58 protein-coding genes (1 of these 58 running past the window's edge) are annotated in these 57,671 nt (G+C 38.3%); 10 read left to right on the top strand and 48 right to left on the bottom strand.

The features are described from left to right. Both V7127_RS17235 and V7127_RS17230 read right to left on the bottom strand, forming a co-directional pair. Positions 1–325, bottom strand: partial view of a TerC family protein gene (locus tag V7127_RS17235; RefSeq protein WP_335488117.1) — the start only. 440 nt of this gene lie to the left of the window's left edge; the window shows 325 of its 765 coding nt (coding positions 1–325); it begins with the start codon at positions 323–325; the stop codon falls past the left edge of the window. A gap of 205 nt (positions 326–530) precedes the next feature. Then, complete coding sequence (locus V7127_RS17230; RefSeq protein WP_335353731.1) at positions 531–2,699, bottom strand: sensor domain-containing protein; 2,169 nt, start codon at positions 2,697–2,699, stop codon at positions 531–533. Between the two features lie 336 nt (positions 2,700–3,035). Here V7127_RS17230 and V7127_RS17225 point away from each other — a divergent pair, with 336 nt between their 5' ends. Continuing rightward, positions 3,036–3,824 (top strand): DUF169 domain-containing protein, encoded by a 789-nt coding sequence (locus tag V7127_RS17225; protein ID WP_335488112.1) that lies wholly within the window; start codon positions 3,036–3,038, stop codon positions 3,822–3,824. A gap of 42 nt (positions 3,825–3,866) precedes the next feature. On the opposite strand, the gene V7127_RS17220 is transcribed toward V7127_RS17225, so the two are convergent. The 24 genes from V7127_RS17220 to V7127_RS17100 form a co-directional block, all read right to left on the bottom strand. After that, complete coding sequence (locus tag V7127_RS17220; RefSeq protein WP_335354594.1) at positions 3,867–5,039, bottom strand: phenylacetate--CoA ligase family protein; 1,173 nt, start codon at positions 5,037–5,039, stop codon at positions 3,867–3,869. Then, positions 5,039–5,827, bottom strand: coding sequence for an ABC transporter ATP-binding protein (locus V7127_RS17215; protein WP_335347732.1), 789 nt, complete (start codon positions 5,825–5,827; stop codon positions 5,039–5,041). Before V7127_RS17215 ends, V7127_RS17220 begins: the two co-directional genes overlap by 1 nt. Positions 5,828–5,889: 62 nt before the next feature. Then, positions 5,890–7,059 (bottom strand): ABC transporter substrate-binding protein, encoded by a 1,170-nt coding sequence (locus V7127_RS17210; protein ID WP_335347731.1) that lies wholly within the window; start codon positions 7,057–7,059, stop codon positions 5,890–5,892. Positions 7,060–7,135: 76 nt separating this feature from the next. After that, a complete protein-coding gene (locus V7127_RS17205; protein WP_335488109.1) occupies positions 7,136–8,197 on the bottom strand; it encodes a branched-chain amino acid ABC transporter permease in 1,062 nt (353 codons plus the stop codon). Positions 8,198–8,201: 4 nt separating this feature from the next. After that, entirely contained in the window at positions 8,202–9,086 is an 885-nt protein-coding gene (locus V7127_RS17200) for a branched-chain amino acid ABC transporter permease (RefSeq protein ID WP_335488106.1), read from the bottom strand. Next, positions 9,086–11,002, bottom strand: coding sequence for an AMP-binding protein (locus V7127_RS17195; RefSeq protein WP_335488103.1), 1,917 nt, complete (start codon positions 11,000–11,002; stop codon positions 9,086–9,088). The genes V7127_RS17200 and V7127_RS17195 overlap by 1 nt, the downstream gene beginning before the upstream one ends. Before the next feature lie 24 nt (positions 11,003–11,026). After that, positions 11,027–11,797 carry an ABC transporter ATP-binding protein gene (locus V7127_RS17190; RefSeq protein ID WP_335347727.1) on the bottom strand — a complete coding sequence of 257 codons (771 nt, stop codon included), beginning with the start codon at positions 11,795–11,797 and terminating at the stop codon, positions 11,027–11,029. 222 nt (positions 11,798–12,019) lie between these two features. Next, the gene (gene pssA / locus V7127_RS17185; protein WP_438824025.1) at positions 12,020–12,688 is read right to left on the bottom strand and encodes a CDP-diacylglycerol--serine O-phosphatidyltransferase; all 669 of its coding nucleotides are present in this window, start codon (positions 12,686–12,688) and stop codon (positions 12,020–12,022) included. Positions 12,689–12,922: 234 nt separating this feature from the next. Continuing rightward, positions 12,923–14,077: a thiolase family protein gene (locus V7127_RS17180; RefSeq protein WP_335488100.1), complete on the bottom strand. Its 1,155-nt coding sequence runs from the start codon at positions 14,075–14,077 to the stop codon at positions 12,923–12,925. A 255-nt stretch (positions 14,078–14,332) separates the two neighbouring features. Continuing rightward, complete coding sequence (locus tag V7127_RS17175) at positions 14,333–15,349, bottom strand: LLM class flavin-dependent oxidoreductase (protein ID WP_335488096.1); 1,017 nt, start codon at positions 15,347–15,349, stop codon at positions 14,333–14,335. 17 nt (positions 15,350–15,366) lie between these two features. Further along, entirely contained in the window at positions 15,367–15,651 is a 285-nt protein-coding gene (locus V7127_RS17170; protein WP_335488094.1) for a DUF3219 family protein, read from the bottom strand. 141 nt (positions 15,652–15,792) lie between these two features. Next, on the bottom strand, positions 15,793–16,314 hold the full coding sequence (locus V7127_RS17165; protein WP_335488091.1) for an RNA polymerase sigma factor: 522 nt from the start codon (positions 16,312–16,314) through the stop codon (positions 15,793–15,795). Positions 16,315–16,335: 21 nt separating this feature from the next. After that, a complete protein-coding gene (locus V7127_RS17160; protein ID WP_335488087.1) occupies positions 16,336–18,285 on the bottom strand; it encodes a DUF6449 domain-containing protein in 1,950 nt (649 codons plus the stop codon). Continuing rightward, positions 18,260–19,159: an ABC transporter ATP-binding protein gene (locus V7127_RS17155; protein ID WP_335488084.1), complete on the bottom strand. Its 900-nt coding sequence runs from the start codon at positions 19,157–19,159 to the stop codon at positions 18,260–18,262. The genes V7127_RS17160 and V7127_RS17155 overlap by 26 nt, the downstream gene beginning before the upstream one ends. Next, positions 19,146–19,541, bottom strand: a complete 396-nt coding sequence (locus tag V7127_RS17150; RefSeq protein ID WP_335488081.1) for a GntR family transcriptional regulator — start codon at positions 19,539–19,541, stop codon at positions 19,146–19,148. Before V7127_RS17150 ends, V7127_RS17155 begins: the two co-directional genes overlap by 14 nt. Positions 19,542–19,712: 171 nt before the next feature. After that, positions 19,713–21,779 (bottom strand): formate dehydrogenase subunit alpha, encoded by a 2,067-nt coding sequence (gene fdhF / locus V7127_RS17140; protein WP_438824021.1) that lies wholly within the window; start codon positions 21,777–21,779, stop codon positions 19,713–19,715. A gap of 299 nt (positions 21,780–22,078) precedes the next feature. Further along, on the bottom strand, positions 22,079–22,849 hold the full coding sequence (locus V7127_RS17135; RefSeq protein ID WP_335488167.1) for an IclR family transcriptional regulator: 771 nt from the start codon (positions 22,847–22,849) through the stop codon (positions 22,079–22,081). Between the two features lie 92 nt (positions 22,850–22,941). After that, complete coding sequence (locus tag V7127_RS17130; RefSeq protein WP_335488078.1) at positions 22,942–25,119, bottom strand: malate synthase G; 2,178 nt, start codon at positions 25,117–25,119, stop codon at positions 22,942–22,944. A 144-nt stretch (positions 25,120–25,263) separates the two neighbouring features. Continuing rightward, positions 25,264–26,721, bottom strand: coding sequence for an FAD-linked oxidase C-terminal domain-containing protein (locus V7127_RS17125; RefSeq protein WP_335488075.1), 1,458 nt, complete (start codon positions 26,719–26,721; stop codon positions 25,264–25,266). Continuing rightward, a complete protein-coding gene (locus V7127_RS17120) occupies positions 26,705–28,069 on the bottom strand; it encodes a (Fe-S)-binding protein (RefSeq protein WP_335488072.1) in 1,365 nt (454 codons plus the stop codon). The genes V7127_RS17125 and V7127_RS17120 overlap by 17 nt, the downstream gene beginning before the upstream one ends. A 1-nt stretch (position 28,070) precedes the next feature. Beyond that, positions 28,071–29,390: an FAD-binding oxidoreductase gene (locus V7127_RS17115; protein WP_335488069.1), complete on the bottom strand. Its 1,320-nt coding sequence runs from the start codon at positions 29,388–29,390 to the stop codon at positions 28,071–28,073. Positions 29,391–29,589: 199 nt separating this feature from the next. Then, positions 29,590–30,885, bottom strand: a complete 1,296-nt coding sequence (locus tag V7127_RS17110) for a C40 family peptidase (protein WP_335488066.1) — start codon at positions 30,883–30,885, stop codon at positions 29,590–29,592. Between the two features lie 562 nt (positions 30,886–31,447). Then, complete coding sequence (locus tag V7127_RS17105; RefSeq protein ID WP_335488063.1) at positions 31,448–33,796, bottom strand: FdhF/YdeP family oxidoreductase; 2,349 nt, start codon at positions 33,794–33,796, stop codon at positions 31,448–31,450. Between the two features lie 165 nt (positions 33,797–33,961). Then, positions 33,962–34,324, bottom strand: a complete 363-nt coding sequence (locus tag V7127_RS17100; protein ID WP_335488060.1) for a DUF2294 domain-containing protein — start codon at positions 34,322–34,324, stop codon at positions 33,962–33,964. Between the two features lie 545 nt (positions 34,325–34,869). Here V7127_RS17100 and fdhD point away from each other — a divergent pair. Next, a complete protein-coding gene (gene fdhD / locus V7127_RS17095) occupies positions 34,870–35,658 on the top strand; it encodes a formate dehydrogenase accessory sulfurtransferase FdhD (protein WP_335488057.1) in 789 nt (262 codons plus the stop codon). A 20-nt stretch (positions 35,659–35,678) separates the two neighbouring features. After that, entirely contained in the window at positions 35,679–36,695 is a 1,017-nt protein-coding gene (gene moaA / locus V7127_RS17090; RefSeq protein ID WP_335488054.1) for a GTP 3',8-cyclase MoaA, read from the top strand. A gap of 65 nt (positions 36,696–36,760) precedes the next feature. On the opposite strand, the gene V7127_RS17085 is transcribed toward moaA, so the two are convergent. The 3 genes from V7127_RS17085 to V7127_RS17075 are packed head-to-tail and all read right to left on the bottom strand — an operon-like array spanning position 36,761 to position 38,108. Then, positions 36,761–37,621: a DUF421 domain-containing protein gene (locus tag V7127_RS17085; protein WP_335488051.1), complete on the bottom strand. Its 861-nt coding sequence runs from the start codon at positions 37,619–37,621 to the stop codon at positions 36,761–36,763. A gap of 19 nt (positions 37,622–37,640) precedes the next feature. Next, positions 37,641–37,844: a DUF1657 domain-containing protein gene (locus tag V7127_RS17080; protein WP_335488047.1), complete on the bottom strand. Its 204-nt coding sequence runs from the start codon at positions 37,842–37,844 to the stop codon at positions 37,641–37,643. Between the two features lie 60 nt (positions 37,845–37,904). Next, a complete protein-coding gene (locus V7127_RS17075; protein WP_335344898.1) occupies positions 37,905–38,108 on the bottom strand; it encodes a DUF1657 domain-containing protein in 204 nt (67 codons plus the stop codon). A 226-nt stretch (positions 38,109–38,334) separates the two neighbouring features. On the opposite strand from V7127_RS17075, the gene V7127_RS17070 reads away from it, so the two are divergent. Next, a complete protein-coding gene (locus V7127_RS17070; RefSeq protein ID WP_335488044.1) occupies positions 38,335–38,676 on the top strand; it encodes a cupin domain-containing protein in 342 nt (113 codons plus the stop codon). Between the two features lie 122 nt (positions 38,677–38,798). On the opposite strand, the gene V7127_RS17065 is transcribed toward V7127_RS17070, so the two are convergent. The 6 genes from V7127_RS17065 to V7127_RS17040 form a co-directional block, all read right to left on the bottom strand. Continuing rightward, positions 38,799–39,470 carry a GNAT family N-acetyltransferase gene (locus V7127_RS17065; protein ID WP_335488041.1) on the bottom strand — a complete coding sequence of 224 codons (672 nt, stop codon included), beginning with the start codon at positions 39,468–39,470 and terminating at the stop codon, positions 38,799–38,801. A 55-nt stretch (positions 39,471–39,525) separates the two neighbouring features. After that, positions 39,526–40,206, bottom strand: coding sequence for a GNAT family N-acetyltransferase (locus tag V7127_RS17060; RefSeq protein WP_335488038.1), 681 nt, complete (start codon positions 40,204–40,206; stop codon positions 39,526–39,528). A 19-nt stretch (positions 40,207–40,225) separates the two neighbouring features. Further along, positions 40,226–41,086 carry a carbon-nitrogen hydrolase family protein gene (locus V7127_RS17055; protein ID WP_335488035.1) on the bottom strand — a complete coding sequence of 287 codons (861 nt, stop codon included), beginning with the start codon at positions 41,084–41,086 and terminating at the stop codon, positions 40,226–40,228. Positions 41,087–41,264: 178 nt separating this feature from the next. Continuing rightward, positions 41,265–42,182: a DL-endopeptidase inhibitor IseA family protein gene (locus V7127_RS17050; protein ID WP_335488032.1), complete on the bottom strand. Its 918-nt coding sequence runs from the start codon at positions 42,180–42,182 to the stop codon at positions 41,265–41,267. Positions 42,183–42,306: 124 nt separating this feature from the next. After that, on the bottom strand, positions 42,307–42,741 hold the full coding sequence (locus V7127_RS17045; protein ID WP_438824024.1) for a threonine/serine exporter family protein: 435 nt from the start codon (positions 42,739–42,741) through the stop codon (positions 42,307–42,309). A 24-nt stretch (positions 42,742–42,765) separates the two neighbouring features. Further along, entirely contained in the window at positions 42,766–43,521 is a 756-nt protein-coding gene (locus tag V7127_RS17040) for a threonine/serine exporter family protein (RefSeq protein WP_335488029.1), read from the bottom strand. 273 nt (positions 43,522–43,794) lie between these two features. On the opposite strand from V7127_RS17040, the gene V7127_RS17035 reads away from it, so the two are divergent. After that, positions 43,795–44,928 carry a chromate transporter gene (locus V7127_RS17035; RefSeq protein WP_438824023.1) on the top strand — a complete coding sequence of 378 codons (1,134 nt, stop codon included), beginning with the start codon at positions 43,795–43,797 and terminating at the stop codon, positions 44,926–44,928. A gap of 37 nt (positions 44,929–44,965) precedes the next feature. Here V7127_RS17035 and V7127_RS17030 read toward each other — a convergent pair whose 3' ends face one another. From V7127_RS17030 to V7127_RS16975, 12 genes are all read right to left on the bottom strand, one after another. Continuing rightward, positions 44,966–46,288 carry a sensor histidine kinase gene (locus V7127_RS17030; protein ID WP_335488023.1) on the bottom strand — a complete coding sequence of 441 codons (1,323 nt, stop codon included), beginning with the start codon at positions 46,286–46,288 and terminating at the stop codon, positions 44,966–44,968. Positions 46,289–46,308: 20 nt separating this feature from the next. Beyond that, the gene (locus V7127_RS17025) at positions 46,309–46,734 is read right to left on the bottom strand and encodes a GAF domain-containing protein (protein WP_335488020.1); all 426 of its coding nucleotides are present in this window, start codon (positions 46,732–46,734) and stop codon (positions 46,309–46,311) included. Positions 46,735–46,749: 15 nt separating this feature from the next. Next, entirely contained in the window at positions 46,750–47,403 is a 654-nt protein-coding gene (locus V7127_RS17020) for a response regulator transcription factor (protein WP_335354321.1), read from the bottom strand. Positions 47,404–47,537: 134 nt separating this feature from the next. Next, the gene (locus tag V7127_RS17015) at positions 47,538–48,185 is read right to left on the bottom strand and encodes a sensor histidine kinase (RefSeq protein ID WP_335488017.1); all 648 of its coding nucleotides are present in this window, start codon (positions 48,183–48,185) and stop codon (positions 47,538–47,540) included. Between the two features lie 20 nt (positions 48,186–48,205). After that, positions 48,206–49,711, bottom strand: coding sequence for a nitrate/nitrite transporter (locus V7127_RS17010; RefSeq protein ID WP_335488014.1), 1,506 nt, complete (start codon positions 49,709–49,711; stop codon positions 48,206–48,208). Further along, positions 49,704–49,991: a hypothetical protein gene (locus V7127_RS17005; protein WP_335488011.1), complete on the bottom strand. Its 288-nt coding sequence runs from the start codon at positions 49,989–49,991 to the stop codon at positions 49,704–49,706. The genes V7127_RS17010 and V7127_RS17005 overlap by 8 nt, the downstream gene beginning before the upstream one ends. Then, positions 49,978–50,256, bottom strand: coding sequence for a hypothetical protein (locus tag V7127_RS17000; RefSeq protein ID WP_335488007.1), 279 nt, complete (start codon positions 50,254–50,256; stop codon positions 49,978–49,980). The genes V7127_RS17005 and V7127_RS17000 overlap by 14 nt, the downstream gene beginning before the upstream one ends. Positions 50,257–50,294: 38 nt before the next feature. Beyond that, the gene (locus V7127_RS16995) at positions 50,295–50,486 is read right to left on the bottom strand and encodes a hypothetical protein (protein WP_335488004.1); all 192 of its coding nucleotides are present in this window, start codon (positions 50,484–50,486) and stop codon (positions 50,295–50,297) included. Beyond that, a complete protein-coding gene (locus V7127_RS16990; RefSeq protein WP_335344916.1) occupies positions 50,476–51,003 on the bottom strand; it encodes a Rieske (2Fe-2S) protein in 528 nt (175 codons plus the stop codon). The genes V7127_RS16995 and V7127_RS16990 overlap by 11 nt, the downstream gene beginning before the upstream one ends. An 11-nt stretch (positions 51,004–51,014) precedes the next feature. After that, positions 51,015–51,575, bottom strand: coding sequence for a 4Fe-4S dicluster domain-containing protein (locus tag V7127_RS16985; protein WP_335344917.1), 561 nt, complete (start codon positions 51,573–51,575; stop codon positions 51,015–51,017). Next, on the bottom strand, positions 51,576–53,765 hold the full coding sequence (locus tag V7127_RS16980) for a molybdopterin oxidoreductase family protein (protein WP_335488002.1): 2,190 nt from the start codon (positions 53,763–53,765) through the stop codon (positions 51,576–51,578). It lies immediately after the preceding gene. After that, complete coding sequence (locus tag V7127_RS16975; RefSeq protein ID WP_335488001.1) at positions 53,752–54,834, bottom strand: hypothetical protein; 1,083 nt, start codon at positions 54,832–54,834, stop codon at positions 53,752–53,754. Before V7127_RS16975 ends, V7127_RS16980 begins: the two co-directional genes overlap by 14 nt. A 269-nt stretch (positions 54,835–55,103) precedes the next feature. On the opposite strand from V7127_RS16975, the gene V7127_RS16970 reads away from it, so the two are divergent. Together V7127_RS16970 and V7127_RS16965 are read left to right on the top strand one after the other, a co-directional pair. After that, positions 55,104–55,433, top strand: coding sequence for a hypothetical protein (locus V7127_RS16970; RefSeq protein WP_335487998.1), 330 nt, complete (start codon positions 55,104–55,106; stop codon positions 55,431–55,433). A 67-nt stretch (positions 55,434–55,500) separates the two neighbouring features. Beyond that, entirely contained in the window at positions 55,501–55,716 is a 216-nt protein-coding gene (locus V7127_RS16965) for a hypothetical protein (protein WP_335487995.1), read from the top strand. Here V7127_RS16965 and V7127_RS16960 read toward each other — a convergent pair. Beyond that, positions 55,702–56,256 carry a hypothetical protein gene (locus V7127_RS16960; protein ID WP_335487992.1) on the bottom strand — a complete coding sequence of 185 codons (555 nt, stop codon included), beginning with the start codon at positions 56,254–56,256 and terminating at the stop codon, positions 55,702–55,704. The genes V7127_RS16965 and V7127_RS16960 overlap by 15 nt on opposite strands. A gap of 298 nt (positions 56,257–56,554) precedes the next feature. Here V7127_RS16960 and V7127_RS16955 point away from each other — a divergent pair, with 298 nt between their 5' ends. The 3 genes from V7127_RS16955 to V7127_RS16945 all read left to right on the top strand — a co-directional run bounded on the left by V7127_RS16955 (position 56,555) and on the right by V7127_RS16945 (position 57,516). Continuing rightward, a complete protein-coding gene (locus V7127_RS16955) occupies positions 56,555–56,698 on the top strand; it encodes a hypothetical protein (protein WP_335487989.1) in 144 nt (47 codons plus the stop codon). 71 nt (positions 56,699–56,769) lie between these two features. After that, on the top strand, positions 56,770–57,222 hold the full coding sequence (locus tag V7127_RS16950; protein ID WP_335487986.1) for a DinB family protein: 453 nt from the start codon (positions 56,770–56,772) through the stop codon (positions 57,220–57,222). A gap of 129 nt (positions 57,223–57,351) precedes the next feature. Beyond that, complete coding sequence (locus tag V7127_RS16945; protein ID WP_335487983.1) at positions 57,352–57,516, top strand: hypothetical protein; 165 nt, start codon at positions 57,352–57,354, stop codon at positions 57,514–57,516. The last annotated feature ends 155 nt before the right edge of the window (positions 57,517–57,671 follow it).

The following is a 57,671-nucleotide window of genomic DNA, read 5'->3' as shown; positions in this document are numbered from 1 at the left end:
GCTTAATGACAATCCAAGCTAGATAAGCAGCACCCAGAACCTTTATCCACCAGAACTTAATTAACAGCATTCCAAGACCGATAAAAATGAATCGGAAAAAATAAGCACCGATTAATCCATAAGTTAAAGCTTTTCTTTGCTGCTCTTTAGGAAGATGCTTGACCATTACAGCTAAAACTAAGGCATTATCCGCAGATAATAAACCTTCTAGTATAACTAATGTACCTATATAGCCCCATGATACAGGATCAGACAATACTTTGGCCCACATTTCCCAATCAAAAAAAGAAGCATAGGTGTCTAATAAAAGATTAAGAATTTCCAAATGAAAGACTCCTTTAGATAACTACGAATACCTATATTTTTTACCGAAAATTATCACTTCCTTAGGATTCTCACTAATGGAATAAATATGCAAAATCTGCGATAGTCTTTTTCCCTTTTTCAATGAATAGAAGATATATAAAAATTTTTTGGACAGGAAAAGTGCAATATCGGAAACTTGTCCAGAAAAACCGAATGCTGCTATTTTAAAGGCTGAATACCGTTTCAAACTCTTGCTTTGGCAGTGGTTTGCTTATGTAATATCCTTGAATTTCATCACAACCGATCTTTTCTAATATATGAATGACTTCCTCCGTTTCTATCCCTTCAGCAACAACCTTTAGATTCAATTCATGTGCAAGAAGTGTAATAGCCTTTACAATAGCAATATCATCTGAATTCTTAGCCACTTCCTGTATGAACGTTCGATCAATTTTCAAGGAATGAATTGGAAATTTCCGTAAATAATTTAGTGACGAATACCCTTTGCCAAAATCATCAATGGCTACAGTCACACCCATTTTTCTCAATTCATTTAGGCATGAAATACATTCCTCTGCATGATCTATGAAACTATTTTCCGTAATTTCAATTTCAAGAAGATGTGGCGCAAGCTCCGTTTTATCTAGCACTTGCTTAATAACATGGTGAAAATTAGGCAGTCGGAAATGAAGAGGTGAAATATTAACTGAAACTTTAACTGGCTTGGAAAAAAGAGTTTCATTCCATTCCTTATTTTGCTTACAAGCCTTTTCCAACACCCATTTATCTAATTTATGAATAAATCCAGTTTCCTCTGCAGTAGGAATGAAATCATCAGGTGAGAGTTTTCCGAGATCAGGGTTATTCCAGCGTATTAAAGCCTCTATCCCATTAATTTCTTTCGAAACTAAGTTCATCTTTGGCTGAAAATAAAGTTCAAATTCATCATTCTCTATGGCATTTCGTAAATGATATTCAATTGATAACGCTTTCTCCTGTGAATGAGACATATCTTTTTCATAAATATTAAATGTATTTCGGCCTTTTGATTTCGCCCTATACATCGCTGCATCCGCATTTTTTAATAATGTCTCACAATCATCCCCATGGTCAGGGAAAATACTAATTCCAATACTGCATGAAGTGAAAATTTCCAAATTGTTTAATAGCATGATTGATTGATCAAAAATAGAAAGTATTTGATTTGCCGAATGTATTGCGCATTCATAATCATTAATTTTTGGATAGAGAATAATAAATTCATCTCCAGCAAAACGGTAAATTTGTGCTTTTTGGAAGAGAGCTTTTTTAAGCAAAAAGGAAACTTTTGTAATTAATTGATCTCCCACTGCATGACCGAAAGAATCATTTATTTGTTTAAATCGGTCAAGATCGAGATATAATAAAGCAATTCTTTCATTTCGACTTTGGGAAATTGAGATTAAGTGATTTAAATCATCGCTAAACTTTCGTCTATTAGGTAGACTAGATAGTATATCGTGATAGGCCATATATTCAACTTGCTGCTGGGCGTGATGCAGTTCAGTAATATCATTCATGCAGCCAAGAATTTCTTTAATCTCTCCATGCTCATAAATTGGCGTTAAATGAGTTAATATCTGTCTCCCGCGAAATGGATATTGATAAGTAACTTGGCGGCCTAAAAAGGCCTGATGATAATATTGAATTAGGTTTTCGGTTATCTCTTTAGGAAATATTTCATGTACCTTTTTATTCTTCATATTTCCGTTCTCTAAACCTAATTTATTTGCTAATTGCCCCTCATTGAGTGTATATACATAATGATCATGATCCTTAGCTACTTTAAAGATTAGATTATTCATCGAGGCAACAATTTGCTGATAATCATTTTGCAAGGCCGTTAATAGTTTTTCTTGCGCAAACTTCCCTTCTGAAATATCAGTACGTATGGCAATAAACATAGTCGTTTTACCAGAGAGGTCCTTTAATGGCACGATGGTTGTCTTTACCCAATAGAAAGACCCGTCTTTTGCTTTATTCTTCACCTCACCTTCCCACACTTCTCCTTTATTAATACTGGTCCACATATTTTTGAAAAATTGCTTATCGTGATGGCCTGAATTCAGAATACGATGATCCTTTCCGATTAACTCCTCACGGCTATATTTTGAAAGCTCACAGAATTTGTTGTTAGCATAAATAATTTCTCCCTTAATGTTCGTAACAGCTACGATTGCTGAAACATCAAGTGCGAATTTTAGATTAGAATAGTCTTCAAGGAAAGAGCTAATCTCCTGAATATCCTTTTCCATTCCTAAAAATGACTGATAATTTTTATGACCAATTTTAAATAACTCTTTCAACGAATTAATCCATGGCTGCACTTGATTTTCTTCAAACATTCCAGCCATTTTCACACCCCTTTAAAATGTAAAAATATTAATAATGTTACATAAATATAAATCCATTAAACTAAGTAATAAGATCTATCATTATTCCAATTAAAAGATACACAAAACATTAAAACCCATCTAAAATCATGAATATTTAGTAAAAAATGTAACTACCCATAGATTAGTTTATTTTTATCACATTTTGTCGGTTAATACAATAAGTTGTCGAGTTTACACTAATAGCATGTTAATAATGTATTTTTATACAGAAGTCAGAGTAATATTCTAATAGATGAAAGAAGGAGTGCAGTTGGAATTTATAGAATATTTAATTAACAGAAAGGAGATGGGAGCTTGCAACAAACAGAAAGCAGTAATTTATTATTTAAATTAGATGAAGCTATTCACCTCTTTGTCAGGCCGGATACGTTTCCGTTGGCTCTTCGTGTAATGAAAAAAGGAGAACCCCTTCCAGATCGTGTCAAACGCCCTTATAAAGACTTCGGAAAAACATTTAGCATTTGCCAAGGGATCACAATGGCTAGGAGATATGGCTGGGGACTAGCGATGGATCGGGAGGATCTTTCCTGCCCAATTGCAAAGATCGCTTTTGGTTTTGAAGAGGAATTAGCCTATTATTCAGAGGGAAATTTAACCGATGGGATGTATACAAAAACATGTGATATCGGTACCATAACGGAGTCAGCTGTTCCAAAATTTACAACTGCTGAATCGGGAACTGTATTGATGGCTCCGTTAACGCGTGCAGCATTTGAACCTGATGTGATTGTTGTCTATGGAAATTCCGCACAAGTCATGCGTATGGTTGCAGGGGCTCTTTATCATACAGGCGGCGAAATTACCTCAACCTTTACAGCGCGAGCTGATTGTGCAGATATAGTCATTAAGACTATAAAATCAAACAAACCACAAGTTATTCTTCCATGCTATGGTGACAGGGTATTTGGACAAACACATGATCATGAAATGGCCTTCACCATTCCATACTCCTCCGTAGAAAATTTCATTGATGGATTGAAGCAAACACATAAAGGCGGTGTCCGCTATCCGGTTCCAACGTATTTGCAATATGAAGCAAAATATCCGGAAACCTATGAAAAATTAAATGAAATGTTTAAATGAATGCATGAAAAAGAATGAGAGGAAGTCCCCCCTCATTCTTTTTCATGCATTCTTCAAATCTAGCAGTCTTTTATCAACTAGGCGTTTTTCTTCTTTTTTTATCGTACCTGGTGCGACTTTCTTGAGAATAGGTGTCACACGGATAACATCTTGGAGTTTGCTAATTAGGCTTTCATCAAGTTCCTCTTCAGACTCTATAAATAGCTCGAATTCGTCCTGGTTGCGTTCCCACGAAACTATTCCTTGGAACATTCTATACCCCGCTTCCTCCAATACAAGCGAAAGCTGCTTTTCTCTAACAAACATCCCTTTTACCTTTATTCCATCACTCACTCTTCCAAGAACTCCAGCAATCCGCTTGCCTTCATAACCTTCCACCCAGCGTGACAAATCTCCGGTTCCAAAGCGAATGAGCGGATAGCTTTTGTCATATAAAGTCACGACAATTTCACCTTCACCTGTATGAACTTCCTTCCCATTATGTGGATCGCAAATTTGCACAACCGCTGTATTAGTCAAGCATAAACCAGGCCCTTTCTTATCCTCAAAGGCAATACAGCCACAATCTGCAGTGCCATATCCTTCATAGACTGATATCCCACTGTCCTCACATCTTTTTCTCATATCCGTTGTCAGCATCTCCGCCGTAAAAAATGCCTTGTTTATATGAATCTCTTTGCCTGGCATCCACCCCTTTTCCTCCATTGCGTCTAATAAGATGGAAAAGAAACTCGGTGTACCGACATAACCAGTCACTTGTAAATCCTTCATCACTTGTATTTGCAGTTCACGATTACCTGTTCCAGCTGGAATGACTGTTGCCCCTATTTCTCTGAGAGCAGAGTCAAACATAAAGCCTGCGGGTGATAAATGATAAGAAAAGGTATTTTGTACTATATCCCCCTTACCAAAACCTGCAATAGACAGAGCCTCAGAAAATCTCCAAAAATCTTGTTCTTGTGTTTGAGGGTCGTAGATTGGGCCCGGAGACATAAATATTCTTGCCATCTCTGCAGCTTGGATCGTTGTAAAATTTCCGAATGGGGCATTTATACTCTGAAGCCTAGGCAATTGATCCTTTTTTAATACCGGAATTTTCTCCAAATCCTTAAATGACTGAATATCACCTGGAGAAAGGCAAGCCTCATCCATAATCTCTTTGAACCCTTTTGCATGGTCATAAGCATATTGGATAACGCCTTTCAATGCCTCCATTACAGCCACCTCTTTCTTCTTTTATACGATTTAATTTCTTTATAGCTTCTTCGTCCCTTATCGCTCATCCCTAAATAAAACTCACGAACATCCTGATTAGCTAGTAATCTTTCAACTGTTCCATCCATCACAATACGGCCATTTTCCATTATGTAGCCATAATCGGCAATAGATAACGCTACATTCGCGTTTTGTTCAACTACTAATATCGTTGTCCCTTCCTCTTCATTAATTTTCTTGATGATGGCAAAGATTTCTTTCACAAGCAATGGAGCTAGTCCAAGTGAGGGTTCATCTAATAGCAGTACTTTAGGCTTAGCCATGATTCCACGGCCAATTGCCAGCATTTGCTGCTCACCCCCGGATAAATAGCCTGCCTGCCTGTTTTTTAACATTTCCAGCTTCGGAAAATAATGATATACCTTTTGGATATCGTCCTTAATATTTTTGCGGTCTTTACGAGTGTGAGCACCTGCTATTAAATTTTCCTCAACTGTTAATTGCTCGAATACACGACGCCCTTCCATGCATTGAAAAATCCCTTTTTTTACAATCGTTTCGGCATCGCTGACATCAATTCGTTCTCCGTACAACTCGATATATCCGTCAGTCACTTCACCATTTTCGCTTTTTAATAGACCGGATATGGCCTTAAGAGTAGTAGTTTTTCCTGCACCATTACTTCCTAATAAGGCAACAATCTTTCCTTTAGGAACCACCATTGACATTCCTTTTAGGACAAGAATAACCCGGTCATACATGACTTCGACATTATTAATCGTCAGCATACAATTCCTCCCGCTCATTACTTTCAAAAAGGGAGCGTCCGTTAAAACGCTCCCACCCTCATTTAATAGCCGATATAATCTGTGAATATTTCAAATTTGCCATTTTCTACTTTTGCTAATCTAATTTGGTTAGTACCAGCATGATTATCAGCTGAGAAAGAAACTGGTGCTGCCAGACCGCCTAGATCAAGATTTGATAATTTTTCTAAACCGCCTCGTATCCCTTCACCCGTTGTCGGATCATCAGCCAGCTTCATGCCTTCAACCATAATTTTCGCTGAAACCCATCCTTGGATGAACTTTTGGTTCTTATCCTCTAACTTTTCACCTTTACCTTCTAAATACTCCTTTATCTCCGCTATACCTGGTAAATCTTCGTAAGGAAACGCATGTGTCACAACACCGATAAAGCCTTCCGCTGCATCACCTGCAATTGGAAGCAAGCCTTCACCTGTTGCCCAGTTCAATCCAATAAATTGTGTATCTATCCCTAGCTTTTTGGCATCTTTTAGAATAGTTGCTGTTGCCCCCCACGTTTGTTGAATAAGCGCATAATCAGGGTTTTTCTTTTCCATATTTAATAATTGTGAAGTTGCATCAAGCGTTTGCAGTTCAATAATTTGTTCATCAACAACGTCAATACCAATTTCTTTTGCAAAATTTTTCGCATCTTCAATTGGTGATTTTCCAAATGCTGTATCATTATAAAGTAAAGCAACCGTTGGGGTTCCACCGCTATGATTATCTTTTATCCACTTTAAGGCTGATCTTGCTTGGTCTGAATAAGTCGCAGCAGCTAAAAAGTTATATGGGCTTTCCTCTATATTTTTGAGGTTTTCGGAATAAGAACCGGAAATATATGGAAGCTTATCAGTCGCCACTTGCTGGCGAAGAGCTTCGGTATCACCTGTTCCCCATCCTAAAATAGCTGCCACCTTATCTTTTGATTTATATTTTTGATAAAGTTTTTGAGCTTCAGGAATTTTATAAGCATAATCATCACTGATTATTTCAACGTTATGGCCATTAATTTCTTGCTTACCTATATGCTCAAAATACGCTTTTGCACCTTCAGCATAAGGAGTTCCAACATCACCAGTTCCTCCTGTAATATCAAAAATCCCACCGAATTTAACTGTACCCTTTGTATTGCCTGAACTCTTCTCACCGCCTGAACATGCTGTAAGCAATCCTAACATTAACACTAACAACACAGCCCAAAACTTTCTCATTTTCTTCCCCCTTAACTTGAGTAAATAATTATTAAAAATTAGAAGTAATTGCAAATTACATCCAATATCTAATCACCTAATATGAAAATGGCCACAATCTAAAGTAATCTTTAATATTTTTCCATATTTTCGCCAGCCCTTGTGGTTCATAAATAAGGAACAATATAATAACAAGTCCAAATACAACTTCCTTCATTCCAACGAGAACATTAGCAATATCCGGGAAAATCCCACTTAAAAGCTCAACACCTGAGCGTAGAACAACGGGCAGTAAAGTAATAAAAACAGCTCCATAAATAGAACCAAATACACTGCCTAATCCACCTACAAGTATGATGGCTAAATATTCAATCGAGACGCCAATGCTATACAGCTCTGGACTTACAACCATCGTGTAATGTCCAAGCAATGCCCCTGCTACACCTACAAAGAACGAACTGACGATAAAGGCAAGCACTTTATACTTGAATAAATCAATACCCATCACTTCTGCTGCTATATCTCTATCTCTAACGGCGATGAAGGCTCTTCCAACTCGTGACCGGAAAAGATTTAATGTGAAGATTGTCGTTATGAGCAAGACACCAAACATTAAATAGTAATAGCTTGTTTCACTATTGAAGATAAAACCGCCGATTTCAGGTCTTGATAGGACCATTCCGGCTGTACCACCCGTTAGTGAGTCCCATCTAGAAATAACAAAGAGAATAATCACTTGGGCTGCCAAGGTAGCAATTGCTAAATACAATCCCTTTAAGCGGAGTGATGGTAAACCAAATAGACCTCCAACAATTGCGGTGATGATTCCGGCAGTCGGCATCGCAATCCAAAAGCTTAATCCAAGCTTTGCAGTAAGAATAGCTGATGTATAGCCGCCGACACCTAGAAAGGCACCAACCCCAATAGAAATTTGACCTGTAAATCCGGTTAATATATTTAGCCCGATGGCGCCGATGGCAGCAATTCCACATAGAGTCGCGAGACCGACAACGTAATCAGACGCTAACAGCGGAAAGATAGCAAATAGTGCAAGCATGATAAAGACACGCACTCTTACGCGGGTGATTTTCCATATGGCCATATCTTGCTTGTAGTTCACATGGAACTCTCCACACCCCATTACAAATGGATTCTTCATCCGATTACACCCTCTCGATTTCTTTTTTGCCAAATAGGCCATATGGCTTGAACATGAGAATAAAGACTAAGATGACAAATGGCATCACTTCTTTTAAGCCGCCGCCGACTAATGGATCTAAGTAGCCTCCTGTCATACTTTCGATCACACCGATGATGAGTCCTCCGATAATCGCTCCGGGGATACTATCTAAACCGCCAAGAATGGCAACAGGAAGCACCTTAAGCCCAATAGCCGAAAGCGATGCATTAACACCATTAATATTTCCGAGCAAAATACCGCCGACTGCTGATACAACTGCTGCTATCGCCCATGCCACAGCAAAGATGACTTTCACACTTATCCCCATTGACATGGCAGCCTGCTGATCATCCGCTGTTGCACGCATCGCAATCCCAAGCTTTGAATATTTGAAAAACAGGGTAAAAATTAATAGCATGATAATAACAATGGCCAATGACCATAAATAAACAGGAGCCACTACAACTTGGCCTAAACGAACGGGCTCTTCAGAGAAGATTTTTGGAAACACACGTGTTTCATGGCCCCAAATAATATGGACGATTCCTGCTAACACACTTGATAAACCAATTGTTGCCATGATCATAGAGATAACTGGTTCACCGATAAACGGCCTTAATACAATTCTTTCAATAACAAAACCAAGTACAGCACTGAATATGAGCGCAATCAACAAAGCGGCAATAAAGGGAATGTTATAAGCAGTTATTAAGGTCAGACATACATATGTCCCAATTAACAGAAATTCCCCTTGCGCAAAGTTAATGGCATCACTAGATTTATAGATTAATACAAATCCCAGTGCCACCAATGCATACACACTTCCTACTACGATGCCTGTTACAAGCATTTGCAAAAAAAACGCCATTAAGCAGCTCCCTCTCCTTCATCCATGAAAATCACTTGAAGTGTTGTATGAATCGTTTGTTCATTTCCATCACGATATCTGATTTTTCCTTCAACATTAATTTGCCCTTTCTCTGTGTACAAGCCTTCAATCAAGGTTTCATATTTTTTGGCTACAAACTGCCGTCTGACCTTTTTCGTTCTTGTCAGCTCTTCATCATCCGCATCCAGCTCTTTATATAGGAGGACAAATTTTCTGACGCGAGCCTTTTCTGGTAAGGTTTGATTGATTTCATTTACCTGCTTTTGAATCATGTCTAATACTTCACGTTTAGAAGATAAATCCGTGTACGTTGTATAGCTTATTTGATTTTTCTCTGCCCATCTGCCAACGTTTTCCATATCAATATTGATCATCGCCACCACATATGGACGGTCTTTCCCGATCGCTACCGCCTCTTGAATGTATGAGCTGAATTTCAGTTTGTTTTCAATAAATTGCGGCGAAAACATTTCTCCTGAATGCAAGCGAATGACATCTTTGATTCGATCAATCACATATAAATGACCTTGTTCATCCAATCTCCCAGCATCTCCAGTATGCAGCCAGCCGGAATGGATCGTTTCCATTGTGGATTTTTCATTTTTGTAATACCCTTTACATATGCTTGAACTCTTGATAAGTATTTCTCCCTCCTCAGAGATTTTCACCTCTGTTCCAGGAATTGGGATGCCAACACTGTCCAATTTAATATCGCCGTCACGATGAACGATCGAAATTCCAGATACTTCTGTTTGTCCATAGATACTCTTTACATTTACACCGATACTATGGAAAAACTCGAACACATCCGGACCAAGAGGGGCTCCTCCAGTATAGGCACGCTTCATATTAAGAAGGCCTAAATGGTCCCTTATCGCACTGAACATAAAATAATCGGCTATTTTATATTGCCATTTCGTACTAAATGATATTGATTTATTTTCAAAATGCGCTCTCGCTACTTTTTCGCCAATAGGCTTGCACCATTGATAAATTTTTCTTTTCAGCCAGCCGGCATCCTGTATTTTCACTTGAAATTTCGAAAGCATATCTTCATAGATTCTTGGTGGTGAAAACATCACTTGAGGTCCGATTTCTCGTAGATTTTCTAACACAGTGGAAGGTTCTTCTGGGAAGTTAATGGTCATTCCATTATATAGGCCCATCGCCATGGTCATCATTTGTTCCCCAATCCAGGCGAGCGGGAGGAAGGATACATATTCATCTTTTTCTGTAAGCGGGTCAATGTTTGAAAGGTTTATTGCCATTTCCAGCAAGTTCTTATACGTGAGCATTGTTCCTTTCGGATTCCCGGTAGTCCCGGAAGTATAAGAAAAGATCGCAACATCCTCTTCATTGCCTTTCTCTACCTCTGATAGAAAAAATGAAGGGGACTCTAATTCAAAATTCTTTCCCATTGCTTGTACATCCTTAAAACTTAGTAAACAATTATCCTTATAATTTCTCATTCCCCGTGGATCATAGTAGATAATCGTCTTCACCTTCGGAATCTCTTCGCGAATCTCAAAGACTTTATCCACTTGCTCTTGATCCTCAACTACAACGATAGTGGCATCACAATGGTCCAAAATATAACTAATTTCACTTGGAAGTGATTCTTGATAAATTCCGACTGACACGCCTCCAAGACATTGGGTAGCTAATTCACTCATGACCCACTCAGGGCGATTATCTCCTATTACAGCTACTTTATCTCCTCGTTTAAGTCCTAGCTTGGCTAAGCCTAGACTGAGAAATTTAACTTCTTCTAAGTATTTTTCATACGTAATTTCATTCCATATACCAAAATCTTTTTCTCTTAAAGCCACATTTGATCCGGCTTTACTTGCCCACTCTAGTAAAATTTTAGGAAATGTCTTGTTCGAGCTGGACATCAATTTAAAACCTCCCCTATCTGCTTACCCAACATTTTCTTCACCTAAATAAGCATCAATAACCTTTTGGTTATTTTGGATTTCATAAGGCGTTCCGTAACCAATTAACTTTCCAAAATCGAGGACAGCAATATGATCAGAAAGGTCCATCACGACACCCATATCATGTTCTATTAGAATAATGGTCGTATTCATTTCCTCATGAATATCGATTATGTACCGGGCCATGTCTTCCTTTTCCTCACTGTTCATTCCGGCCATCGGCTCATCTAGAAGAAGTATTTCCGGTTCTAATGCAAGAGCTCTCCCAACCTCAACGCGTTTTTGCAAGCCATAGGCTAGTCTGCCGACAGGCGTATCCCGGATGTGTTCAATTTCTAAAAAATCAATGACATTTTCAACCTTTTCCCGATGCTCCACTTCTTCTCTCTGTGCCTTCCCCCAGTATAAACCTCCAGAAAGGACTCCCGTTTTCATACGGACATGTCTGCCAAGCATTAAATTATCCAAAACTGAAAGATGCGGAAACAATTCAATATTTTGAAAGGCCCTAGCGATTCCAAGGCTAGCGCGCTTATGAGGCTTAAATTGGGTTATTTCCTCTCCTTTAAAAAGGACTGATCCTTCCGATGGGCGATATAGGCCACTAATACAATTGAGCATACTTGTTTTTCCAGCCCCGTTTGGACCGATTAATGAGAAAATCTCACCCTTCTTCACTTCATAAGATACATGATCTAAGGCTACGACTCCCCCAAATCGTAAAGTAATATCCTTTATTTCTAAAATCCCCACCTAGCAATCTCCCCCTGTTTGTAACATAGTAGATTAAATATTCCAAATATTATTTATATTCTACGACAATTATCTATTTCCTTTTTTATTTGCTATGTTTAGTTGTTAAAGTTTATCGCATAATAACGGACAGTAGAACCTTAATTGATATAAGCTTCATTTTTTCCTTCTTAATACGAAAAAAAGAGTGCAACCAAAAGGATTACACTCTGTCGACATTTTTTAGTCATGCTTTTTGTTCTTCCCTTTTACAAAACGATAGGCAAGATAGGCTATATAAAGCGGAGTTGCGATATAAATTAAATATGGAAATTGGCCTTGTGTACCTTTTTTATAAATAATATACAAAATACAACCGAGGAACACCGTGACAATGGTCCCGTACTTTGGAAGAGGGATTTCTTTAAGACTAGGAATTCTAATTTTACTAACCATTAAAAAACACATACCTGTAAATACAACAGTTGTGATAATATGAGGGATTTTGTCCCCAAATAAAGTTAATAGGGCCAATATTCCTCCAGCAGCTGTAATCGGTACTCCGACAAAATAATTTAATGAAGTCTTGCTGGAGCTAATGTTAAATCTAGCTAATCGATAAGCTCCAAACAATGGAAATAACCCAGCAATGGCCATTCCTAAAATACCAAATTGAAAAAAATAAGTATAATATACTAAAAATGATGGCGCTACTCCAAATGTAACAATATCAGCCAGCGAATCAAGCTCTTTCCCTAATTGGCTATCAACGTTTAACATGCGGGCCAGTCTTCCGTCCATGCTATCTAGCATCATCCCGATTAAAATTAAAATAGCTGCGTTCTTAAATTGTCCGGTCGCAGCAAAACCGACTGATAAAAATCCGCAATATAAATTTCCAAGCGTGACCATATTGGGAATTGCCTTATAAATTTTCACAAGTCGTAATCTCTCCTAACGATATTTATCTATATCATATGTCATTACATTATTTTCACCCTATATTTTATGTACAATTTATGCCCTTGCTGCTTGCTAAAGAAGATTATAACACTTTTTTCCTCTGTTTAAGCAATCTTCTTATAAAAAAAGGATTATAAAAGCATCGGAATTTACACCGATGCTAAATAAAATAATATCAATATATCATGAATCTATTCTTTCAATAATTGTCGCATTCGCCATGCCATGCCCTTCGCACATTGTTTGGAGACCATATCTTCCTCCAGTGCGTTCAAGCTCATGCATCAATGAAACCATTAATCTTGCGCCGCTTGCACCAAGAGGATGACCGAGTGCTATTGCACCACCGTTTGGATTAAGTTTGGCAGGGTTCGCACCCGTTTCCTTTAACCAAGCTAGCGGGACAGGTGCAAAGGCCTCATTTACTTCAAAAACATCAATTTCATCTATTGATAATCCTGCTTTCTTTAATGCTTTTTCAGTGGCAGGAATAGGTCCAGTTAACATTAAAATTGGGTCTGAGCCGACAATCGTTCTAGTGAGAATGCGGAATCTTGGCTTCAACCCTAGTTCTTCGGCTTTTTCTCGGGACATAATTAATAATGCTGCCGCTCCATCACTAATCTGACTAGAGTTTCCTGCATGAATGACTCCATCTTCTTTAAACACAGTTTTTAAACCGCCAAGAGCTTCAACAGATGTGTCCGACCGCGGTCCGGCATCCTCTGAGACAGTAACAGTTTCGCCGTCTGGCAAATTGACTTGAACAGAAACAATCTCTTTTGAAAAATAGCCATTGGCTTGCGCCTTCAATGCTTTTTGATGACTATCATATGAAAATTGGTCCAATTCCTCTCGAGTTAATCCGTATTTTTTAGCTATTCGTTCTGCTGATAAGCCCTGATGAATCATTTCATGCTGGTCCATCAGCTTGTCACTAAATGGAACCCCCTGATAGCTGGAACCAATTGGTACACGTGACATATTCTCAACCCCGCCAGCAATGACAACATCCATATCACCAGCAATTATCGCCTGTGCAGCAAAATGGACAGCCTGCTGGCTTGAACCACATTGACGATCAATGGTCGTGCCTGGGACCTCAATTGGAAAACCAGCAATGAGAGAGGCAACTCTTGCAATATCGCCGCTTTGTTCTCCAATTTGAGACACACAGCCCAAGATAACATCATCAATAATCGCTGGATTTATTCCTGCTCTCTCAATTAATGCCTTTAATGCCTCAGCAGCAAGATCATCCGCTCTAAAATCTTTAAAAAATCCATTTCTTCTGCCTACTGGTGTTCGAACGCCTTCCACAATAACCGCTTCCCGCATCCTTTCAACCCCCTATTGACTGATAAATCTAATTTCCATTCATTGTATTCAATCTCCTGCTTAGAAATAGACTTATTTGGCAGACTTTTCATTCTACATAGTTTTTATCGTACTCGATATTCCATCTTCATTTAAAAATAACCTAAATTTAATGCACATAAAGCTGATACCTTGGTACTACACTGATAAAGGAGCAAATAAAAAAAGCGTGGTTTGAAAAAACACAATCGTGCCCTTCATTATTAATTGATCATTTTAATTAGTGCCGTATTTATTTTTTAGTATTTCTTCTGCAATCAATTGATAGGAACGAATTCGGTCTTTAGGAGAGTATGTTATCGTCACAATCATGATTTCGTTCGCATTATATTGAGCTTGAAGCTCGCATAATTTCTGTTTCACTACTTGGGGATTACCGATTATCATGTTTTGTTTTATTTTATATAAAGTAGTTTTTTCTGTTTGATCTAGCTCGTATTGTTTTGCTTCTTGAATAGAGGGGATCCCAATGTGGCCTTCTCCTTTTTCTTTTTGCAATGACCATATAAGAGAACTTAAGGCAATCTCTTCTGCTAGTTCATTCGTTTCTGCACATATAGCTGAAACAGTTAAAATCATTTTTGGGTGTTGCCCCAGTTTTCTTGGTGTAAATGAATTAATGTATTCTTGAATAATAGATGTTCCATCTTTGTCGCTCATAAACTTTCCGAATGCATAGGGCAGTCCTTTTTCTGCTGCAAATAATGCACTTTTTTTACTTGTACCTAGAATCCAAGGTTCTGGTGAAATTTCTGGCAATGGAGAGGCTGTCACTTTCGCGTACTTGTGATCTTCAGGAAAATTATCGTCTAAAAAATGAAGTAGATCATTCACTGTATCTGGCATGTTCCAAACCTGCTGTAAAAAGTTATCAGATAATGCATTGGAAGCTTCAGCTGATCCACCTGGAGCCCGTCCAATGCCGATGTCAATTCGATTAGAAAACAAAGTAGCTAACGTATTATAAACTTCTGCCACTTTATAAGGTTTATAATAGGGTAATAATACAGCCCCAGAGCCGATCCGGATTCTATTAGTGTTCGCTCCAATGTAACTCAACAACACTTCTGGTGCTGAACAAGCTAATCCTGGTAAATCATGATGTTCAGCGATCCAGTAGCGAGAATATCCTAATTTTTCTCCTGCTTGAGCTAATTTCATAGATTCATTTAATGCCTCTTTGGCTGTTTGATTTGAAGAAATTGGTGACTGATCCAAAATGCTTAATTTCATCACTCCACCCCTCCTTCTTAATCCTTCACTTCAAGCAATCTTAATGAATAGTTTCCAACTTGCCCTTTTTCATATAAATTTGTAATCGAAGTAGAATATTGCTGAATGGTCCCTCTAAATGCTAATTCCCTCTCAGGAATTTTCACATCAAATGTCCCTTGATATAGCAACGTTGCTATATCATGATACTCTTCACTCGTCACTTCAAAAGAAACCAAAATTTCATATAAATCATTCACTTTTCCTTGTTTAAAATCGTACACTTTTATCAAAGTATCATTTAATATTATTTCATTAACCATGAATTGCCCCTCTTTTTTCCTTTTATTAAAAATATAGCATTTGGATAAAGGGGTAGCAAATATGCTGTTTGTTCATTATTAAAAGGGCTAGCGTGAAAAAAGGTCCGTGGAATATTATCCCCAACGGACCTTCATTGATATTTATGCTAATCCCTTTTCAAGCAAGATAGCCTTCAAATATTTTCGAATTCTATACAATTTCGTTTTTACTGTATTTTGGTTTAGCTTTAATAATTCAGCTATTTCTCTTTCCTTTAGTCCATAATTAATTTTAAGTAAAAACACGTTTTTTTGATCAGGAGAGAGGGAGTTAATCACAGAATGGATTTGCTCATTTAAGAAATTTAGTTCTACTTCCTGTTCAACATTTTGATTCATGATCACGTTCGTATTCTCAAGGTCTGTGTTTGCTGCCAATCTTTCAGTCGTTTTTCTTTCTTTTCGGATCACGTCAATGGCTGTTCTCGTGGCAATGGATGACAGCCAGGCTCCCATTTTCTCTTTATCCTGAATGGTGTCCATTTTTTGATATGCTTTAAGTAAGGTTTCCTGAACCACATCCTCAGCCAAATAATGGTCTCTCGTAATACAGTAAGCTGCATGAAAAATCCGCTTATAATACAAATCACAAATTTCTTTCATATTAATAGAGCAAGTATCCATTTTCATCCCCTCCCTCACCTTCTATTCAAAATATTGCTTTACAAAATCCGGAACGTTATCACTGCTAAAGCTTTTTATATCGATATACCGATCATTATTATATTTAATAGCAACAACATATGGTCCATCAATATATCCCTTCGTATCCTTCAAAGTTGTTTCCAGCATTGTTTTATCTGTTACTTTAAGGATATTCCCTGAACTTTCCATCTGTTTGAATACTTCCTCATGGGAGTAGCCTCTATAGTCGATATCTAGTTCATCCTTCGGAGCAATGTAGGCAGTATCAATATCTGAAGCATTGATTCTCGCATTCTCCAATAACCCTTTTTCAGCAAGCCACTGTTCAAATTTCTTATATGAAACTCGCCATTCCATCATAACCGTTTTATCATTTCTCTGAAGAATTTCAATTACCGAATAGGCATCTCGATTATCCTGCATCTCTTCATACGTTGCCTGATTAATCTCATCTTTTAAGATGGAAATCGCTTCTTCCATTTCAGATGGGTCGACAATGATTGATCTTTTACTTACAGGACCATATGGCTGAATGGTTACCTTCTCGACCTGACCCTCTTTTACTTGAAAAATTTTATTCGTTACCCTTTTATATTCTGGCGATTCATAAATTAACTTATAAAATTGAGCATATTTATTTTTATCAATCTCGTAGTTTCTAACGATTCTCTTCCCATTTTTTAGCTCATAGACAAAAAAGGCAGATTCTCTTGAAGATGTGTTGTCACCCTTATTGGCTACAATTTCCTTATGAAGCCTTCTTAAAAGCTCGATATTATCTGTATCCTCTAGATAATAAGGTTCCGCTTCAGTATTATTAAAGTGGTAATAGCTGTTTCCAAAATGGACACGTTCAATTTCACTCGTATAAGGAATATTTTTCTCATATTGAGTGAAATCCAACTGAAATAGCACGAAAAGCACCGCCATGGCACAAACATATATGAGAAACCCTCGAATATGAATGATGATCCTCCAAGATTTTTGTAGTACCATCTCAGCTATAAAATACCCTAGAATAGAGCCAAACAAATAACCTGCAATAAGCCAAAATGCGCCGCCACCCATTTTCCCGAAGTACATTCCGCCTAATAACATAGAGCAAAATGTTGCTCCATATTTAAAGATTGGCTTCATAAATGGAAAAATGAGAGCCTGTGAAACTGCCTCAAGCCTTCTTTGCTTATAAACCCATAAGGATAACCCATAAAGTATAAAGATCAGCAAAATATAGATGATGATTTCTCCCCATCCAATCGGTCGTCTGCTGATTAAGCTCAAAGCGACTAAAGGGGAAAAGGACTCAATTTTATTTTCCATGAAATATTGTTCAGGAAAGCCGTATAAGTAAAACGGCAAATTAAAGCCAAATAGTATTATCAAGCCTATTGGCAGAAGCAGAAGAATATAGGTTAACCCGCCTTGGACAACAGATAATCCTGTTATCATCGCGACAAAAACGGATACCATGTAAATAACTAAATTAAACATAATCGTGATGCCTAGCCATTGAAATACATCTCTAATCGTTAAAAATTCATGCAAATTTAAAGGACCATAAATAATCAATATAATTAGAGCGTTTAGAATAACTGGTGTTATTAAAATGACTGCTCCAAAAAGAGTAAACACGTGATATATTCGCTCTCTTTTAATTGGCATACTATGCATAAAATCGCTAAAGTGCTTTACCTGCAAAAAGCGAAATAAGAATATGGCCAGCAGAACAGGAAGTGCTATAGATAAAATACTTTGAATCTCAGCATTATACTCGAATAGATTCTTTGCCCTTTGAAAATACAGATGCTCCTCAAACTTAGATTCTGTCATTAAAATTTCTAATGGAACAGCGATAAACAACCCTAGAAAATATACGATCGCTACCCATCCAACACTTCTCAAGATGGTTTTCCACATCTCTTTGCTAACCAAGGATATTTTGGACTGCATATCCAACATCCCCCATTTCATAAATAAAAATTTCTTCTAATGTTAGTGGCAGGATATCAAATATGATAGGGCTATACTTTTTTATTCTGGCTGATATCTCTTCTTCTTTTCCATTCACAATAAATAATTGGACACTTCCGCGTTTTTCCTTATGAAGGATTTTGACTTGGTCAAAGATTCCTGGTGGAGTCGGCCCATTAAAGGCAACCTGAATTTTGTGAGTGTCTGATTTTAGATCATCCAATTCTTTTTCAATCATTAATTTCCCTTTATGCATAATGCCAATGAAATCACATAAATCTTCAACCTCTCTTAAATTATGAGAGGAAATTAACACAGTCATATCACGTTCAGCTACATCATCGATTATTAAGCCTTTTACTTTTTTTCGCATGACCGGATCCAGTCCATCCATTGGCTCATCGAGAAGAAGTACATCGGGTTTCGTTGATAGCCCGAGGATAAATGCAGCCTGTCTTTGAATCCCCTTTGAAAATTTATGAACCTTTTTATGTAAATCCATATTAAATGCTTTGACTAATTCTTCAAAACGATTCTGATCCCAAGCTGGATATATATTTTGATAGAATTGCGCCATTTGCTTCACTGTGTATTGAGGCAGAAAATAAGGAATATCCTGGATAAAGAAAATTCTTTGCTTCATGTTAGGGTTCTCATAAACTGGCATTTCATCAATGGTGATTACCCCATCATCTTGAACATAGATTCCTGTTATTAGCTTGAGAAGTGTCGTCTTTCCTGCTCCATTAGAACCAAGTAATCCATATATAGATCCTTTGTTCACTGTTATATTCATATTCTCTATAGCTTCTAAGTCTTCAAATGCCTTGCGGACATTTCTAATTTTGATCATCTTGTATCCCTCCCCCGACTATAGCTTCAACCTCTTGAATGATTTTGTATAAATCATCTACCGATATGCCTAAGTACATAGCTTCTGAAAGCAGCTTTACTAGCTCTGATTTCACCTTACTAAGCTTTTCGGCATTAGGCGAGGGACTAGCCGGACTAACAAAACTGCCTTTTCCTTTAATGGAATAAATATATCCTTGAGCCTCAAGCTCTCGATAAGCTTTCTGGATCGTATTTGGATTTATGGTCAGCTGCTGGGCTAGCGTTCTCACTGAAGGTAGCTGTTCATCTATTTTTAATATTTCTGTAATTATCAGCTCTTTAAGCCGCTCAACCAATTGCTCATATATTGGTTTACGGCTCCTCACATCCAGCTCAAACATTGTGCGCCCCTCCAATCTGATCTAAGTGTACTATGATACATAGTACAGTTGATACAGTTAGAATTATATTATAAAAATATGGAATTGGGAATAGGTATTTGGAAATTTTTTTAAATAAAAAAAGGAAAAGTGATCGATCCACTTTTCCTTTTTCCTTACATATTTATTCAATTATTTATTCAATGCTTTAATTTTCACAGCGCATGCTTTATATTCTGCCGTTCCTGAAATTGGATCAAATTCATTAATTGTCAAGACGTTTGTTGGAACGTCCTCAAAATGGAAGCTCATAAAAATTAAGCCAGGAGCAACTTGGTCAGTTACCTTTGCTTTCACTTGGACGCTTCCTCTTCTTGAGCTCACTTCGACTAAATCCCCAGTATCAATTCCTAATTTCACGGCATCTTCCGGATGAATATCCGCTGACTCCTCAGCCTGCTTTATTTTCACACCACTTGCATAAAGATTTGTTTGGGTATGAGTATTATAAGATTCATAGCGTCTGCCGGTAGTGAGTGTAAACGGATATTCCTCATCTGGCATCTCAATTGGACCAGTATACTTAACCGCATTAAATGGTGATAATCGTAGATTGCTTTCATTTTCATCAAAGAATCTTTGATGGAGAATAAAGGTTCCTGGATGAGATTCATCCGGGCAAGGATAATGGAGACTGTATTCCTTCTCCAATCTAGAATATGGCATACCGCCATACATTTCCCAGGATAAAGAGCGAACTTCCTCCCATATTTCTTCACTACTGTTATAGTGCATTGGGTAGCCCAGCCTTTTTGCGATTTCACAAAGGATTTCCCAATCGTCCCTCGTATCAGGATGAGCATCAACGGCTTTTCGAACTCGCTGAATTCTACGGTCAGTATTTGTATACGTACCCTCTACCTCACCCCATGATCTTGCCGGAAGAACGACATCTGCCAGCTTAGCAGTTCCAGTTAAAAATATATCCTGGACTACTAAAAGATCCAGTCCTTTTAATAATTTTTCAGTATGTTGCCTATGAACATCCGCGACTAATGGATTTTCACCAATGCAGTATAGCGCTTTTACAGAACCGTCTTCCATTCGTTCAAATGCGCGCGTTTGTGTATTACCTGGCTCTGGATTTATTTTTACATTCCAAGCCTTTTCGAAACGATGGCGATACTCTTCATTAGATAAGCTGACAGCACCTGGCATCTGGGTTGGCAAGCATCCCATATCTCCGGCCCCTTGGACATTATTTTGTCCGCGTAAAGGCATGATGCCACAGCCTTCTCTGCCGATATGTCCTGTCAATAAAGCAAGATTGGCGATATCAAATACGTTATTAACACCACAATGATGCTCTGTAATTCCTAAAGTATAAGCAATCATGGCTTTATCTGCCTTTGCATATTCTCTTGCTGTTTCAACAATATCCTCAGCAGGTACTCCTGTAATCGCTGCTGCGTAATCAGGGGTATACATTTTTACGTGTTCCTTTAAAGTGTCAAAATCAACAGTAAATTTATCAATGAATGCCGGATTATATAGGTTTTCTTCAATAATGACGTGGATCATAGCATTCATTAGGGCGATATCAGAGCCCACATTAATTTGTAAATGGCGATGTGAAACCTTCACCATATCTATTTTTCTTGGATCAATCACAATGATCTTTAATCCAGATTTCACCGCTTTTTTCATGCGGTTTGCAATAATCGGATGGGCCTCGGTCGTATTTGAGCCCATTAACAGTAAAACTTCTGCACGATCAAAATCTTCCAATGTGTTTGTTGGAGATCCATTTCCAAATACAGTTGCCAGACCGGCAACGCTAGGGGCGTGTCAGGTTCGGTTGCAGCCGTCAATATTGTTGCTGCCGATCACTGCTCTCATAAATTTTTGTGTTACATAGTTTACTTCATTTGTACTTCTAGCAGTAGCAAACATCGTAATGGATTCAGGACCAAATTGATCTTTGATTCCCTTAAGTTTGTCTGCAATAAAGGTGTATGCCTCTTCCCATGTCGTTTCCACAAGCTCACCGGCCTTACGAATAAGCGGTGTTGTTAAACGCCTATTCGAATGAACATATTCATAGGCAAAAGAACCCTTTACACATGTCTGTCCTTTATTAACAGGCGCATCTTTGTCCCCGCGAATTTTGACAATTTTATTATTGTCAACTTCCACAACAAGGCCACAGCCCGTTCCACAATATCCACAAACTGTTTTAACTTTTGCAGCTTCTCCCATATTCATCCTCCCATTTGTGAAATTTATAAGAGTCTCTTTATCAAAATGGATTAAAAAAATCCATAAGAGAACTTCTTAACAAGTAGCAGCTAGTCTCCCCAGATAGCAAGTATTTTATATAATTTCAAATAAATCGAAATATTAAAATACATATCTATTATACTACATTTTTCCTTCAGTAAATAGATGAAACCGTCTAGAAGAGTAGCTCCTTTTTTTATTGTATGCAAAGAGCCCGCGAAATCTTATTAATAAAAAATACTGTAAACACTATTACTAGTAGTATTTACAGTATTTCACTATTTTTCATAATATCCGAGCCTTGCTGATATTTGCTTGCCTATATGGATCATACGTGATTGAAGAGCTTCTAGCCGGTTCTTAGTCATTCTCATTGTAGGTCCGGAAATACTGACAGCTGCAATGACTTTACCTAAATGATCAAATATGGGCACAGCCATACATGTAATCCCATATTCATTTTCCTCTAAATCTAACGCAAATCCATTCTTTCTAACTTCAATGAGTTCTTGAAGAAATTGATCTATGTCCGTTATTGTCTTATCCGTATGAACTGGAAGCCCTTTTCGCTCAATAATATCAGTTGCCACAACAGGAGGCAAATGTGCAAGTATAGCTTTCCCAACCGAGGTACAGTGCATTGGAGCCCTTTTTCCAACCTTTGAATGCATTCTGAGTGTTTCGTTCCCGTCTAATTTTTCAATGTAAACGACTTCCCCTTGATCATAGACAACTAGGTGTATGACTTCATTCGTCTCCATTTCTAATTCTTTCAAAAATGGCTTAGCTTCTTCTCTTAAATCAATAGACTCCAGAAGTTTTGAGCTTATATCCAAAAATTTATATCCAAGCTTATATCTTCCTGTTTCTTCATCCTGCTCGACATAGCCATATTGAACGAGTGTTGAAAGTATTCGATAAACAGAGCTTTTATTAATATCCATTTGGTTTGCAATTTCCGTAACACCTAGTCCCCCTTTTTTCATGCTGACGAACATAATAATATCAAGAGCCCGACTTACTGATTTAACCATATTCTCTCTTTCCAACATTCCCTCTCCTCAAATGAACACTTATTATTTAATAATATCGAAAATTAAAATTGCATGGCACTCAAATTGAAATGCCATGCTTAAAAGTCTTATTGTTTAATAGCAAACTTCGCCTTTGCCTCTAAGCGACGTTTGTGCAAAATTGGCTCTGTATAGCCATTTGGCTGGTCATAACCTTTAAAAATAAGATCGCGCGCAGCTTGGAAGGCGATAGAACTATAAAAGTCTTCTGCCATTGGATGATAGTCAAGATCACCTGCATTTTGCTCATCGACCACCTTTGCCATGCGCTGTAATGTCTCTTCAACTTGTTCCTTTGTACAAATTCCATGATGGAGCCAATTTGCAACATGCTGACTTGAAATCCGTAATGTAGCACGGTCTTCCATTAGGCCTACATGATTAATATCGGGTACTTTGGAACAGCCGATGCCCTGCTCTACCCAGCGAACAACATAACCAAGAATCCCTTGTGCGTTATTATCAAGCTCTTGCTGAATTTCTTCTGCTCCCCATTGCGGGTTTTCAGCTACTGGTACTTGTAATATTTCATTCTTCAAGTCTGCTAATTCATTTAATAGGTGACTTTGAACCTCTTTTACATGAACTTCATGATAATGAAGCGCGTGTAACGTTGCTGCTGTCGGGGAAGGAACCCAAGCGGTATTAGCACCCGCTTTTACATGGGCAATTTTTTGCTTTAGCATCTCGGCCATCATATCAGGCATTGCCCACATCCCTTTTCCAATCTGGGCGCGGTTTTGGAAGCCTGATGCCAGACCATTATTGACATTAGATTTTTCATAAGCATGCAGCCACTCTTTCCTCTTCATGTCATTCTTCCGTATCATAGGCCCAGCTTCCATAGAAGTATGAATCTCATCTCCAGTGCGGTCAAGGAATCCCGTGTTAATAAAAGCGATCCGTTCCTTCACTTCGCGGATACATGCTTTTAAGTTCAATGATGTTCTTCGTTCTTCATCCATTAAACCAATTTTTAATGTATTCCGTTTGAGGCCGATCAAATCCTCAACACGATTGAACAGCTCATTAGCAAAAGCAGCTTCCATTGATCCGTGCATTTTCGGTTTAACGATATAAACGGATCCTTTTCTAGAATTTGTATGAGCAGTGTTTCCTAATAGTGAATGTTTCGCTATTAAACTCGTTACTATTGCATCTAAAATACCTTCTTGAATTTCTTCCCCGTTCTTATCCAACACGGCATTAATAGACATTAAATGACCAACATTCCGGACAAACATTAAAGAACGTCCAGGAAGAGTAAAGGAATGTCCGCTTGGTGATGAATAGCTCCGATCTGCATTCATCGTCCTTGTTACGGTTTTACCGCTCTTGTCAAAGCTTGCCGTTAGATCTCCCCTCATTAAACCAAGCCAATTTCGATAAACGAGGACTTTATCTTCCGCATCAACGGCAGCAACTGAATCTTCACAATCCATAATTGTAGAAAGCGCAGATTCAAGAAGGATATCCTTTACACCAGCTTGATCTGTTTTTCCAATCGGATGGGTCCGATCTATTTGAATTTCAAAATGCAACCCATTATTTTTAAGCAATATTGTCGATGGATTCTCTGAATCACCTTGATATCCTGCGAATTTTTCCTCATTCTTTAATCCAATTTCCTGACCATTACTTTGGACAGCCATCAATTTACCGGCAATTACCTTGTACTGAATGATGTCATGATGGGACCCTTCCTCTAATGGTACAGACTGGTCTAAAAAGTTTTTTGCAAATGTAATAACCTTTCCTCCGCGAACCGCATTATAACCATCCGTTCTAGCTGCGCCGTCCTCTTCACTTATCACGTCTGTTCCATAAAGGGCATCGTACAGGCTTCCCCAACGAGCATTTGCTGCATTTAAGGCGTATCGGGCATTATTAACAGGAACAACTAGCTGAGGACCTGCCTGAATTGCGACCTCATCATCGACATTTTCAGTCAGGATACTAAAGTCCCCTCCCGCTTCTTCAAGATAGCCAATTTCCTCTAAGAAGGCTCTATAGCTAGTAAAGTCATACTTTTGATTTTCCCGATGCCATGTATGGATTTTTCTTTGAAGCTCATCCCGAATGGCAAGTAATTCTTTGTTCTTCGGAGTTAATTCATCAACAATTTCCTCAAACCCAATCCAGAATTGCTCGTGATCCACTTCACTTCCTGGAAGAACTTCATTATTAATAAACGCCAAAAGCTCACTAGCTACCTGCATTTTTCCAACTTGTTTATAAGCTGTCATCCTATTTCCTCCTTATCAATTCGTTCTCCCAATTTATCATTTCTATCTGTTTGTTATTACGCAACAGCGTTTCATTCTATCGATAAAAAAAGAATAGCATAATCAACTCCTTATTGCAATAATATTCAGAAAATATTTAATTTATTATGCATTTAAGGCTGCTTCTTTCATCTCCTTCTTAATTTCAACACAGCGGCCAGGCGTTGGAAAAAGCTTACCGGCATTTAACAGGTTTTGTGGATTGAAAACTTCGCGTATATTTGTCTGTGCGAAAATTTCATCGTCATTAAAAACAAAACGCATTTCTTCACGTTTTTCGATTCCTACTCCGTGTTCCCCTGTAATCGTTCCTCCGACATCTGCACACACCTTAAGACATTCACTGCCAGCCTGCAATGCTTTTTCAATTTCACCAGGCTTTCTTGCATCAAAAAGAACAAGCGGATGAAGATTGCCATCTCCTGCATGGAAAATGTTCGCAATTCGCAGACCAGACTCTTCACTGATTTCATTAATTTTTTGCAGTACTTCTGGTAGCTTGCTGCGGGGAATTACCCCATCCTGTACTAAATAATCTGGTGAAATCGCCCCCATTGCTCCAAACCCTGTTTTCCGATTCGCCCACCAGCGTTCTCTTTCCTTTTCATCCTTAGCTGCCCTTACTTCACGAACATTGCACTTCCTGCATACGTCAAGGATCTGATTGATTTGTTCATCAATCCCGGCAGCAATCCCGTCTACCTCAATGAGTAAAACCGCTTCAATATCTTTCGGGTGTCCCACTGGAAAAGCAGCAGCTTCTACCCCTTCGATAGCAACTTTATCCATCATTTCTAAAGCTGCAGGCACAATCCCGGCCGAAATTATTTCTGAAACAGCCCTGCTTCCTTCCTCTACTTTGTCAAAATAAGCTAACACTGTTTGCTTGCCTTCAGGATTCTTTAATATGCGCACCGTTATTTTTGTAACAATTCCTAAAGTACCTTCGGATCCGGTTAAAAGACCAAGCAAGTCATAGCCTGGCTCTTCCAAAATACCGTTATTTCCGATTTCAATTATTTCTCCATTTGGCAATACGACCTCAAGTCCTAAAATATGATTGGTCGTGACACCATATTTTAAGCAGTGAGCTCCTCCCGCATTTTCAGCGACATTTCCACCTATTGTACAGCAATATTGACTAGAAGGGTCTGGAGCATAATAATAACCTTTATCCGATATCGAATTTGTAAGTTTCAGGTTGACAAACCCTGGTTCTACTACGGCCCTTCTGTTTTCTAAATCAACACTAATTAACCGCTTCATCCGAACAAGACTAATAATCACTTCTCCGTTAATCGGAATAGCGCCCCCACTTAATCCAGTGCCTGCTCCACGCGCAAGAAAGGGGAGATTATTTTTCGTACAATATTTAACAAGCTTTGCCACTTCCTCGGTATCCTTAGGAAAAACAACAGCCTTAGGCAAATGCTTATGAAGAGTGAATCCATCACAGTCATACGAAATTAAATCTTCCTTATGGTAAAGGATGGAACGTGCTCCACCAACAATTTCGGCTAATTGCTGAATGTGTCTATCATTCGTTTTAATTTTTGTCTTCATCGTTCACAACCTCCTTCTCATTTTGATAGGCCCAATCCAAAAGCTGGACAGTATGAACGATTTTCTGATTTCTGCCATATTTCTGCACACCAACTGCCATCTGAAGCATGCAGCCGGGATTCCCCATGGAAATCATTTCAACATCATCAGGTACATTTTCCATTTTACTTTCTAAAACAGAATCAGCCATTTCAGGATTCGTAATATTATAAATTCCCGCACTTCCACAGCACCGATCCGCATTAGGCATATGGACCATCTCCACACCAGGAATATCTAATAATATTTCCCTCGGCTCCTTTCGAACACCCTGTCCGTGTGCAAGATGACAGGCATCATGATAGGTGATCCTTTTCCTCACTTCAGCTTTTGGCTTCTCATATCCGGTGTCGTGAAGATGCTTTGAAATATCAACAACCTTTTTGGAAAATTCCTCTGCTTTCTTATGCCACTCCGGCTCCTCACGGAATAACTCAGAATACTCCTGCATCATACATCCGCATCCAGCCGCATTCACAATCACTTTCTCAGCGTCTTTAAACGCTTCGATATTTTGCTTCGCCAGCTGCCTCCCCATATCTCGGTCACCGGCATGTACATGTAGAGCTCCACAGCATGTTTGGTTTGCTGGAATCCTTACATCATTGCCATTTCTCGTCAGAACATTAATGGTGGATTCATTAATATCACTAAACATGACATCCATAATACAGCCTGTTAGCATGGCTACTTCCCTTTTCGTTTCACCTTTTGCTTTAATAACCGTTTGATTTTTATACTTTTTACGAACAGATTTATTCACTTCCGGCATGATGGCTTCCATTTGAACTAAATGCTCCGGCATGATATTAATGAGCTTTGTTTTTCTAACCACTTTTTGAATTCCGCTTTTTTGGTAAAATTTGAGCATGCCGCCTAAAGTATTTAAGCGACTATGATGCGGAAATAAGCCATGTAGAAAGAATTTACTTACAGTCCCTTTCCATCCTTTAAGGGGAATTGCCTGGCGGATCTGCCCTCGTGCTTCCTCAATCAGACCGCCAACATCTACATCAGCTGGACAGGCAGTTGTGCAAGCCCGACAATCTAAACAGGCAAATACCGGGTCCATAAATTGCTCATTCACTTCCAGTTTTCCTTCAGCAACTGCTTTAATTAAATACACTCGACCACGGGGAGAATGCTGTTCCTGACCGGTATGCTCATAAGTCGGACACGATTCCAGGCACATTCCACAGTGAACACAGTCTGCCCATTTATTTTCATCAGGCGGGTCCTTCCATAAATAGTTGCCTAAGCTTGTAGTACAAGGGGGCGCTTGTTTCAATTCTGTTTCTGTCATACTCATTTCATATCCCTCCTACAAAACGATTCGGGTTTAGTATCCGATTCGGGTCAACCTTCTTCTTTATCCCTTCAAGCAAGGAAAAATAGGATGGCTTTTCCCCCCAAACATTTACGTCCTTACGGATAGAAAATGGCAGATGCTTCACAATCGCATAGCCGCCTATAGACTCTACAGTTTTCCTCAAGTCGTGAATGGAGTCGACAACATCTTCTTTGGAGCCATTTATCTTCACTTGACAAAGACCATGACCAAGTCCGCCGTATGCTTCAACGGCTACATTTTTTATATCCTGTAGTGTCACTGCCTCCTTCATTACCTTAATTACATTAAGATTTACAACTCCTATCTTTAGTACAGCTATCGTTTCATTCCCGGAATCTTGCTCATTTAGACGCAGTTCGTAAAATTTTTTCCAGAAATTCTGTGCTTCACTTTGGTGAAGAATGGTGAGCATTGAATGTGGAGGTGCTAAAGATTTAATCATCTTCTCCTGATATTGAACAGATGTTTCCACATCCTCAAAGCTAATTGCTATTGTAAAACTCTTTTTATTATTCAGTCTTTCGGAGAGGGACGGGGTTAATAATTCAATACAGACTGGCTCAAGAACTGAGTCCAGCACTTTAATCGCAAACTCCTTTATGCTTTCCTCATTACCATCTGGAAAGCTAACTAAAACAAGTGATTCGTATTTTGGGAGCGGTCTTAGCTTGAAGGTCACTTCTGAAATGACGCCAAGAGTCCCCATTGAACCAATAAATAGCTTGTTCATGTCATAGCCTGCTACATTTTTAACGACTTTGCCGCCAGACCGAATAATTGTCCCGTCTGGATAAATGGTTCTAAGTCCAATGACAGAATCCCTTGCTGACCCATATTTCAGTCTTTTAGGTCCGCTATCATTTGCTGCAATAATTCCGCCTATTGTAGCCTCAGCTGGAAAAAATGGATCAAGCGGAATTTTCTGATTCGCCTTTGCCAAATAATCCTGCAGTCCCTGGAAAGTTGTCCCAGATTTAACCGTTATCGTCATGTCCCCGACAGTATGCTCCACAACCCCTTTATATTTTGCTAAAGAGAGCAAGATATCACTCGTTTCGTTCTGGCCTCCAAACCCCCTTTTTGTACCACTGCCCATAACCGATATCGTTAATTTTTTTTCATTGGCGTGCTTTAAGACAGCAGCAATATCCTCTTCCGTATATGGATAAATGGTTGCCAAGCCGCCATTACCTAAGTAATTATTATGACTGTTTTCTATCGATAATTGCTCTTCTGACAAAACTGACCTTAAATCTTCTAATAAAACAACAGTATTCATAACCAGCTCCCCTTATTGTTTTGTAATAAGAAACATCGTTTTCATTTAATGTAAAAGCCGTTACTAAATTATGTATTCTATTATCATTAAAACATTCTATCTATTTAAATTCAATAAATATTTGGAATTAATTGAATTGTCAAAATGTAATCCCTATTAAAAAACCTGACTACTTTAATCATGCAGTCAGGTTTTATTATTATAAAATTCGAATTACGCGACCATTAAATTTGCTCTTCCAATAGCCGCTGCTCATATTGGCAATAGCTACTCCTGTAGAGCTTTGAGAGCCAATAAATTTACCGCCGCCAACATAAATTCCTACATGCCCATCTTTCTTATAAGTATCAAAGAATACGAGATCCCCAGGTCTCATCTGACTAGAGGAAACTTGCTTGCCCACACTCTTTAATGACTCTGTATATGCCGGTAATTTAACGCCTACTTGAGAATAAGCCCATGAAACGAAACCAGAACAATCAAATCTCCCGTTAGCAATATCAGAAGCAGATCTACCGCCGCCAAAAACATAAACAGAGTTCCCTAAATACTTATATCCAGCTTTGATTACCGTATTGACATCACCCTTAGCAGCAGGGGCTTCATTCTTAGCAGCAGGGGCTTCTTTGACTGGAGCACTTGGTGCTACATTTGCTGAAGCTTCCTTCGCATCATCGTTTGATCCGCTTGCTAAGTTTAAATTATATTGTGGAGCTTTCGGTTTTGCAGTTGTGTACTTGCTAGCTTCCAGTTTAGCCTGAATTTCTGCTTGTTTTGAAGCAAGCACACTATCTTGAATTTTTAAGTTAGCTTGAATAGCAGCAACTTCATTTTCTTTTGCTTGCAGTTCTTTTTCTAATTGTGCATTTTGCTGCTTTTGTTCTTCCATTTGAGCCTGCATTCCTTCAAGCTCTACTTTCATATTTTGCAAATCAGAAAGTTTTTTCTCAACATCTGATTTCTTTTCTTCTACAGCTTTCTTATCCGCATCATGTTGAGCAATAATATCTTGGTCTGCCTGAACGATCTTTGTTACCGCTCCTACTCTTTCAATGAAGTCACCAAAGCTAGTAGAACCAAGCAAAACTTCAACATATCCGATTTTACTATTGCCGTTTTCTTGATAGGAAACAGCACGCTCCTTTAAAATATTATTTCTTTTATCAATTCTTTCTTGGATTTCAGCTATTTCTGTTTTTAATTGTTCTACTTGTTCCTTCGTACTAATAATATCTTTTTCTGTTTTATTTATTAAATTATTATTATCTGTAATGGCTTGAATGACCCTTTTAATTTGTGCATTTAAGATAGCACGTTCTTCGAGAACAGCCGTTAATTCCTGTTCTGCCTTTGAAAGACTCGATTGAACATCAGATCTCTGTTTTTGAATTTCTGCTTTTTGACTATTTAAGGATGCTGCATCAACTGAAGGAATGGCAATAGCGCCAAGCCCAAGCATAAGTGTCGTATTTAATACTACAAGTTTCTTTTTCATCTATGTCCTGCCCCCAATTGTTAGTAGCTCTCGTTGCCCATGGCATATGTATCTAGAAATGCGGAAGCGCCTTCGGAACAATCAAAGGTCAATTGTTCCTGCGATGAATATTCACAGAAGCTTTCCTTTGTGCCCACCCCCGACAAGCACAAGACGAGCCTCTCGGAAAGGTGATCTTTCCTTTCTGAGAGGATTGGCTTGTGACCTCGAGGCCGACAAAAACGCGACGTCCTGTCGCATTGTCGACACTAGTACGTCCTGTACGTCGGGGGTAGGCGCTGTAGCTAGACATTTCTCAAATTCTAAAAAGTAATATTATTTACTATGTTCTATTATCAGCAAGTTATTTAAACTATTTATAGATTGAATTATAACATGCTAATTTAACAGGACTATTTTAGTTATATTACAAAAATATTTCAATCAGCCCCATCCGTCGCCCAACTGAGGAAATCATTGGTAAAATATTATTAGAATATATGTTTTAAAACAAAAAAAGCTGATCATGCAGCAAATTATACTTTGCCTGCATGATCAGCCTATATAATAGAAGGAACTAGATTTAGCTCATACTCATTTCGAGTTCTTCAATTCTCTTTTCTAAATATTTTCGATCCTTTTGTGCATGGAACGTTTCTGCTTTTTCGAGAATAATCGTTGTATTGTATTCCGGAATTTCCGCATACTTCTCATACACGCCCTTAGGAAGCAGTACATTGCCTTCTGGCCAGAATACAGCGATATTACCTGATTTCACATCTTCAAATTTCGCTCTTCCCTGGTAAGTGCCGTAATTATTAAATGCAACGATAGCATCTCCTTCTTGAATATTTAGTTTCTCTGCATCGTCTGCATTCATTAAAATATCATAACGATCTGCCCCATTGAAAGGATCTATTTCACTATAAACCATTGAGTTGAATTGTTTTCCGCGTCTTGTTGTCACATAGAACTGGCCTTCTGTTTTCCGCAGCTCAGGAATTTCAATGGCCAGCAGATTTCCTTTGCCATCAGGAGTAGGACAGACCCCGCCCTCGCATAACCAGGCTCCTCCCCATTGGAACACATCTCCCTTGTTTTTCAAATGCTGGATGCCATCATAATTTCTGTTGGCTATGGAAATTTCATCACGAATTTCATCTGCATGCTTAAATTCAATAAGATGCTTTTTATCAGGATAGACTCTTGATGCGAGGTCAACATAAATTTCCCATTCTGGTCTTGCTTCCTCAATTCTTGGCCCTTTAATCTCCGGACTAAAATATACCATTCTTTCTGTACTTGTGGATGTACCTCCACCAGGCTGCTCATATCGTGTCATCGCAGGTAATACAATGACTTCTTCCTTTGCATCCACTAGGGTAGATGTATTAAAAATAATATCCTGATGGACCCGCAGTTCAACATTTTCAAGAACCTCCTGGATAAAATGAGGATCTGGCATTGTTTCGAGGAAGTTTCCTCCACTTGTAAAAAAGAGCTTAACTTTTCTCGGATGATTCTCCGGCAGCATGATATTTTCCAATGTTTGACCTACTGTATCCCCTTGCCATCTAGGAACCGGGAATCCCCATAAATATTCCATGCGTTTTGCATTGAGCTCATCAAAATCACTTCCCGGAAGTACAAACGGGTCAGCTCCCATTTCTCCTGATCCTTGCACTCCGCTATGTCCGCGGATTGGCATGACACCGCAATGCTCTCTTCCAATAAAGCCGCGCAGCATGGCAAGATTAGCCACCTGTGAAATATTATCGGTTGCAAAGCGATGCTGTGTTAATCCCATACTCCAAATGAAAACACCGGATTTTGATTTGGCCAGCAGCTCGGCAAACTCATACATTCTTTCCTTCGTTAACCCAGATGACTTTTCAAGCAGCTCCCAATCTTGATTCTTGAGATGGTCTTTTAACTCAGAAAAACCATTTGTATGCTCGTTGACAAAATCATGGTCAATTGCAGAGCCCGGAACTTTTTCCTCCATTTCAAACCAGTGCTTCATCACACCATTCATAAAGGCAATATCTCCGCCAATATTAACTTGATACACATCATCGACAATTTGGGTGCCAAACAGTGCACTTTCCGGAATCGAAGGAATCCAGTAATTTTCCATTGCTGGCTCTCGGTATGGGTTAATCATAATAATTTTTGTTCCCGCTTTTTTAGCTGCATACATATATTTAGTGGAGACAGGCTGATTATTTGCTGCAACAGAGCCCCAGAATATTAAAACATCGGTACCGATCCAATCTTTATAATTACAGCTTGATGCTCCAATGCCCAGTGACCGTTTTAAAGCTGTTTTACTTGGCGAATGGCATATGCGGGAAGCGTTGTCGATATTATTTGTTCCTAGAAACCGAGCAACTTTCGCTGCTGTATAGTAAACTTCATTCGTAATTCCCCTAGCAGTTAAATAGAATGCAAGCTGTTTAGGATCAATTTGCTTTATTTTCGCTGCAATCCTGTCTAAAGCTTCGTCCCAAGATATTCTTGTAAACTTATTTTCTCCTTTTTTTCTCGATAGAGGGTATGGAATTCTTCCAAGCTTCCGAAGCTGTGTACTGTCTAATTCCTTCAATTTATCTATATTTTCAAGCAGCTCCGGGTCAATGGCCGGCATGGTGTTCAGGCGAAGAACATTCAATCTTGTTGTACATAAATGAGGCCCCGTCAAAGTTTGGTCATAAAGCCCAGATACACCAAGGGCACAACCATCACACACACCTTGTGTTAGAATCCGATAAGCATATCCTAAATTATCTTTATTATCCCATGCTACCTTCATCGTATCTCTAATATGGTGAGGCTTTATCTTCCCAAGACCCATTGGCGCCTTGCCAGCCCACAAGGATGGCTTTAAGGAAGTATCTAATTTGATTGGTCCTGTATGTTTAGTTGAACTCATGACAATCTTCTCCTTTTTCATTCATGCTGAATAATGAGCGTAATTCTATAATCTAATTAGCGTTTTTTCCATGAAAAATATAAAAACCACCAGACACAAAAATTACGCATGTGTTTGGTGGTTAGTCTTTAGCAGGATCGCTACCAAGTGCCAACTTCCTATTGACTATTTAGTTTTAAACATTTCTTCAATGTTGTTGTCAAAAACAAACACCGACATCCCAAAATCTCTTTCGATATCGATATCGACAAATAGGTCAATGAGTTTGGATTGCAAAAATTCCTCCATCTCAATTGGCTGATTCTTCTTATACATATCCTTTACCATTTCAGTTCTTGCAGCGCGGACCATTTGTTTTCCATCATCTGCACTCACGATAAACTTCTCAACTGGGGAGAGGTTTCCCTCCATCTCACAAATAGCCCAGTTTTTGCAAAAGGTAGTCGTCACTTTACTTGGCCCTTTTCCCATATGCTTTTTTCGAAAGGAACGGACGAGATTGCTAAATTCTGCTTCATATTTATTCATGCTATTTTTCAACCCTTTAATACCAGTATATAATATGTTTTAAGAATCTCTCTCGTTTGTGAATACTTAATTAATAAGTTGAAAGATTGATCCCATTAGTATAAGTTAATCAATGATTCACAAAATTGTCAAACTGCTTTCTCTTATTAGTTAGAGCTTCCTGCAGTTTCAATTTATTTAAACATATCGTAAAAGGATCGAATTTATTAATACAAACGCAAACATGCCAATAAAATACAAAACCGCCAATCCTCCCTAACAAAATATTAGGGATAATTGACGGTTAGTTAACAGCAGGTTCGCTACTTTACACCAACAGTTAATCGCTTTCATATAATATCATAACAATTAATAACCGATGACAGGTTCGCTATCTCGCATCAATAATGTTACAACTTTATGAACTTTTCTAAATTTTAACATCATAATTTGTTTTATTCAACCTTTTTTTAGTTTTTCACTATGTTAGGTTTTTTTACTATTGCTATATGAAATTTTTATGCTACTATTTTGGTAATTAAGTACAGATGAGCAGGTGAAATTAAATGGCAGGTCAAATTAGTAATAACAGCTGGATTTATAGGTACGAGAATGGCAAATTACAAGAACAATTGGACGAGATTGTTACTGAGCAGCCTTTAACAATTATGCTAGATGGACAAGAATTTGCGACAATGGTTTGTACACCAGATAATCTAGAGGAATTAACGATAGGCTTTTTGGCTTCGGAAGGATTTATCCGTCAACAGGATGAGATTAAATCCCTTAACATTGACGAAAGTAAAGGGATCGCTTACGTTGATTTACATGTTCAAGTTACAACCAGTCATGAATTTCACTCAAAACGATTTATTGGATCTTGCTGCGGGAAAAGCCGTCAGTTTTATTTTCACAATGATGCTCGTACGGCTAAGACCTCTACCTCCAAGACTACGGTAACTCCAGCTCAATGTCTATCCATCATGAGACAGCTGCAGGACAGCAGTTTAACTTTCCAAGAAACTGGCGGAGTGCATAATGCTGCCCTTTTCTCAGGAGAGGATATGATAATTAGCAGAACTGATATCGGAAGGCATAATGCATTGGATAAAATTTACGGTTACTGTATCCAAAATAAAATATCCGTAAAAGATAAAATTATTGCCTTTAGCGGAAGAATCTCATCTGAAGTACTATTAAAGGCTGCAAAAATTGGTGTTGGAATTATTCTATCAAAATCAGCCCCTACTAATCTTGCTATTAAATTAGCAGAGGATTTAAATATTACCGCTGTTGGATTTATAAGAGGAAACTCATTTAACGTGTATTCTCATTCACATAGGATTATAGAGTAATAAAAAGGAGGCGATCATACTTGATTTTACAGGATAAAAGAAACAGGCCGCTTAGAGATTTGCGAATCTCAGTAACGGACAAGTGTAATTTTCGCTGTACCTATTGTATGCCTGCAGAAATTTTCGGGCCTGATTACCCCTTTTTGAAAAAAGAACAGCTGCTAGCATTTGAAGAGATAGAACGGTTAGTTAAGATTTTTGCTAAAGCCTTCGAAATAAAAAAAGTCAGGCTTACCGGCGGAGAGCCTTTAATGCGAAAATCATTGCCTGACCTTGTGGAGAAAATCGCGCGAATCGATGGAATTGATGATATCGCCATGACGACAAACGGAGTATTACTGCCGCAATATGCAATGAATTTGAAAAAAGCTGGCTTAAAACGAGTTTCCATCAGTCTTGATTCACTTGATGACCATTTGTTTGGAAAAATCAATGGCAGAGGGGTAAAAGTACAAGAAGTTTTAAATGGAATTGAGGCAGCATCTGAAGCTGGCTTAAAAATAAAAATTAATATGGTTGTAAAAAAAGGCGTCAATGACCAGGAAGTTATCCCGATGGCCAAATTTTTTAAAGAAAAAGGCCATATTTTACGTTTTATTGAGTTTATGGATGTCGGAAATACGAACCAGTGGAATATGGAATCTGTTTTTTCTAAAAAACAAATTCTTGATTCTATTCATCGTGTCATGCCGATTGAACCAATTGCGCCGAATTATTTAGGTGAAGTAGCGTCAAGATTTAGGTACGCTGGCACTGAACAGGAATTTGGAATTATTTCATCAGTTACAGAGGCTTTCTGCTCATCATGCAATCGGGCTAGACTTTCAGCTGAAGGCAAGCTCTATACTTGTTTATTTTCTGGTGTAGGACATGATCTGCGCACAATCCTGCGTTCTGAGGAAGATGATTCAAAATTAGAAAAAATGATTACAGACATTTGGACAAATCGTAATGATCGTTATTCCGAAGAGCGTGATAACCTCCTGCAGCAAAACAAAGGCAGAAAAAAGGTGGAAATGTCTCATATTGGGGGATAAATTTCTTCATAGGGGCTTGAATAGAAAGTCTGCATTTTGACTTCTGGACAGCCCCAAAAACTGGATTAATTATTCAAGTATGGACTAAGAATGCGTATGGCCTCATTCAATTTTTCAGCGTTCTTTTTATACATTTTTTTGGCATCGGGTGAATCTGTTTCCAATTCAAATATTTCTAAATCAGCTTGACATTTTTTAAGCATCGCCATCAATAACGGCCTTGTTTGTGGAGATGGCTGTTTCATTTTATCATCATAGAGATCAACAGTTAAATCACCATAAGAGTCAATCTGTCCATAAAAGACATTATCCATTGTGACCTCAAGTTTATCCAATTCGTCAAAAAGCCACTTTCGGGATTTTCCAGCAGAAGCCAAAGAATCATGTACAATATGTCCGTCACGAATCACTGTTTGCGGTACTTTATCATTTGCTACTTTAAGGTTGAGATCTTTAGGAGTTAACGGTCTGTTTTCTTTTTTCAATAAGATGCTTAAATCACCTGTTGGTTCTAATACAGCAAACTCTACATCTGCTAAGTTAAATACATCTTTTTTGCGCAGAAGTGTTGTAAGCTCATCTGTGGAGTATTTTTCCTTTTTTAAATTATCCTCCATTATTTTTCCATCTTTAATAAATATCGTTCCTTTACCTTCAACAAAGTCACGAAATGAATTGCTTTTTAATGAAATAAATCCAACAGTGATCGTCACTAATCCAAAAATGGCTATAGCTAATATTCCATGCCCCATATTGCTATCAAGCCCCATAATAACTTCGCCCGCAATACTTCCTATTGTTATGCCAGACACATATTCAAAAAAGGAAATTTGAGAAATTTGCTTTTTTCCTAACAACTTGGTCATTATGAATAATACAAAAAGAAATAAAAAAGACCGAATGATAATATGACTCCATTCTGACATTTTGCCACCTCTTCCTTATTTATCCCTTATACTGCGGTTCTTCTAACATCATTTCATTTACCCGAAGCTGGAGGTCTTTTTTTATATCGTTAATCATATTCATCATTTCGTGAAAAGTCCTCTGTGCCTCTGGATCGTGCGAATTCAGTGCCAGAATGGAAAGCTGAGCCTCGATTCCCTTAATGGTGGACAGGCTTTGTTTAACATTCGAAATAATAGTCATGACATTTACTCCCCATCTATAAATGATGAAAAGGTTGGCTATAAGCCAACCAGGATAAAGCTATTGATTGTACTGCGGTTCTTCTGCAAGAATTTGCTGCAAACGAGGCTCTACAGAGTCAATGACTGACTGTGTTTGCTGTGCACAAGTTTGGTATAGCTGCTTAGCCTGTTGATTATCTGTTGCTAATGCAAATCCTTCAAAACTCGCCTGAGCACTTTTTAAACCTGCTATCGCTTGTTTAACCTGTGTGCCAACTGTCATTCTTTTCCCTCTTTTCTATGAAAAATGACTTACAATAGGTATTATTTCTTAATTCCTGATCTTTATATATAATTATTTCTGGTAAATTTAGCACTTAATAATAATGTAGAGGAATGCCTAGATTTCACTGAGATATATTATAGATGTGATTTAAATCAATACATCATTAATTGATATTGATTATCATTAATATGAAAGAAAATATTCCTAATTGGGGGTCATATAATTGGAAAAGAAATCGATCATAGATGCATTAGAATTTAGCGAAGAAAAGTTTATTAAAAGGATTATTTTTCGCGAGGGCGAAAGCACAGTATTCGTCTTAAATTTCATGCCTGGTCAGAAGCTTCCTGCACATAAGCATCCAGGAACTAATGTGTATTTAATGGTCCTTCAAGGTAACGGGACACTCATCATTAATGGAGAACCATTCGAGGTTGAGGAAAAAGATGTCATTCGGGCAGATGGCGAAGAAGAATTCGCTTTTACAAACAGCGGAAATGAAAATGTTAGCCTTTATGTCATGTTAAATAAAATTCCTGATGAACGTTATGCGCAAAACATTTAAATTAAAACATTATTAGTTAGCAATATGCCGCCTTATCCATAATGCTGGTAATCAAAAATGTATTCTAAAAGAAAAAGCTTTCCTATCTGGATTTAGTCCATTATAGAAAAGCTTTTTTGCCATTATAATGGCAACAACTGTATTTGAGAATGGTTTTTGATTTCTTCAATCATCTGAACCCACTCTTGTGGCTTATTAGACAGTACTGAATAATATGTCGTTAAAAAGTCTGAAACTAATTGTGCCGGAATTTCGGAAACATTGTCATCCATCGGCATGAAACAAAAATCGAGACCTTTAACGGCTTCTCCATCATTTTTCCAAGAAGGATGTACATAAGATAAATCAAGGCGCTTATACCCGAGATGCGATAAGACTTCACGGCGAACAAATGGATTCATTGGCTTTACTCCGCCAAATTCATGATCATCAAGCTGATAAGGATCATAGATTTCTGCAAACATGCCAAACAATTCTTTGCCATTTGCTTTTGCTAATTCATTCAAGTCTTTTTCCCTATTTTGTGCTAAGAAACGGCCTAGGCTAAGTCCTGGACGGCCAATAATAGTAAAATCGGTCATAGCAATATTCCAATCAGAATAGTACCTATATTCTGTTGCACCAACTACCTCATTCTGATGGACAGCAACAAACACACTTATACCCGGATCTTCTAATGGTTCCTTCCACAATTCATATTCCAGCACCTCTTCAGGAGGAAATACCTCTTTCATTAAATCATGCATTTTGACAAACAATGGATCTTCAATGCTCGTTATTCTTCTATATTCCATTTAATCTTTCTCCTCTCTATATAAATTTCTCCTCGGAGAAATTACGCCCAGATTTTTAACCTTGCTGAAAAAAGTTAAAGGGGTTTTTCCACTCCATCAAAACGGCATGATGAAGAGATTCTTCATCTTCTAAGTAGTTTTCGATGATAGCAATCGGTGTTCTGCCTGATCGCAAAAGAAAGGAAATAACGGGATCACGCAGAACTCCTTTGACCACAGCATCAATATATTCATTTGGTGACATAGTCTCTGCCACTTTGTGATACCCTGGCATTCTTCCGCCGCCAAGCAAACGATCAAGGCCAAGCTGAACGACTACTTGATACATCGATTGCATCAACATTTTTCCTAGCCCCAGCTTACGGTACTTTGGTCTAACACTTATGTCAACAATATAAAGAGTGTTTCCGTTCGGGTCATGATTGCGAATATATCCGCTATCCGTTACCTCTTCCCATTTATGTGATGGATGTTTCGGATCAAAATGAACACAAACCCCAGTTAATGATCCAGCCAATTGGCCATTTACCTCTACACAAAGCGCCCCTTCAGGAAATAAAGTAACATGATTTTGCAATTGTTCTTTATTCCACCATAGTTCTGAAGGAAAAGGGGGCGGAAAGCATTCCGCTTGAATTTGGATCAGCTCATCAAAGTCAGACTCCGTGTAATTCCGTATAATAATAGGGACTGGTTTTTCCTGATCAAAGGCATAAAATTCGCTGCGATAAGCCATTTTCATCCCTCTTTACCATTTATTTTTCCCAATCCGGATATAGATCGACACGTCGATCACGCCAAGTTGTAACTGAACCTCTTTCTCTGACTTCATGTAACAGTGTTAAATCTAGATCCGCTGTAACAATCATATCATCATTGATTTCCCCTTCGACCATAATTCCTTTTGGAGGAAATGGGACATCATTTGGAGTAATAACAGCTGCTTGGCCAAAATTCCCCCGCATGAAATCAACAGTCGGAAGGGAACCGACAGTCCCTGTTACGACAACATACACTTGATTCTCAATTGCGCGTGCATGGCATGTATAACGAACGCGATGGAAGCCGTGACGGTCATCTGTACAAGATGGACAGAATATGACATCTGCCCCCTTAGCTTTTGCCATCCTAACGATTTCCGGAAATTCAATGTCATAGCATGTCAAAATGGCAATTCGCCCTTTATCCGTGTCAAAAACCTCAAGCCCCTCACCTGCAGACATATTCCATTCTTCTACTTCCGTTGGGGTAATATGCAATTTAGCCTGCTCAACAATCCGGCCGTCCGGGTAAAACATATGTGCCACATTGTATAAACGGCCTTCCTTTTCTATCACATGTGTACCGGCTATAATATGTGTATTCGTTTCTTTAGCGAATTTTGTAAAAAGATTCTTATATTGTTCTGTAAAGTCAGGGAGTTCATTAATCGATAAACTTGTTCCTTGCTCATTCCCAATCGATAAAAGCTGGGTAGTAAAAAATTCAGGAAACAAAATAAATTCCGAACCAAACTCCTGTGCTGTTTTAATATAATGTTCACACTGCTTCGCAAAATCCTCAAATGAATGAATCGTATGCAGATGATACTGCACCGCAGAAACTCGTAGTTTCAATGTCATCCCCCTTATCATTTAATAATAGAGATGAGTTGTTAACTCAATCTTTATTGATTATCAGATATTTCACAAAAAATAACAATAGTCATTTTAAAAGTTTTCATTTTCCGCAGAAAAAGCGCTGCTATAAGAAGCAACGCTCTTGGTTTTATTATTTTACAATGAAATCTTTCCGTTAATCAAGATGCGGCTCCATACCAGCACTGACTATTTTGAATTCCATATCACCTGTATTTTCGATTAAAAAGTACATTTTATTTTGCCCGCTTTTCAATTGGCCCTTATATCCCTTTTCCAATTCTGCATGGAAGGATACAACAAATTCAACTTGAGTCTTCGATCTAGCACGCTCTTCTAACGTTTTCATTTCAATTTTCTTTATCCCTTTTTTAAATGCTTCAGTGTTAAAGTCCCCATACAAGAATTGGTCTGCAGCTTGGGTATGATCCACAAGCAGGAACTTAAAAAAGATAAAGGCCGGGTTGATATTGCCTGGAATATCTAAATTCACAGGCATATATGGTCTTTCACTAATTTTCCACCCTTTGCCTTGCAAATAGATAACCTCAGTATGAAATGCTTCTGTTTCATTTAACTCGCCTACCGGAACCTCTAACTTATATGTTCTTTTCTTGTCATCCTTTTCTAAAAAAAGAGCCTTTGCCTTATCCCATTGTAGGAGAGATCCCCCATCCGCTTCTGGCTGTGCCATCTTTCCTTTATGCTCGATTATTCCCCGTTCCTCGATAAACTGATTAGCCTGTGACCGAGTCAATGTGCTAGTCATGTATTTCATGAGCTTTTTCTTTGTGCCAATGTCACTAGATAAATACCGGTATGGCATATTTTCATACTGAAATGATTGGTATTCACCCTTTTTATAGTTCCCGCCACTTTGAATATACGTTTCACTTTTCTTCCATTTACTTACTAAAGATACTACCTGTTTTTCAGTTATCGCCTTTTCCTGCTTTACATTTTGAACAATTTTATTTGGCTGCTCTTTGGCCATTGCTCCTTCTGTTAAAGTGAATACTGGTAAACTTAATATCGTTACGGCAAGCCCTGAATATAACCATTTTTTTGCTTTCATTTTGAATTCCCCCATTAACTCGTTTTGCTTTGTTTCTAACTGAATTGTACTCCAGCACCGAGTTTAAGGATTTACGAAATGGTTAAAAAAGAGTTCTATTTTGGTAACAGAAATTATACTGATCTTACACTTGCCTGAATTTAATTTTTAGTATGATCTGGTTTAGTACTTCCGAAATCACAAGTCCAGCAGCAATTGCACCTGAAATCATGAAGGCCTTTGCCGCTAACTGTATGGCGACATTATAATCGTTAACAACAAAATGACGCATCGCATTATAAGCAATTCCACCTGGGACAAGAGGGATAATTCCAGATATACTAAAAATGATAATCGGCGTTTTATACATTTTTGCGAAGATTTGACTGATAACCGCAACCATGAAAGCAGCAATAAATGATGCAATAACCGCATCAAAGTCATATTCTACAAGAGAAAAATATACAATCCACCCGACCATCCCAACAAGTCCGCATTTAATAAGGGACTTTCTCGGCGCGTTAAATAATATGGCGAAAGAAGCTGTAGCAACAAAGCTTGTGATTAAATGTACAATCATCATTTCTCATCCCCACCATTCTTTCTAAAAAAATGCGACAACGACTGCCACTCCTGTTCCGATTGCACAAGCGGTAAAAAATGCTTCCGCTCCCTTAGACAAGCCTGCCACTAAATGCCCGGCCATAAGATCTCGGATTGCATTTGTGATTAATAAACCCGGAACGAGCGGCATAACAGATCCAATAATAATTTTGTCTAGCTGTGTCCCTATTCCTGTCCGTACAAAAAAATAGGCACTTAACCCAATAATAAAAGCAGCTAAAAACTCCGAAAAAAACTTAATTTTCACTAGACGATGTATATAAATAAAACAAATAAATCCTAAACCGCCACTGATGATAGCTGGTAAAAAATCACTCCATTTTCCTAAATACATCAATAGGAAGCACCCGCTGGAAATAGATGCTGCAAGAATTTGCTGATATATAGGAAATGTGAAATTAGCCTTTTCAATTTCATTAAGCTTTATAAAGGCTTCTTTAATGTCCATTTCACCACTGCTTATTTTTCTTGAAATCCCATTAACTAAAGTAACTTTATATAGATCTGTTGTCCGCTCAGATATTCGAATGAGCTTTGCAGGCTCTGTTCCATCAATCGAAAAGATAATGCCAGTTGGCACGACATAGCTATGAGAGTGAGGAATTCCCAACGCTGCGGCAATTCTTGTCATCGTATCCTCCACCCGATACGTTTCTCCGCCGCATTGCAGCATAATTTTTCCTGCAAGCAGACATAAATCAATCACTTCAAATGTTTGAGGAAATTTATTTTCCAACCTTATCCCTCCTTATGCTAAAACGATAGGCTGTTACCTTAATATTTTATTATTACAGATCATAATGCTTTAATAATATACGGTCAAAATTAATATTATGCAACAGTTCTTCCATTTTACATTGTAAAGGTTTTATTAATTTCTTGTTCACCTTAAATCTATCGCATATTATTTTGCTATGATGAAGAAGATTTCATTTGAAGGAGAATAATCGTGAACCAAAATATTAGAAAAAACAACTTTACATATTTACTTGAAATCCTTTTTATTTCCATGAAGCTAGGGTTAACCTCATTTGGCGGTCCTGTTGCACACCTTGGATATTTTCATCAGGAATATGTGAAAAGACGAAAGTGGCTGGATGAAAAAAGCTATGCTGATTTAGTTGCACTATGCCAATTTCTTCCTGGGCCTGCGAGCAGTCAGGTTGGCATTGGGATTGGAGTCATTCGCGGGGGATTCCTTGGTGGGATCTTAGCATTTATCGGGTTTACATTGCCTTCCGTAATAGCATTAATTTTGTTTGCCCAGCTGCTCAGTAACGAAGCAATTGGAACTACCTCTTGGATTCATGGGCTAAAAATTGTAGCAGTCGTGGTAGTCGCCCACGCCATCCTCGGAATGGCCCAAAAGCTAGCACCTGATTTAAAAAGAAAGACCATTGCCTTGTTTGCCATTGTTGCGACCCTTTTCTGGCAAACTGCCTTTTCACAAATCGGCATTATACTATTATCTGGTGTTTTAGGCTACCTATTTTATAAAAACTCTATTGATCAAATAGAGAAACAAAATCATTTTCCACTTTCAAAACGATTAGCTTTCGGATGCCTTCTAATATTCGTTTTACTGCTAATCGGGTTACCTGTATTAAGAGAGATGACTAATCTAGACTGGGTTGCCTTATTTGACAGCTTCTACCGTTCTGGTTCTCTCGTATTTGGCGGGGGGCATGTCGTGTTGCCTCTGCTTGAGCGAGAATTTGTGCCGACAGGATGGCTAAGTGAAGAAGCATTTCTAGCTGGATATGGAGCAACACAAGCTGTACCTGGGCCTTTATTTACATTCGCTGCCTATATTGGTGCTATTATTAACGGCTGGCAAGGTGGTCTGCTTGCAACTTTTGCGATTTTTTCACCCGCTTTTTTGCTTATTTTAGGAACATTGCCATTCTGGAACGAGCTTCGTTCAAATCCAAAAATTACAGGGGCTTTAATGGGTGTAAATGCTGCGGTAGTTGGTATCTTAGTGGCTGCATTCTATCATCCTATTTGGACGGGCTCCATTTTCGCACCTAAAGATTTCGCCCTTGCAGCTATCCTATTTAGTATGCTTGCGTACTGGAAGCTTCCGCCATGGGTCATTGTATTAACTGGTGCAGCAGGCGGAATTCTGCTGGGATATATATGACTGAAAAGGCTGCCAAATCAGCAGCCTTTTTGTCTATTTATAATGGGATTTCCAAAATTACTTTCGTACCATGGCCTTTTGTAGATTGAATACTGATCGTACCGCCAGCTGCACGTGCCCTTTCCTCCATACTGAAAAGTCCAACGCCACGTGAAATTTGCTGAATATCAAATCCCATTCCCTTATCCTCAATCACTACCCTGATCACATCATCCATTTTTCGAATAATTACTGACGCCTCATCTGCTTCGGCGTATTTCCGAATATTCGTTAAGCATTCTTGAATAATTCGATAGATAGAAATTTCTATATTTGGACTAAGACGGCTATTTAAATAGCAATCAAAATGGACATTGATAAGATAATTTTCTGAAAATCTGACTAAATAAGATCGGATTGCCGGGATTAACCCCAGATCATCAAGAACGGACGGCCTAAGCTCCCATGAAAGATCACGTAGGTCTTCAATAATTTCTGTCGCTTCATCTTGCATTTGTTCCAGCAAAGAGTGTTCCATTTCTGCCTGTAGCCTGCTTATCGTAATTAAATGACTATATAAATTTTGTCCCACTCCATCGTGCAGCTCTCTTGATAATCTTCTTCTTTCCTCTTCTTGAACATCAATTATTTTTGTCATCATCCTTTGAAGCTCATCTTCTATCAGCTTCCTCTTTGTAATTTCATGCCGAATCGCTAAATATTGATAAGGCTTGCCATTTTCCCCGAGAAAGGGAACGATGGTCGTATCTACCCAGTAAAAAGAACCATCCTTTGCTTGATTCCTTATTTCACCCTTCCAAACTTCCCCTGAAGAAATCGTCCGCCAAAGATTAGTGAAAAATTCCTTTGAATGATAATTTGAGTTGATGATTCGATGATCCTGGCCAATTAGTTCCTCAGCTGTATATTTGGATACTTCACAAAATTTCTGATTAACATATGTAATGATGCCTTTTTGATTAGTAAAAGCGACAATCGTCGATTCATCTAATGCAAATTTTAAATCGACAAGTTCATGTATATGATAGGATTGTTGTTTGTTAATTCTGGAATGATCCTTGGCATGATGAAAAATTACAAGATAATACTTCTCCTTATTTAATGAAAATGTATTCATCCTGTAAATAAGGGAAAAGCTGTGACTATCCTTATGCTTACCCTTTTGATGAATAATGACCCCTTCATTAATCTCTCTTAAGTTCGTTTCAGGGATTAAATCACTAAATTCCTTACCGACCATTTCACTTTCAATATACCCAAAGCTTTCACAGGCTTTATTATTGGCATACGAAATGATGTCTGATTCATTTACGAGAATGGTTGCATCACTTGAATCAGGTGCAAGTATATTCCGGTTCATTTTTATCCTCCTAAGGGCTACTAAAACAAGCCTTCTAAAGCTTTCGCACCTTGTTTAACTGTCAATTGTTCATTTTCCGTTATAGGGGTATTTGACCGTCTGCCAACTAATAACACACCTTTTGGAACACTTTTTATAAAAAGTGGAACGGCATATGCGTATACTAGCTTTTCAGCCAGCATGATCGGATATTCAAGTGCCTTGCCCGTAATCTCTTCTGGGAAATTTTTTATCGTGATTGGGCTTCCTGTAGAAATCACTTTACCAGCGATTCCTTTTCCATAGCGAACAGTAATTCTCTTATACTTCTCATTATTGTTGCCGGCTGCAAAATGCCAACTAACATCAGGTCCCTCCTGATTTTGCAAAGCCAGTCCAACAAAATCCACATTCATAGTTGTTAATATTTTTTCACATTGATTTGCAATTTCCACTGAGTTTATCAAGGTTTTGACCATCCCTTAAATTCCATATCCTAATAACCCCTTTTTCAAAGCAAATTCAACTAGCTCTGGCCTTGTTTTCATTTGTAGCTTCTCCATTAAGTTGCTCTTATGTGTTTCGACTGTTTTCACACTAATTACTAGCTGTTCTGCAATCTCTTTATTGGAAAATCCTTTGGCAATAAAGGTAAGCACTTCCTTTTCTCGATCAGACAACAGGTTAAAGGTATCTGTATTCCCTTGTTTAACTCCGAAAAGGTACTCCTCCATTACTCTTTTCGTCGCTGATGGATGCAAATATGCGTTGCCGTTAGCAACGGAACGAATGGCTGACAGCAGTTCATCATGTGGGGCACTTTTCAATATGCAGCCAGAAGCTCCTGCTTGGATAGCTCTAAATAAATACTCTTCATCATCATGCATAGTCAGAATAAGGATTGCTGTATCTGGCAATAATTTTTTCAATTCAGAAGTAGCCGATAATCCATCTCTTCCATGTGGCATGCTTAAATCCATGACCACAACATTTGGATTAAGCTCAAGTGATTTTTGGATCCCTTCATTTCCCTCGGATGCTTCACCGACAACTTCTATGTCCGGATGATTATTTAAAAGCATTTTTAATCCCATTCTAACAACGGCATGATCATCACAAAGAAGAATCTTAATCAAGTCATCTCCCCCATTCGTTTTTCTTTTTTCTATGTAATCCATTATATAAAAATTTACAGCAGACTCCTAGTTTAGTGTGCTAAATATACAATAAGGGATTGCATACCGCAAATCCCCTAAGTGTTTGTTTCATATTATAGTGGCAACTGAAGTTCAATCAGTGTACCTTCCCCTATTTTTGAAGTAAGAAACCATTGTCCGCCAATTAAATGCATGCGCTCCTGCATGGCGGCTAGGCCGGTCGATTGATTCATCCCTTTTTCCATATCAAAGCCTTTTCCAGCATCTTTAATAAGGATTCGCAAATGGCTTTGCTCCCATATAAAGGTTACCTCCGCATTTACTGTATCCGCATATCTGGCAATATTGGCTAAGGCCTCCTGACAAACTCGGAATAATGTAATCCTTTCCTTTTCATTCAGAGAGACCTCTTCACCCATACTCACTAAATGTACTTCGATCCCGTAGGTGGAAGTATAAAGCTTTAAATAGCTTTTCATTGCCGGCAGAAGTCCAAGCGTCGTTAAGGTAGGAGGGTGTAATTCAACCGAAAGCAGCCTAATCTCTTGAATCGTTCTTTCTAGTAATTCAGCCATGCTGCCGACATAGCCTTTCATCGTATCTTCTTCAACAGCTGATTGAATGAATTGCATACCTGTGTAAAGACTATACAAATTTTGCCCAACACCTTCGTGAAGTTCAATGGCTATTCGCTTGATTTCATCTTCTTGAGACTGAATGATATAAGAACTAATATTTCTTCGGGCTGATTTTGTATCCATTCCTTCCTTCCTCTCTAGCGCTACGCTTCCTTCACATTCCTGCTCGACATATCACTAAACATTCCGGCATATTGTACAACTTCTCCGGCGTCATTTTTAATGGCACTAATCGTTAGCCATTGTAGATATGGTTCTCCATCCTTGCGTTTATTCCAAATTTCTCCTTGCCAGAATCCATTTTCTTCAATAGAGTTCCATAATCCTTCGTAAAAATCTTTCGATTGCATGCCGGATTTTAAGATATTCGGATTCTTGCCGATGACTTCGTTCTTTGTATACCCTGTAATTTTTGAAAATGCAGGGTTTATTGAAATTATTTTACCATGAATGTCCGTTACTAGAATCCCTTCAACTGTATGATCAATTACTTGATTGGCAATCCCCATTTTTCCTTGGTAATACATCCAAATGACTAATATTAAGCTTGCTAAAGCGACTTCAGATAACGCCATAAACCCGATTGCATAATGGCCAGTAATATTAAACAGGATGGTTAAAATTAATGGCGGGAAAAATCCGCCAAGTCCGCCCATCGCTGAAACAATCCCATTGACGATTCCTGCCTGTTTATGAAAGTACATTGGAACGAGTTTAAATATTACCCCATTTCCTACACCTGCACAAAGTGCAATCGTTAGACAGCCAAATGTGTACCAGCCGATGGATGGAGCGAAGGATAAGATCATCGCTGAAATTGTATATACTCCAAAAACGAACATTAATAAAATGAGAGAATGAAAACGGTCAGCTAACCAGCCACCGAGCGGTCTCATCACAGTAGCAATCACGATGAACCCAGCTGTTCTTAAGCCAGCATCTACTTTATCAAGCCCAAAGCTTGCGACTAGAAAGTTTGGCAAATAAATAGTAAAGGCTACAAATGAACCGAAAGTAATAAAGTAAAATAAACTTAAAAGCCAAAGTTTTTCATTTTTATAAACACCTTTAATTTGTTCCATTAAAGGAGTTTTAACCCGATGTTCTTTTTTATCGCCTAAGAAGAAGTTGGCTACGATGAAAATGCCAAGAACAATAAGATAAAACTGAACTGTAGTAGACCAGCCAAACTTAGAAGCTAATACTGGGGCTCCGAAAGCTGATAGCGCAGTTCCAAGATTACCAACACCATAAATTCCATTTACAAATCCATGGCGTTCCTTTGGATAATATTTTGGAAGAGATGTTACTCCTACTGAGAAAACCGCTCCACCAATCCCTAAGAAAAGACCGCCAATTAATAAATCAGTGATAGAGTTAGCAATGCTAATAAAATAAACAGGGAAGATTAGCAAAATAAAGCTTATTAAAAAGATCGTCCGTGCACCAAATTGATTTGCATAATAGCCTAATGGAATCCTTAGTATGGATCCAAGTATAACAGGAATAGCTGTTACAAGTGCTAATTGATTCGCTGGTATGGCAATATCCTCTTTAATATAAGGCAATAAGGATGAAATTAATACCCAGACCATGAAGCCAACGACAAGGTTTAATGTTTGTAATGGAAGCTGTATTTTTTTAACCATTCAAACCACTCTCTCTTCTAATCACATAGTTTATACCTGATTGCTCATCCAAGGCAGACCATTCACTATCATTTAGCACAACTTTCGCCGATAGTGGGACCGCAAAGAAATACCGGTCATCAAAATAAATGCGAAGATGTGTTCCATCTGGGCATAGCCCTGTTTTTGCAATCGTTTTTTCCACAAAAGGGGCTTGATCCCCATTTTCTTGATCTAAAATTGCTACTTTAACTGTTTTTCTTACAAATGAATCTAACGTTTCCAGTTCAATGGGCTCCACAGCTTGAGCATCCTCTCTTTGCAGGGTAGATAAACATTTTATAGCCTTGAAGGTATTCCCAAAATGCAGAATCTGCATGATCCTCTATATAGGCGGCTGTTTCATCCTCTGAATTCCATTTACTCATACCCTTTACTTCGGCAATAACGATTTCTATATCATTTTCAAATTTCTCTTCCAAATACCAGTTCAAACGGACACCGGCAAAAAGCTTTGTCAGCATTTGATCAATTTCGCCAGCAAAATTTCCTGACGGCATTCTCATAAAACAAAAATCAAGATATGTTTCACTGTTCATTTGCTTCACGCCTTTACATTTTTCATCTTTTTATAAGCAAATAAGGCAATTGGGAAAAGGATAATATTTAATCCGCAAAATATTAACGTATTTATATAGTTTTCATAAAAGAATTGATGGACCATATATTGTGTAAATACGATATTGAGAAACAAAACGGCAGCAAGAACAATGACTCCAACGTAACTACGCTTCATATCTTTTCACCTTTACTGCATATACAGCACCCTTCTCTACTTTTACTTGAATTTCTGGAAGAGGCCGTCTTGGTGGTCCTGCAGTTGGAGCACCTGTTTGAACATCAAATTTGCCGTGGTGACAAGGACAAACCATTTCTCCTTGATCCTTAACCCAAAATACGGGACAGCGTAAATGTGTGCATGCATTTTGGTAGGCAACATATTTATTTTCAGATAATCTTATTAGAATTGCATCATCATGTTCTCCTGGAAATTTGAAATCAACGGCATCTCCGATTGGGAGTTTTTCGACATCGATAATTTTTTTATGAGGATATTCCTTCTCCCCAAGACCCATTAATTCTTTTGCTGCTACCGCTCCCCAAGGAAGGGAGGAAACAGCGAACACCCCAGCTGCACCCACTAACGTTTTCATAAAGCCCCGTCGGTCGAGCTTCCGTTCATTATTCTGATTAATATTATGTGTGTAATTATCTTCTTGAAAGGGGATTTTATTATTTTTATCTGATGGCACTTGAATCCCTCCTAAAACAACTTAGTTACGCCTTGTAAAATACCAGGCAGATTGACTTTCACGTTCGTTTCACCTTCAAGATAAGGCAGGCTCGTTACCCATTTGCCATTATCAAGATTGAATTGCTTTTTCTTATTTTCAATTTCTTCATCTGTAAGCCATTGAAGCGTATTAGATGGACAAACACTCGCACACATTGGCGGGATTCCATCTTTTGTTCGGTCGATACATAGGTCGCATTTATACATTAAGTTCTGTTCTGTATCAAATTTCGGTATTCCATATGGGCAGGCAATCGTACAGTTTTGGCAGCCAATACATTTCTCGACTAATGCTGATAAAACAGCCCCGGTTTCATGTATCTGAATCGCTTGCGCCGGGCAGCTCCTTGCACATGCCGGATTCACACAGTGAAGGCACATGAGAGGCATAGTTTGCCGATTAACTAATGGGTTTACATCGTAAACATAGTTGCGGTTTCTTTCCTCATGCCCGCCGCACTGTGTACAGGCGGCAAGACATGAACGGCATCCGATACAATTTTCTAATTCTAAATAAAGCCTCTTTTTCATTTACTGCACCTTCTTTATTTCAAGTTTTTCCATTTGAGCGGCACATGCTTTAAATTCTGGCATTCTTGAAATTGGATCAAGAGCACCGATTGTTAATATATTTATAGATTTTTCATGGCCCCAGTGGTAAGGAACAAACACGGAATCCTTCCGAATGGCCTCAGTGATTTTTACCTTATAGATCGTTTCTCCTCTTCGAGTATAGAGACGGACTGATTCTTCATGTTCAATATTGTATTTTGCAGCCGTTTCTGGATGCACTTCTACAAATGGATCTGGACACATATCATGAAGGAATTGAATTCTTCTCGTCTGATTCCCTGATAAATAATGGTAGACAACACGGCCTGTCGTTAAACGCAATGGGTATTCTTCATCCGGTTCTTCTGCGGATGGTCTGTATGGCAATGCAAAGATTTTTGCTCTTCCATCAGGATGATTGAACTTTTTATCTAAAAATAATCGTGGTGTTCCAGGGTCATTTTCATCTCTACATGGCCAGAAAACGCCGTCTTGCTTGTCGATCTTTTCCCATGTGACGCCGTAGTAATCAGCCGTTCCACCTTTGGAAGCGACACGCAGCTCATTAAAGATGTCTTCAGAGGTTTTTAAGTGTGAAAAATATTTGCCGCGCCCCATTCTCTCGGAAATCTCTATTTGAATCTGCCAGTCTGGCTTTGATTCGCCTAGTGGCTTTTGTGCTTGATTGATTTTAATAATCCGTCCCTCAACATTTGTTGTTGTTCCTTCATCTTCTGCCCAAGTGGTTGTTGGCAGCACGACATCAGCAAATTCAGCTGATTCCGAAAGATAAAAGTCAACACATACCATGAAGTCTAGGTTTTTTAGCTGCTCACGAACATAGTTCTGATCTGGTGCTGAAACGGCAGGATTTGAACATAAAAGGTATAATGCGCGAATCGTCTTTTGTTCCATCAATCCAAACATTTCAAATGCGGATACACCTTCTTTGGGCATTTCTTCCGGTTCAATGCCCCACACCTTTGAAACATATTTTACGTGATCTGGATTCGCTATTTTACGATAACCAGGCAGAGCATCGGCTTTTTGCCCATGTTCACGCCCCCCTTGGCCATTCCCTTGTCCAGTAATGGTCGCAACACCTGATTTAGCACGGCCAATTTTCCCCGTAACAAGTGCCATATTTGTATAGCCAGAAACGTTATCTACCCCTTTTATTTGTTGCTCAATTCCTCTGGCAAACATGACAATTGCATTTGGAGCTTTTCCGTATAATTCTGCAGCACGAATAATTTTCTCAGGTGCCACACCTGTGATCGCACTCGTATACTCTGGTGTGAATTCTTTTACTAGTTCCTTTGTTTCTTCAAAGCCATTTGTATGAATTTTAATAAATTCTTCATCTGTATAGCCGTTTTGAATTAATAAATTTAATATCCCATTGGCAAGCGCAAGATCAGTACCTGGTCTTAAATCAAGGTGAAGATCCGCTCTTCTAGCTACTGGTGTTTCCCTTGGATCAGCAACAATCACATAGCCGCCTCGTTCTTGAACTGCCCACACTCGGAACATCATGGTCGGGTGACATTCGGCGGTATTGCTGCCTGCAAGAAATATACAATCGGTATCCTGTATATCTGTCCATGGAATCGTTGAACCTCTATCGATACCCAGGGAACGATTTAAACCACCTGCAGCACTTGCCATACAGAATCGGCCATTATAATCAATGTAGCGTGTTTGGAGTCCAACACGTGCGAATTTCCCTGTTAAATAACACTTTTCATTTGTCATTGAAACGCCGCTATACACTGAGAGTGAATCTTTTCCATAATTCTCTTGAAGCTCTGTGAATTTTTTTACGATAAGTTCGTATGCCTCATCCCAGCTTGCTTCACGGAAGCCATTTTTCGTACCTTTTAACGATTGATCATCACGAATTAATGGTTTTAGCAAACGGTCATTATTGTTTACCTGTTGGTAAGCAGTAACTCCCTTTGGACACATCTTTCCAAGTGTAACAGGCCAATCATATCGAGGCTCTACCCCAATAATTTTGTTTGTTATTGTATTTACCCGTAAGTTCATCCCACACTGCATGGCACAATAGCTGCAGTGTGTTTTGATTAGCGTTTCATTTGGGTGATTCAGGTTTTCAATATCTTTAAAATACTGATCTCTTTCGTTTCTAAAATTAACCCTTTGCATTTTGGTTGGCCTCCTTCACTTTTACCTCATGGGTAGGGAAACCGGAGAATTGTGCAATCCGGTATTTTCTTCGGCAAGGGAGGCACATTTCAGCAAGATGATGCCCTTCCTTTGTCATAAATTCGATATGATTCACGCCAAGTACTTCAACTACATCTTTTGATTGTTCTGCTGATACAAAGCCTTCTCCACAAACCTTACATGTTTTCATTTCTTGTTCTGCATAATGTTCTCTGTAGTTTCTTGCTAGCACACTCATTGGGCGGAATGGAATATGTGCTAGCTTTCCAAAAGGCAAATAGATGAGTGTAATAATGACTGACAACTGATGAATGAGTGACATCGCAGGCTGACCTGCACCGTGTAAAAAGATGTTCATAAAGGTTAAGGCTAAACCTGTGATACTAACTAATAAAAGCATGTAAAGCGGCAGGAAGTCATATAGGAATTTCTGCTCCGCTCTTGCCTGCATATTTTTCAAGCGGCGGTATAAAGCCATGCACACACCTGCAATTACCATTACTGCTGTAATATTTAAAGCATTATAAGATAAGTTCGCAATGATCCCATCTGCTGGGACTGTCATGACCTTCATGCCCATTGCGATAATATTGTAGTAACCGTTGTCGTCCATCGTGAAATACATCCAGCCGAAAACGAGAGGAAAAGTCACTAAGCAAGAAAGGATACAACCCCAACCGATTAGGACGTGCTGGGTCCATCGGTAAATTCCCCTATTCCAGATGAAATTGTATGTAGCCAAATGCTCTACAGATGTTTTTGGTGTTGATTTTCTAAATAGCAGTTTAATTCCCTTTTTGATAAAAATCTTTGTTGGCGGTCTTTCGCCCCAAGCGATAAATCGATAGAAGAACCCTCCGATAAATACGATTGTTCCAACCATATATCCATAAAGGTTTAAATCAACATGTGTGAACATTCTTGTTCCAATAAAGGATAGGATGACTAATCCAAGAACTGATAGAAACATAGACTTAGCAAAATTTGATGCAAATGCATTATTAATTGAATTGACGCGCTTTTCTTCAACCGCGGCTTTTGCCTGCATGTTTATTCCTCCTCATTCCAAACGATTAACTTACCCTTATTGTAAGAGTTAAGGAATTTTAAACATATCGGGGAACTTCCCTATCTTGTGGGGGAAATCCCCTTATCTTGAATTATGGGAAACTATTTGTGTTTTTTTACTTTTAACCCAAAAATCCCTTGGACAAACATCACTGATTATGAGTACTTTTTCTAAAATTCCTATTATCAAATTTTTCTGAAACCAAAACGAACTTTCTAACGTATACCTTTTATCGGAGGTGTTTTATTATGAAAAAAGGGATCATCATCTTTCTGGTCACAATCATAATTGAAACGGGGCTCACAATTTTTCTTGCCTCATTTTTTTCCGTGCGATTTATTGAATTGATGTTTTTTGCTGGGGTTGCCTTTTCAGCATTGACCATCTGGTTTTCTAGCAGCGGCGGTACGATAACAAATTATCAAAATAGCAAAATAGGTGCTTCCACTGGCATCATTCAGAATAGGGAAGAATTTAAATTGCGCCCAAATTATGTTGTTTATGCTTCAATTCTATTTCTCTTCATTGGGCTCATTTTCTTCATCTTATTATTAACGAATGTAATACCTCCTGCTTAATCAAGTTGGAGGACTATAATCAATAAACATGATAAAATAGAAAGACAATTATTAAGGAGTGATTTGAGTGGCTAAATCAAAAGCAAAAAAACAGAGGGAGAAATCCGTCCGTGAGGGAAAAAGAAATCCTGAGTGCAGCAGAAGCACGTTTGTATTCACAGACATGAGGACAAGAACAACAAAGACAAAGAAAGATTATCTGAATCGTCAAAAACATAAGAACCATACACTTGTTGATGGAAGTGATGGTTCTTTTTATTTTGTCAAATTATTGAGCTTTTAAATATTTTTCCCGATAGGTGATATAGGATTGTAAACTTCCTTGATAAATTAGTCTATGAGAGGATGCTTCCTTAAGGTCTTGTGGGGTGATCATGCAAAGATGCTTATTATTTATATCGAGGAGCCTGCCTTCTTGTAACACCATGGCAACAAAATGTGAGCAAAAAAAGGCGTGCTTTCTATGAATTCTTTTATTTAAAGCAATGGCCAATAAGCCAAGCAAATTGTAGCGATATTTTTGCTTATTTTCATCGATTTCTTTTATTAAATTTAACATTTGATAATATTTCTTTTCACTTACTGTAAATACATATACTGCACAAGATGCATTCTTGAATAGCTCTGACCGAATATCTTCCTTTACAAATCCGCCAACAAAGGGATTCCTTGGTCTTTTTCTACCAAAACTGTACACCTCAGTCAGTTCACAGTCGAAGCCAATCGAAGCATGGTTATGGCATTCTTTCGTATATAACTTAATCATTCTAGTAAATAACGTTCCTGTATCGGTAAGCAGAAGATACACCTTTCTGTCCCCCATGAATAACCCTCCTGCAAAACAATTCAAATTGGAATCCATAAATCTATTCCGCAACTCTTCTGCTTCCATTAAAACAAATTTTCATTTTATTCATAAGACACTAGAGATTTATATTTTGGTAGGACCTGAGGCTTAGTTCTAATCTTCATTCATACCTACTCATACCCATTATTATACAAAAATTATTCACCTTTGGATATTAAAAAGGTGAAATCATATGAATATTTCGAATATAGATGCAAAAAAATTGATGTTAGTAAGGGGGAATTTCATGTAGTCCTGGTTACATGTATTTATAATGATCATCATTGTTTGGATACTGATTGAAGAAGGGATTTATTTTTTAGTTAATCGCAGCATTTTCGGCCAATCCTTTTTAGAAAAGAAATGGGGAAGCCTTATGAAGCAGTTAAGGAAGAAAATCAAAAGGAATGCATCTTAATTGCAATTTTGTCAAAATTATAAGAGGATGATATTGAAGAATAATACAAAATAAAATATCGGAGGTAAAGCATGAACCCTGTTAATCATTTCCTTTCACATCGTACCGTAACAAATGCCTTAGTTGAAAAAATTGAAAAATCCAATTACGAGTTTAAGCCCACTGAAACTTCGATGAGTGCACAAAAATTAGTGACACATATTTACACGTCCTATTATAAGTTTATTAAAACAGTTAAAGAGGGAAATGGATCTCCGTTTATGGAGAAGTTCGAGAATACGCAATTGTCTCTATCGCAGCTAGGTGAAGAATTCACAGAGAAAACAAAAGAACTTTTAGCTTCACTTACGGAAGAAGAGCTTGACCGCGAAATCGACATGTCGAAAATTTTCGGCATGAATGTGACTGGCCATCAAATGGTGCAAATGGCCATTGAACATGAAATTCATCATAAGGGTAATTTATTTGTCTACGTCAGGGCAATGGGACATACGGATCTGCCACTTTACATAAGTCATAAATAATAAAGTAAAGATTAAAACAGACTTGCAGCCATTGCTAGTCTGTTTTTTTGCGGCAAAAATTTAGGGTAAAACTCTTGAAGGTTGTACATATTAACATTGTCAGCAGGACTTATTTAAGGAGGCATGATTGTGGCTAAACAAGGAGAACATAAATCAAATCAAACCCGCGCTCAAATTGAAAAACAAGACAAAAGGAACGATATCGAATTAGGTGAGGAATTCCAAATCGGAAATGATTCTTCTCAGAGTCAGAAAAAAAGCGGGAAACAGGTAAATATGAAGAATATGAAATAATAAGAAGGCCGCTTCGATAAATGTCATCGAAGCGGTATTTTTTAAGTAATCTCATTGAGAAGAATCTTCATAGCTACCGTTTTCACTAGCTCATAGCAAAAACGAGAGCCATGAACGCTTCATGACGACCGTTTTCACTAGCTCATAGCAAAAAC

It is taken from the genome of Bacillus sp. JJ1773, from assembly GCF_036962035.1.
Classification (GTDB): Bacteria; Bacillota; Bacilli; order Bacillales; family Cytobacillaceae; genus Cytobacillus.
Note: the sequence above shows the minus strand (reverse complement) of the source record. Positions and strands in the feature narration are given on the sequence as shown.

What these genes read in the sequence shown, in the direction of transcription:
- V7127_RS17080 (WP_335488047.1), bottom strand. Translation starts at nt 37,844, where the DNA reads ATGACTATTATTTCGAATGTTAAACAAAGCCTGTCCACCATTAAGGGA.
- V7127_RS17155 (WP_335488084.1), bottom strand. Translation starts at nt 19,159, where the DNA reads ATGATCAAAATTAGAAATGTCCGCAAGGCATTTGAAGACTTAGAAGCT.
- V7127_RS16975 (WP_335488001.1), bottom strand. Translation starts at nt 54,834, where the DNA reads ATGCAGGCAAAAGCCGCGGTTGAAGAAAAGCGCGTCAATTCAATTAAT.
- V7127_RS17115 (WP_335488069.1), bottom strand. Translation starts at nt 29,390, where the DNA reads ATGAATACTGTTGTTTTATTAGAAGATTTAAGGTCAGTTTTGTCAGAA.
- V7127_RS17215 (WP_335347732.1), bottom strand. Translation starts at nt 5,827, where the DNA reads ATGCTGACGATTAATAATGTCGAAGTCATGTATGACCGGGTTATTCTT.
- V7127_RS17195 (WP_335488103.1), bottom strand. Translation starts at nt 11,002, where the DNA reads ATGTCCAGCTCGAACAAGACATTTCCTAAAATTTTACTAGAGTGGGCA.
- V7127_RS17230 (WP_335353731.1), bottom strand. Translation starts at nt 2,699, where the DNA reads ATGGCTGGAATGTTTGAAGAAAATCAAGTGCAGCCATGGATTAATTCG.
- V7127_RS17045 (WP_438824024.1), bottom strand. Translation starts at nt 42,741, where the DNA reads ATGATTGTACATTTAATCACAAGCTTTGTTGCTACAGCTTCTTTCGCC.
- V7127_RS17000 (WP_335488007.1), bottom strand. Translation starts at nt 50,256, where the DNA reads ATGAGAATGCCGTCAGGAAATTTTGCTGGCGAAATTGATCAAATGCTG.
- V7127_RS16970 (WP_335487998.1), top strand. Translation starts at nt 55,104, where the DNA reads ATGAAAAAAGGGATCATCATCTTTCTGGTCACAATCATAATTGAAACG.
- fdhD (WP_335488057.1), top strand. Translation starts at nt 34,870, where the DNA reads ATGGCAGGTCAAATTAGTAATAACAGCTGGATTTATAGGTACGAGAAT.
- V7127_RS17175 (WP_335488096.1), bottom strand. Translation starts at nt 15,349, where the DNA reads ATGAAATTAAGCATTTTGGATCAGTCACCAATTTCTTCAAATCAAACA.
- V7127_RS16980 (WP_335488002.1), bottom strand. Translation starts at nt 53,765, where the DNA reads ATGCAAAGGGTTAATTTTAGAAACGAAAGAGATCAGTATTTTAAAGAT.
- V7127_RS16960 (WP_335487992.1), bottom strand. Translation starts at nt 56,256, where the DNA reads ATGGGGGACAGAAAGGTGTATCTTCTGCTTACCGATACAGGAACGTTA.
- V7127_RS17160 (WP_335488087.1), bottom strand. Translation starts at nt 18,285, where the DNA reads ATGCAGTCCAAAATATCCTTGGTTAGCAAAGAGATGTGGAAAACCATC.
- V7127_RS17060 (WP_335488038.1), bottom strand. Translation starts at nt 40,206, where the DNA reads ATGGCTTATCGCAGCGAATTTTATGCCTTTGATCAGGAAAAACCAGTC.
- V7127_RS17125 (WP_335488075.1), bottom strand. Translation starts at nt 26,721, where the DNA reads ATGAAGACAAAAATTAAAACGAATGATAGACACATTCAGCAATTAGCC.
- V7127_RS17105 (WP_335488063.1), bottom strand. Translation starts at nt 33,796, where the DNA reads ATGAGTTCAACTAAACATACAGGACCAATCAAATTAGATACTTCCTTA.
- V7127_RS17030 (WP_335488023.1), bottom strand. Translation starts at nt 46,288, where the DNA reads ATGAACCGGAATATACTTGCACCTGATTCAAGTGATGCAACCATTCTC.
- V7127_RS17120 (WP_335488072.1), bottom strand. Translation starts at nt 28,069, where the DNA reads ATGAGTATGACAGAAACAGAATTGAAACAAGCGCCCCCTTGTACTACA.
- V7127_RS16950 (WP_335487986.1), top strand. Translation starts at nt 56,770, where the DNA reads ATGAACCCTGTTAATCATTTCCTTTCACATCGTACCGTAACAAATGCC.
- V7127_RS17220 (WP_335354594.1), bottom strand. Translation starts at nt 5,039, where the DNA reads ATGGAGGCATTGAAAGGCGTTATCCAATATGCTTATGACCATGCAAAA.
- V7127_RS17015 (WP_335488017.1), bottom strand. Translation starts at nt 48,185, where the DNA reads ATGGATACAAAATCAGCCCGAAGAAATATTAGTTCTTATATCATTCAG.
- V7127_RS17205 (WP_335488109.1), bottom strand. Translation starts at nt 8,197, where the DNA reads ATGAAGAATCCATTTGTAATGGGGTGTGGAGAGTTCCATGTGAACTAC.
- V7127_RS17085 (WP_335488051.1), bottom strand. Translation starts at nt 37,621, where the DNA reads ATGTCAGAATGGAGTCATATTATCATTCGGTCTTTTTTATTTCTTTTT.
- V7127_RS17100 (WP_335488060.1), bottom strand. Translation starts at nt 34,324, where the DNA reads ATGAATAAATATGAAGCAGAATTTAGCAATCTCGTCCGTTCCTTTCGA.
- V7127_RS17010 (WP_335488014.1), bottom strand. Translation starts at nt 49,711, where the DNA reads ATGGTTAAAAAAATACAGCTTCCATTACAAACATTAAACCTTGTCGTT.
- V7127_RS17050 (WP_335488032.1), bottom strand. Translation starts at nt 42,182, where the DNA reads ATGAAAGCAAAAAAATGGTTATATTCAGGGCTTGCCGTAACGATATTA.
- V7127_RS17065 (WP_335488041.1), bottom strand. Translation starts at nt 39,470, where the DNA reads ATGGAATATAGAAGAATAACGAGCATTGAAGATCCATTGTTTGTCAAA.
- V7127_RS17200 (WP_335488106.1), bottom strand. Translation starts at nt 9,086, where the DNA reads ATGGCGTTTTTTTTGCAAATGCTTGTAACAGGCATCGTAGTAGGAAGT.
- V7127_RS17130 (WP_335488078.1), bottom strand. Translation starts at nt 25,119, where the DNA reads ATGACAGCTTATAAACAAGTTGGAAAAATGCAGGTAGCTAGTGAGCTT.
- V7127_RS17035 (WP_438824023.1), top strand. Translation starts at nt 43,795, where the DNA reads ATGAAGCTAGGGTTAACCTCATTTGGCGGTCCTGTTGCACACCTTGGA.
- V7127_RS16955 (WP_335487989.1), top strand. Translation starts at nt 56,555, where the DNA reads ATGATCATCATTGTTTGGATACTGATTGAAGAAGGGATTTATTTTTTA.
- V7127_RS17210 (WP_335347731.1), bottom strand. Translation starts at nt 7,059, where the DNA reads ATGAGAAAGTTTTGGGCTGTGTTGTTAGTGTTAATGTTAGGATTGCTT.
- V7127_RS16985 (WP_335344917.1), bottom strand. Translation starts at nt 51,575, where the DNA reads ATGAAAAAGAGGCTTTATTTAGAATTAGAAAATTGTATCGGATGCCGT.
- V7127_RS17075 (WP_335344898.1), bottom strand. Translation starts at nt 38,108, where the DNA reads ATGACAGTTGGCACACAGGTTAAACAAGCGATAGCAGGTTTAAAAAGT.
- V7127_RS17180 (WP_335488100.1), bottom strand. Translation starts at nt 14,077, where the DNA reads ATGCGGGAAGCGGTTATTGTGGAAGGCGTTCGAACACCAGTAGGCAGA.
- V7127_RS17170 (WP_335488094.1), bottom strand. Translation starts at nt 15,651, where the DNA reads ATGGTTAATGAAATAATATTAAATGATACTTTGATAAAAGTGTACGAT.
- V7127_RS17110 (WP_335488066.1), bottom strand. Translation starts at nt 30,885, where the DNA reads ATGAAAAAGAAACTTGTAGTATTAAATACGACACTTATGCTTGGGCTT.
- V7127_RS17165 (WP_335488091.1), bottom strand. Translation starts at nt 16,314, where the DNA reads ATGGATACTTGCTCTATTAATATGAAAGAAATTTGTGATTTGTATTAT.
- V7127_RS16995 (WP_335488004.1), bottom strand. Translation starts at nt 50,486, where the DNA reads ATGAAGCGTAGTTACGTTGGAGTCATTGTTCTTGCTGCCGTTTTGTTT.
- V7127_RS17150 (WP_335488081.1), bottom strand. Translation starts at nt 19,541, where the DNA reads ATGTTTGAGCTGGATGTGAGGAGCCGTAAACCAATATATGAGCAATTG.
- pssA (WP_438824025.1), bottom strand. Translation starts at nt 12,688, where the DNA reads ATGGTCACGCTTGGAAATTTATATTGCGGATTTTTATCAGTCGGTTTT.